General features: G+C 59.6%; 54 protein-coding genes and 3 pseudogenes (1 of these 57 only partly in view). 30 read left to right on the forward strand and 27 right to left on the reverse strand.

What is annotated here, in order from left to right:
* The coding region (gene rnpA / locus NB231_RS10260) for a ribonuclease P protein component (protein ID WP_084766303.1) at positions 1–261 on the reverse strand (261 nt) is incomplete at its 3' end.
* Positions 258–392, reverse strand: coding sequence for a 50S ribosomal protein L34 (gene rpmH / locus NB231_RS17785; RefSeq protein ID WP_005002483.1), 135 nt, complete (start codon positions 390–392; stop codon positions 258–260). The genes rnpA and rpmH, both read right to left, overlap by 4 nt.
* A 202-nt stretch (positions 393–594) precedes the next feature.
* Between rpmH and dnaA the strand changes: the two genes are divergently transcribed.
* The 4 genes from dnaA (at position 595) to gyrB (ending at position 6,828) form a co-directional block, all read left to right on the forward strand.
* Positions 595–1,893, forward strand: a complete 1,299-nt coding sequence (gene dnaA / locus NB231_RS10265) for a chromosomal replication initiator protein DnaA (RefSeq protein WP_005002485.1) — start codon at positions 595–597, stop codon at positions 1,891–1,893.
* A 223-nt stretch (positions 1,894–2,116) separates the two neighbouring features.
* On the forward strand, positions 2,117–3,217 hold the full coding sequence (dnaN, locus tag NB231_RS10270) for a DNA polymerase III subunit beta (protein ID WP_005002486.1): 1,101 nt from the start codon (positions 2,117–2,119) through the stop codon (positions 3,215–3,217).
* A gap of 90 nt (positions 3,218–3,307) precedes the next feature.
* A complete protein-coding gene (gene recF / locus NB231_RS10275; protein ID WP_005002487.1) occupies positions 3,308–4,381 on the forward strand; it encodes a DNA replication/repair protein RecF in 1,074 nt (357 codons plus the stop codon).
* 29 nt (positions 4,382–4,410) lie between these two features.
* The gene (gyrB, locus tag NB231_RS10280) at positions 4,411–6,828 is read left to right on the forward strand and encodes a DNA topoisomerase (ATP-hydrolyzing) subunit B (RefSeq protein ID WP_005002489.1); all 2,418 of its coding nucleotides are present in this window, start codon (positions 4,411–4,413) and stop codon (positions 6,826–6,828) included.
* Positions 6,829–6,896: 68 nt separating this feature from the next.
* Here gyrB and NB231_RS10285 read toward each other — a convergent pair whose 3' ends face one another.
* From NB231_RS10285 to glyQ, 4 genes are read right to left on the reverse strand one after another with little or no spacing between them, the layout of a single operon-like run.
* Positions 6,897–7,649, reverse strand: a complete 753-nt coding sequence (locus NB231_RS10285) for a lysophospholipid acyltransferase family protein (RefSeq protein WP_005002493.1) — start codon at positions 7,647–7,649, stop codon at positions 6,897–6,899.
* A 4-nt stretch (positions 7,650–7,653) separates the two neighbouring features.
* On the reverse strand, positions 7,654–8,199 hold the full coding sequence (gene gmhB / locus NB231_RS10290) for a D-glycero-beta-D-manno-heptose 1,7-bisphosphate 7-phosphatase (protein WP_005002495.1): 546 nt from the start codon (positions 8,197–8,199) through the stop codon (positions 7,654–7,656).
* 4 nt (positions 8,200–8,203) lie between these two features.
* The gene (gene glyS / locus NB231_RS10295) at positions 8,204–10,312 is read right to left on the reverse strand and encodes a glycine--tRNA ligase subunit beta (RefSeq protein WP_005002498.1); all 2,109 of its coding nucleotides are present in this window, start codon (positions 10,310–10,312) and stop codon (positions 8,204–8,206) included.
* Between the two features lie 4 nt (positions 10,313–10,316).
* Positions 10,317–11,213 (reverse strand): glycine--tRNA ligase subunit alpha, encoded by an 897-nt coding sequence (glyQ, locus tag NB231_RS10300; protein WP_005002501.1) that lies wholly within the window; start codon positions 11,211–11,213, stop codon positions 10,317–10,319.
* Between the two features lie 182 nt (positions 11,214–11,395).
* Here glyQ and NB231_RS10305 point away from each other — a divergent pair, with 182 nt between their 5' ends.
* From NB231_RS10305 to NB231_RS10335, 7 genes are all read left to right on the forward strand, one after another.
* Complete coding sequence (locus tag NB231_RS10305) at positions 11,396–11,965, forward strand: hypothetical protein (protein ID WP_005002503.1); 570 nt, start codon at positions 11,396–11,398, stop codon at positions 11,963–11,965.
* Positions 11,966–12,212: 247 nt separating this feature from the next.
* On the forward strand, positions 12,213–13,628 hold the full coding sequence (glnA, locus tag NB231_RS10310) for a glutamate--ammonia ligase (protein ID WP_005002505.1): 1,416 nt from the start codon (positions 12,213–12,215) through the stop codon (positions 13,626–13,628).
* Between the two features lie 276 nt (positions 13,629–13,904).
* Positions 13,905–14,450 (forward strand): DUF4124 domain-containing protein, encoded by a 546-nt coding sequence (locus NB231_RS10315; RefSeq protein WP_005002507.1) that lies wholly within the window; start codon positions 13,905–13,907, stop codon positions 14,448–14,450.
* Positions 14,451–14,567: 117 nt separating this feature from the next.
* A complete protein-coding gene (glnL, locus tag NB231_RS10320) occupies positions 14,568–15,626 on the forward strand; it encodes a nitrogen regulation protein NR(II) (RefSeq protein WP_005002509.1) in 1,059 nt (352 codons plus the stop codon).
* Complete coding sequence (ntrC, locus tag NB231_RS10325; protein ID WP_005002511.1) at positions 15,619–17,016, forward strand: nitrogen regulation protein NR(I); 1,398 nt, start codon at positions 15,619–15,621, stop codon at positions 17,014–17,016. Before glnL ends, ntrC begins: the two co-directional genes overlap by 8 nt.
* 132 nt (positions 17,017–17,148) lie before the next feature.
* Complete coding sequence (locus NB231_RS10330; protein WP_040662208.1) at positions 17,149–18,012, forward strand: sulfurtransferase; 864 nt, start codon at positions 17,149–17,151, stop codon at positions 18,010–18,012.
* Positions 18,013–18,627: 615 nt separating this feature from the next.
* Positions 18,628–19,908, forward strand: a complete 1,281-nt coding sequence (locus tag NB231_RS10335) for a CAP domain-containing protein (RefSeq protein ID WP_005002515.1) — start codon at positions 18,628–18,630, stop codon at positions 19,906–19,908.
* 178 nt (positions 19,909–20,086) lie between these two features.
* On the opposite strand, the gene NB231_RS10340 is transcribed toward NB231_RS10335, so the two are convergent.
* Positions 20,087–20,314 (reverse strand): hypothetical protein, encoded by a 228-nt coding sequence (locus NB231_RS10340; protein WP_005002523.1) that lies wholly within the window; start codon positions 20,312–20,314, stop codon positions 20,087–20,089.
* A gap of 234 nt (positions 20,315–20,548) precedes the next feature.
* Between NB231_RS10340 and NB231_RS20315 the strand changes: the two are divergent.
* From NB231_RS20315 to NB231_RS10360, 4 genes and pseudogenes are all read left to right on the forward strand, one after another.
* Positions 20,549–20,923, forward strand: a pseudogene (locus NB231_RS20315) (IS630-like element ISCARN21 family transposase); the annotation flags it as partial.
* A 224-nt stretch (positions 20,924–21,147) separates the two neighbouring features.
* Complete coding sequence (locus tag NB231_RS10350; protein ID WP_005002527.1) at positions 21,148–21,840, forward strand: hypothetical protein; 693 nt, start codon at positions 21,148–21,150, stop codon at positions 21,838–21,840.
* A gap of 185 nt (positions 21,841–22,025) precedes the next feature.
* A complete protein-coding gene (locus NB231_RS10355; RefSeq protein WP_040663798.1) occupies positions 22,026–22,592 on the forward strand; it encodes an endonuclease dU in 567 nt (188 codons plus the stop codon).
* Between the two features lie 32 nt (positions 22,593–22,624).
* Entirely contained in the window at positions 22,625–23,098 is a 474-nt protein-coding gene (locus NB231_RS10360; protein WP_198007362.1) for a tRNA (cytidine(34)-2'-O)-methyltransferase, read from the forward strand.
* Positions 23,099–23,150: 52 nt separating this feature from the next.
* Here the strand turns inward: NB231_RS10360 and NB231_RS10365 are convergent, their stop codons facing one another.
* Genes NB231_RS10365 through NB231_RS10375 form a run of 3 tightly spaced genes read right to left on the reverse strand, consistent with a single transcriptional unit; the run spans position 23,151 to position 25,127 of the window.
* Complete coding sequence (locus tag NB231_RS10365; protein ID WP_005002531.1) at positions 23,151–24,155, reverse strand: NAD(P)H-dependent glycerol-3-phosphate dehydrogenase; 1,005 nt, start codon at positions 24,153–24,155, stop codon at positions 23,151–23,153.
* Positions 24,156–24,164: 9 nt separating this feature from the next.
* Positions 24,165–24,644, reverse strand: coding sequence for a protein-export chaperone SecB (gene secB / locus NB231_RS10370; protein ID WP_005002532.1), 480 nt, complete (start codon positions 24,642–24,644; stop codon positions 24,165–24,167).
* 57 nt (positions 24,645–24,701) lie between these two features.
* Positions 24,702–25,127, reverse strand: a complete 426-nt coding sequence (locus NB231_RS10375) for a rhodanese-like domain-containing protein (RefSeq protein ID WP_005002533.1) — start codon at positions 25,125–25,127, stop codon at positions 24,702–24,704.
* A gap of 222 nt (positions 25,128–25,349) precedes the next feature.
* Between NB231_RS10375 and NB231_RS10380 the strand changes: the two genes are divergently transcribed.
* The 3 genes from NB231_RS10380 to NB231_RS10390 all read left to right on the forward strand — a co-directional run bounded on the left by NB231_RS10380 (position 25,350) and on the right by NB231_RS10390 (position 28,566).
* A complete protein-coding gene (locus NB231_RS10380) occupies positions 25,350–26,507 on the forward strand; it encodes a murein hydrolase activator EnvC family protein (RefSeq protein WP_005002534.1) in 1,158 nt (385 codons plus the stop codon).
* Positions 26,508–26,564: 57 nt separating this feature from the next.
* Positions 26,565–27,872: a S41 family peptidase gene (locus NB231_RS10385; RefSeq protein WP_005002535.1), complete on the forward strand. Its 1,308-nt coding sequence runs from the start codon at positions 26,565–26,567 to the stop codon at positions 27,870–27,872.
* 127 nt (positions 27,873–27,999) lie between these two features.
* A complete protein-coding gene (locus NB231_RS10390; RefSeq protein WP_005002536.1) occupies positions 28,000–28,566 on the forward strand; it encodes a DJ-1 family glyoxalase III in 567 nt (188 codons plus the stop codon).
* A gap of 91 nt (positions 28,567–28,657) precedes the next feature.
* Here the strand turns inward: NB231_RS10390 and ubiB are convergent, their stop codons facing one another.
* The 11 genes from ubiB to lptM form a co-directional block, all read right to left on the reverse strand.
* Positions 28,658–30,325 (reverse strand): ubiquinone biosynthesis regulatory protein kinase UbiB, encoded by a 1,668-nt coding sequence (gene ubiB / locus NB231_RS10395; protein WP_005002537.1) that lies wholly within the window; start codon positions 30,323–30,325, stop codon positions 28,658–28,660.
* Positions 30,322–30,960: a ubiquinone biosynthesis accessory factor UbiJ gene (locus NB231_RS16925; RefSeq protein WP_005002538.1), complete on the reverse strand. Its 639-nt coding sequence runs from the start codon at positions 30,958–30,960 to the stop codon at positions 30,322–30,324. Before NB231_RS16925 ends, ubiB begins: the two co-directional genes overlap by 4 nt.
* Before the next feature lie 20 nt (positions 30,961–30,980).
* Positions 30,981–31,754, reverse strand: a complete 774-nt coding sequence (locus NB231_RS10405) for a class I SAM-dependent methyltransferase (protein WP_005002539.1) — start codon at positions 31,752–31,754, stop codon at positions 30,981–30,983.
* Positions 31,751–32,146: a gamma-butyrobetaine hydroxylase-like domain-containing protein gene (locus NB231_RS10410; protein WP_040662211.1), complete on the reverse strand. Its 396-nt coding sequence runs from the start codon at positions 32,144–32,146 to the stop codon at positions 31,751–31,753. Before NB231_RS10410 ends, NB231_RS10405 begins: the two co-directional genes overlap by 4 nt.
* Before the next feature lie 74 nt (positions 32,147–32,220).
* On the reverse strand, positions 32,221–33,546 hold the full coding sequence (hslU, locus tag NB231_RS10415) for an ATP-dependent protease ATPase subunit HslU (protein WP_005002542.1): 1,326 nt from the start codon (positions 33,544–33,546) through the stop codon (positions 32,221–32,223).
* A 32-nt stretch (positions 33,547–33,578) separates the two neighbouring features.
* A complete protein-coding gene (hslV, locus tag NB231_RS10420) occupies positions 33,579–34,121 on the reverse strand; it encodes an ATP-dependent protease subunit HslV (RefSeq protein WP_005002543.1) in 543 nt (180 codons plus the stop codon).
* A 186-nt stretch (positions 34,122–34,307) separates the two neighbouring features.
* The gene (gene xerC, locus NB231_RS10425) at positions 34,308–35,213 is read right to left on the reverse strand and encodes a tyrosine recombinase XerC (protein WP_005002544.1); all 906 of its coding nucleotides are present in this window, start codon (positions 35,211–35,213) and stop codon (positions 34,308–34,310) included.
* 8 nt (positions 35,214–35,221) lie between these two features.
* Complete coding sequence (locus NB231_RS10430) at positions 35,222–35,911, reverse strand: DUF484 family protein (protein ID WP_005002545.1); 690 nt, start codon at positions 35,909–35,911, stop codon at positions 35,222–35,224.
* Positions 35,912–36,045: 134 nt separating this feature from the next.
* Positions 36,046–36,879: a diaminopimelate epimerase gene (gene dapF / locus NB231_RS10435; RefSeq protein ID WP_005002547.1), complete on the reverse strand. Its 834-nt coding sequence runs from the start codon at positions 36,877–36,879 to the stop codon at positions 36,046–36,048.
* 65 nt (positions 36,880–36,944) lie between these two features.
* Positions 36,945–38,210 (reverse strand): diaminopimelate decarboxylase, encoded by a 1,266-nt coding sequence (gene lysA / locus NB231_RS10440; RefSeq protein WP_156777108.1) that lies wholly within the window; start codon positions 38,208–38,210, stop codon positions 36,945–36,947.
* Between the two features lie 8 nt (positions 38,211–38,218).
* A complete protein-coding gene (gene lptM, locus NB231_RS20320) occupies positions 38,219–38,365 on the reverse strand; it encodes an LPS translocon maturation chaperone LptM (protein ID WP_156776978.1) in 147 nt (48 codons plus the stop codon).
* Positions 38,366–38,488: 123 nt separating this feature from the next.
* On the opposite strand from lptM, the gene NB231_RS10445 reads away from it, so the two are divergent.
* Positions 38,489–39,172: an alpha/beta hydrolase gene (locus tag NB231_RS10445; protein ID WP_040662214.1), complete on the forward strand. Its 684-nt coding sequence runs from the start codon at positions 38,489–38,491 to the stop codon at positions 39,170–39,172.
* Positions 39,173–39,215: 43 nt separating this feature from the next.
* Here the strand turns inward: NB231_RS10445 and argH are convergent, their stop codons facing one another.
* A complete protein-coding gene (argH, locus tag NB231_RS10450) occupies positions 39,216–40,613 on the reverse strand; it encodes an argininosuccinate lyase (protein ID WP_005002552.1) in 1,398 nt (465 codons plus the stop codon).
* A 149-nt stretch (positions 40,614–40,762) separates the two neighbouring features.
* On the opposite strand from argH, the gene NB231_RS10455 reads away from it, so the two are divergent.
* Both NB231_RS10455 and NB231_RS10460 read left to right on the forward strand, forming a co-directional pair.
* Positions 40,763–41,779 carry a sensor histidine kinase gene (locus tag NB231_RS10455; RefSeq protein WP_005002553.1) on the forward strand — a complete coding sequence of 339 codons (1,017 nt, stop codon included), beginning with the start codon at positions 40,763–40,765 and terminating at the stop codon, positions 41,777–41,779.
* A gap of 4 nt (positions 41,780–41,783) precedes the next feature.
* Positions 41,784–42,521 (forward strand): LytR/AlgR family response regulator transcription factor, encoded by a 738-nt coding sequence (locus NB231_RS10460; RefSeq protein ID WP_005002555.1) that lies wholly within the window; start codon positions 41,784–41,786, stop codon positions 42,519–42,521.
* A gap of 144 nt (positions 42,522–42,665) precedes the next feature.
* On the opposite strand, the gene NB231_RS20445 is transcribed toward NB231_RS10460, so the two are convergent.
* On the reverse strand, positions 42,666–43,307 hold the full coding sequence (locus tag NB231_RS20445; RefSeq protein WP_456299406.1) for a Vgb family protein: 642 nt from the start codon (positions 43,305–43,307) through the stop codon (positions 42,666–42,668).
* 309 nt (positions 43,308–43,616) lie between these two features.
* Between NB231_RS20445 and hemC the strand changes: the two genes are divergently transcribed.
* The 5 genes from hemC (at position 43,617) to NB231_RS10495 (ending at position 48,219) form a co-directional block, all read left to right on the forward strand.
* Complete coding sequence (gene hemC / locus NB231_RS10475) at positions 43,617–44,546, forward strand: hydroxymethylbilane synthase (protein ID WP_005002558.1); 930 nt, start codon at positions 43,617–43,619, stop codon at positions 44,544–44,546.
* A 348-nt stretch (positions 44,547–44,894) separates the two neighbouring features.
* Positions 44,895–46,133 carry a uroporphyrinogen-III C-methyltransferase gene (locus NB231_RS10480; RefSeq protein ID WP_198007285.1) on the forward strand — a complete coding sequence of 413 codons (1,239 nt, stop codon included), beginning with the start codon at positions 44,895–44,897 and terminating at the stop codon, positions 46,131–46,133.
* Entirely contained in the window at positions 46,130–47,392 is a 1,263-nt protein-coding gene (locus NB231_RS10485) for a heme biosynthesis HemY N-terminal domain-containing protein (RefSeq protein WP_005002560.1), read from the forward strand. Before NB231_RS10480 ends, NB231_RS10485 begins: the two co-directional genes overlap by 4 nt.
* A 37-nt stretch (positions 47,393–47,429) precedes the next feature.
* Complete coding sequence (locus NB231_RS10490) at positions 47,430–48,056, forward strand: nucleoside-diphosphate sugar epimerase/dehydratase (RefSeq protein ID WP_005002561.1); 627 nt, start codon at positions 47,430–47,432, stop codon at positions 48,054–48,056.
* Positions 47,947–48,219 (forward strand): IS4 family transposase, encoded by a 273-nt coding sequence (locus tag NB231_RS10495; RefSeq protein ID WP_084766306.1) that lies wholly within the window; start codon positions 47,947–47,949, stop codon positions 48,217–48,219. The genes NB231_RS10490 and NB231_RS10495 overlap by 110 nt, the downstream gene beginning before the upstream one ends.
* Positions 48,220–48,587: 368 nt before the next feature.
* Here the strand turns inward: NB231_RS10495 and NB231_RS10500 are convergent, their stop codons facing one another.
* Positions 48,588–48,812, reverse strand: coding sequence for a HigA family addiction module antitoxin (locus NB231_RS10500; RefSeq protein ID WP_040662221.1), 225 nt, complete (start codon positions 48,810–48,812; stop codon positions 48,588–48,590).
* A gap of 168 nt (positions 48,813–48,980) precedes the next feature.
* On the opposite strand from NB231_RS10500, the pseudogene NB231_RS20450 reads away from it, so the two are divergent.
* A pseudogene (locus tag NB231_RS20450) lies at positions 48,981–50,820 on the forward strand (IS1634 family transposase).
* Positions 50,821–51,002: 182 nt separating this feature from the next.
* Here NB231_RS20450 and NB231_RS10510 read toward each other — a convergent pair.
* The 3 genes from NB231_RS10510 to bktB all read right to left on the reverse strand — a co-directional run bounded on the left by NB231_RS10510 (position 51,003) and on the right by bktB (position 53,332).
* Entirely contained in the window at positions 51,003–51,188 is a 186-nt protein-coding gene (locus tag NB231_RS10510) for a type II toxin-antitoxin system RelE/ParE family toxin (RefSeq protein WP_005002570.1), read from the reverse strand.
* Between the two features lie 89 nt (positions 51,189–51,277).
* A complete protein-coding gene (locus NB231_RS10515; protein WP_198007286.1) occupies positions 51,278–52,069 on the reverse strand; it encodes an exodeoxyribonuclease III in 792 nt (263 codons plus the stop codon).
* A 72-nt stretch (positions 52,070–52,141) separates the two neighbouring features.
* On the reverse strand, positions 52,142–53,332 hold the full coding sequence (gene bktB / locus NB231_RS10520; RefSeq protein WP_005002572.1) for a beta-ketothiolase BktB: 1,191 nt from the start codon (positions 53,330–53,332) through the stop codon (positions 52,142–52,144).
* 397 nt (positions 53,333–53,729) lie between these two features.
* On the opposite strand from bktB, the pseudogene icd reads away from it, so the two are divergent.
* The 3 genes and pseudogenes from icd to ppc all read left to right on the forward strand — a co-directional run.
* Positions 53,730–54,968: pseudogene (icd, locus tag NB231_RS10525) on the forward strand (isocitrate dehydrogenase (NADP(+))); the annotation flags it as partial.
* Between the two features lie 147 nt (positions 54,969–55,115).
* Positions 55,116–55,490 (forward strand): CBS domain-containing protein, encoded by a 375-nt coding sequence (locus tag NB231_RS20150; RefSeq protein WP_332247722.1) that lies wholly within the window; start codon positions 55,116–55,118, stop codon positions 55,488–55,490.
* A 71-nt stretch (positions 55,491–55,561) separates the two neighbouring features.
* Positions 55,562–56,961, forward strand: the 5' portion of a protein-coding gene (gene ppc, locus NB231_RS10530) for a phosphoenolpyruvate carboxylase (protein WP_005002575.1). It continues 1,243 nt past the right edge of the window; the window shows 1,400 of its 2,643 coding nt (coding positions 1–1,400); it begins with the start codon at positions 55,562–55,564; the stop codon falls past the right edge of the window.

Below are 56,961 nucleotides of genomic sequence, written 5' to 3' on the forward strand. Positions count from 1 at the left end.
CCAAGCTCCGACCTGATGAAGGCGAAACGCTTCTCGAATCCGCCGTTTGATGCGGTTTCTGACCACTGCCAAAGGCGCCGTTTTCTTGGATACGGTAACACCGAGCCGAGCGCGGTCGTGGTCATTGCGAATCACCAAAACAGTGAAATAACAATCCGCCACCCGCCTGGCGCCGGCGAACACCCGCGCGTACTCGGCCGGCCGCGTCAAGCGCACACTGCGCGGATAACCTTGCCGTTGCACCCGTCGTTCAGCCTTCAAGGTATCAAACGAGCTCGTCCCTTAGCGCGACGCCGCGCCAGCACCTGCCGGCCAGCCTTGGTCGCCATGCGAGCCCGGAAACCGTGGGTGCGCTTGCGTCGTATCACACTCGGCTGAAACGTCCTCTTCATGGCGATATTTCGTCCTGCGGCGACCTATTAGGGATTAAAGCTCAGGCCAGTAAAATCGAGCCGGAAACTCTACTGTGCAATAGGATCACTGTCAATTTAACGCCGTGGACAAGTGGCCGTGGATTACCACCGCGCGAGGGTATAGACTCCTCCGTCTAACAATCCCGTCAGCATCTCCATCGTTACCGAAGAGGTATCGTCCGTGGCCAATTCGCTGTGGAAGGGATGTCTGCGCCGCCTGGAACGGGAGGTCCCGGACCAACAGCTCAATACCTGGATACGGCCGCTGCAAGCACAGGAGGATGGCAAACTGCTGCGCCTGCTCGCCCCCAATCGCTTCGTGCTCGACTGGGTGCGCGATCATTTCGCTGACCGGATCCAGGAACTACTGGTTGGGCAATGCCCGGATTGCCCACCCAAGCTGAAGCTTGAGATCGGAACCAACCTGGCACCGACGCGCGCAACGACAGTCCATCCGTCTTCTAGCCTGCTCAACCCGAACTTCACCTTCGATACCTTCGTCGAGGGAAAATCCAATCAACTGGCACGTGCAGCCAGCAGTCAGTTGGTTGAAAATCCAGGCGGGGCCTACAACCCGCTGTTCATCTATGGGGGAGTTGGGCTCGGTAAGACCCACCTGATGCATGCCATCGGCAATGCCTTATTGCAGCGCTTACCGGATGCCGAGGTGCTCTATCTGCACTCCGAGCGGTTCGTCGGCGACATGGTCAAGGCACTGCAACATAATGCGATCAATGAATTCAAACGCTACTACCGCGGCGTCAACGCCCTGCTTATCGACGATATCCAGTTTTTTGCCGGCAAGGAGCGTTCTCAGGAAGAATTCTTCCATACGTTCAACGCATTGTTGGAAGGCCAGCAGCAGGTCGTTATGTCCTGTGACCGCTACCCGAAGGAGGTGCAGGGGCTGGAGGAACGTTTGAAGTCACGCTTCGGTTGGGGTTTGACGGTCGCTATTGAACCCCCCGAGTTTGAAACGCGCGCTGCCATTCTAATGACCAAGGCCAATCTCGAAGGCATCGAGTTGCCTCACGAGGTAGCTTTTTTTATCGCCAAGCGCATCCGTTCGAACGTTCGCGAGCTTGAAGGGGCCTTACGTAGAGTCATCGCGAACTCTTATTTCACGGGCGAACGGATTACGGTCGAGTTCACCAAAGGGGCGCTACGCGACCTCCTTGCCCTTCACGATAAACTTGTAACCATAGAAAACATTCAGCGAACTGTTGCCGAGTATTACAAAATTCGGTTGACGGATTTGCTATCCAAACGGCGCAGCCGCTCCATTACACGTCCGCGGCAAATCGCGATGGCGCTTGCCAAAAGCTTGACAAGTCACAGCCTACCCGAGATCGGCAATGCCTTTGGCGGACGTGACCACACCACCGTGCTGCACGCCTGTCGCAAGGTTGCGGAGCTTATGAAGGCGGATACGCGGTTGGCCGAGGACTATAACAACCTGTTGAGAACACTCTCAACATGATGTGGATAACCTGTGCATTACTAAGGAGGTCTCGGAGAATCAAAAGTTATCCACAGGTTATCCGCTGCGAAAACACAGGAATCTAACGGCTTTTCCCGTCTTTTTTTTAAGCTAAGTCCCTGGAATAGGTATTAAAATCCGAGTTATCCAGACCGCGCATCGATGCCTTTAACTATAGAAAGAAAATATATTCATATTAATTAATGATTAGTTGGATACCGCCATGGAGTTCGACGTCGAGAGAACCGCCTTGCTCAAAGCACTACAGTCTATTATCGGAGTTGTAGAACGGCGCCAAACCCTACCGATACTGGCCAACATCCTGCTCGATGCACGAGAGCAGAGGCTTGCGATTACCGCGACGGACCTAGAGGTCGAGATTCAAGCCCACGCACAAGCTGAGCTCTCGCAAGCGGGAGAAACAACGCTGCCGGCACGAAAGCTCATGGATATTGTCCGCAACCTACCGGAGCATGCCGACATCCACGTCAGCACGAGCCACGACCGCATCGCATTGCAGCTCCCACACAGCCGGTTTACGCTTGCGACGCTTCCGACCAAAGACTTCCCTACGGTTGAGGAAATCGGTCAAACACAAGATCTAGAGTTAACGCAATCGCATCTGCGCTGGCTCATCGATCGCACCGGTTTTGCTATGGCATTACAGGATGTTCGCTATTATCTCAACGGACTTTTGTTAGAGCTCGAACCGTACTGTTTGCGTGCCGTTGCTACTGATGGGCATCGACTGGCACTCGCCGAGGTGGTAACCGAGCTTCCACTGACCGAAACGAAACAAGTCATTGTGCCGCGCAAAGGCATACAAGAGTTGTTACGGCTTTTGACTGACAGTGATGAGCCGCTGCGACTCGAACTCGGTGACAATCATATTCGTGTCACCTGGCCGGAAGTTCGCTTTACCACAAAGCTGCTTGACGGGCAGTTTCCAAGTTATCAGCGGGTAATCCCTAAGCAAAACGGTGGGTGCTTGCAAGTCGAGCGCCACACTCTGCGACAAGCCCTGATCCGAGCCGCCATTCTCTCCAATGAGCATTTGCACGGCGTGCGTTTTATTCTGGGAGGCACATCCTTGCGCATTTGCTCCAATAACCCGGCTCAAGAAGAAGCCGAAGAGGAACTCACCGCGGCTTACGACGGAGAAGCCTTTGAGATCGGTTTCAACGCAAGCTATCTACTGGATGCACTGGCCGCGATCGAGGAATCGACGGTAGAGATCTTCTTAACCAACGCCAATAGCAGCGCCTTACTGCGCGGGGCTGGCAATGAACGTTGCCGATATGTAGTGATGCCGTTACGTCTGTAAGATTGTGCGCGTGAGCGCCAATAATCCGCCCAGTGGGCAACCCGCCGGATCAGGACAATTGCAGCCGCCATTGGGATACGCCAAGTACCGATGACCCTTGCTCGAATCGAGGTGGAGGCTTTCCGAAATCTGCGGGGCGTTGTGTTGACTCCGGATCCACGAGTCAATTTCATTTGGGGTAACAACGCCTCCGGGAAAACCAGCCTGCTTGAAGCAATCCACTGGCTGGCACGCGGGCGCAGTTTCTTGTCTGTCCACTCTGACCAACTGATTCGGCAGGGTTGCCGTGCTTTTACGTTAGGGGCAAGTATTCAGGTACCCCCACGCACGACATGGTTGGGGATGGAACGCACCCCTGGGCGAACGCGGGTCCGGTGCAACGGGCAAGACATCTGGAATTTGTCCGAGATCGCTTGGCTGTTACCCACCCATGTCATTAACACGGAGAGTCAACGGCTTTTCGTTGGCGCACCCCAAGAGCGACGAAGTCTTCTCGACTGGGGAGTGTTCCACGTGGAACACTCCTATCAAGGTCGTTGGCGGCGCTACCAGCGTGCTTTGCGACAGCGCAATGCAGCGTTGCGCACTGGTGATTCGCAGCTAGCACGGGCATGGGAAGCCGATCTCGTAACCGCGGCTGAAGCAGTCGACAGCAGCCGACGCTGCTATCTGAACGCGCTTTGGCCACATTGGCACGCTTTTATTGAAGAATGGCTTCCGGAGCTTGAGCTTCATTGGGACTTTCAGTCAGGCTGGCCGCGGCGCGATGATTTACGGGGCGTCTTGGCGCAGGCCAGGGGCCGCGAACTTGAACGCGGGCATACCCTCTACGGTCCTCATCGGGGTGATTTACGTTTCATTGCGGGCGATGTCGGGGCCGCTCAGCGCCTCTCGCGAGGTCAACAGAAACTCGCGGCTATTGCGCTGCGACTTGCCCAGGCCGAACTTACTTTAAAAAATGGCCAACAGCGCCCGGTTATTCTTGTTGACGATTTGGCGGCCGAGCTTGATGCCGGGCACCGGGAGCGCGTTTTGGCGAAATTGCTTCGCATGGATGCGCAGCTTCTGCTGACGGCGTTAAGTCAGAACGAGTTGGTGTTGCCTGGCGACGGTAGGTTCCGCGTGTTCCACGTGGAACAAGGTTGTTACTGCGAAATGGTATAATACGGACATCTTTCAGAAAGGATCCTTTTATGAGCGCACAGTCGGAATACGGTTCCGCGCAAATCAAAATCTTGCGCGGTTTGGATGCCGTGCGCAAACGCCCTGGCATGTATATCGGTGACACCGATGACGGTACCGGATTGCACCATATGGTCTTCGAGGTGGCCGACAACGCCGTAGACGAAGCACTTGCCGGGCATTGCACCGAGATTGAGGTTATGATCCATGCGGATAACTCAGTGACGGTTACCGATAATGGCCGCGGCATTCCGGTAGATATTCATCCGGAAGAAGGGCGCTCCGCGGCCGAGGTCATCATGACCATGCTGCATGCCGGTGGTAAGTTCGACAATAGATCCTATAAGGTCTCAGGTGGGCTGCACGGCGTTGGGGTCTCTGTCGTTAATGCCTTATCGGAGCGGTTGCGGCTCGTTATCAAGAAAAGTGGCCATATCCACCTTCAGGAGTACCGCGACGGCGAGCCGCTTGCTCCGCTCAAGCAACTCGGTGAGACGAACGATACGGGGACTCAGGTTACGTTTCATCCGAGCTCGAATATTTTCACTAATATCGAGTTCAACTACGACATCTTGGCCAAGCGCTTCCGCGAGCTCTCTTTTCTTAATCCTGGGGTGCGTATTTCACTGAAGGACGAGCGCACGGATAAAGAAGATGTGTTCGAGTACGCCGGCGGTATTCGAGCATTCGTACAACATCTGAATAAGAATAAAACGCCGCTGCATCGCGACGCTTTCTACCTCAACTTCTGGAAGGGCCCGGTCGGTATCGAGATCGCGATGCAGTGGAACGACTCCTATCAGGAGAACATCTTCTGTTTCACCAATAATATCCCCCAACGCGACGGGGGCACGCATATGGCTGGCTTCCGCGCGGCCCTGACACGCACCATAAACCAATACATGGAGTCCGAAGGGTATAGCAAAAAGGCGAAATTGGTGCCAACCGGGGATGATGTTCGCGAGGGCCTTACCGCCGTTGTCTCAGTGAAGGTGCCTGATCCCAAGTTCTCATCCCAGACCAAGGACAAGCTGGTCTCCTCGGAAGTCAAGGGGGTGGTGGAGTCGGTGCTGGCTGAGCACCTTAACGAATGGCTCTACGAGCATCCGGGCAGTGCCAAAGCGATTGTTGAGAAGGTCATCGAGGCGGCGCGAGCACGCGACGCCGCCCGGCGGGCACGGGAAATGACTCGACGTAAAGGGGTGTTGGATGTGGCCGGTTTGCCTGGCAAGCTGGCCGATTGTCAGGAGCGCGACCCGGCGCGCTCGGAGCTTTATCTCGTTGAGGGCGATTCGGCGGGCGGTTCGGCCAAGCAAGGGCGGGATCGACGCTATCAAGCGATCCTGCCCCTTAAAGGCAAAATCCTCAACGTCGAAAAGGCGCGGTTTGACAAGATGCTTTCTTCCGCTGAAGTGGGCACGTTGATCACGGCGCTCGGTTGCGGTATCGGCAAGGAAGAGTTCGATCCTGACAAGCTGCGCTATCATCGGATCATCATTATGACCGATGCCGACGTCGACGGCTCCCATATCCGCACGCTGCTGCTTACGTTCTTCTATCGCCAGATGGTCGAATTAGTGGAGCGAGGGCATATTTATATCGCGCAACCCCCCCTGTATAAAGTCAAACGGGGTAAGCAGGAGGATTATGTCAAGGACGAAAAGGAGCTCATCGAACACCTGCTTTGCCTCGCATTGACTGACGCGAGCTTACAGCCGAATGCCGGCGTGGCGCGGATAACCGGTGAAGAGCTGGAAGGATTGATCCGCCAATATCTAGCGACGATGGATATGATCGATCATCTCGCTCGGCGTACGGATCCGAATATCCTCCGGGCCATGGTAGATTTACCGGCCCTCGATGAGGACGCATTGCGTGATGGTCGGCGGATCGATAGCTGGTTCCAGCGATTGGAGGAGGGGGTCAACCGCAACCAGCCCACCGGTACGGAATACCGCGTTCGTGTCAATCTGAGTCAGAACGGCAGTTTTCACGATGCGCTGGTAACCAAGCGCATGCATGGGATTTTGTACCCTTATACGTTTTCGATGCAGTTTTTCCTGTCGCAGGAGTACGAGACCATTCGGCGTTTGAGCGAGGCACTCGCCGATCGACTCGGTGCGGATGCGCTTGTGTCCCGCGGGCAACGCAGCAAGGCGGTAAGTGAGTTTCACGAAGTTGTGAACTGGCTTTTGGATGAGGCGAAACGAGGACTTAGCGTGCAGCGCTACAAAGGGCTCGGCGAAATGAATCCGGCGCAGTTATGGGAGACCACCATGGATCCGGCAGCGCGTCGACTGCTGCAGGTGCGCATCGAAGATGTAGTGGCTTCCGACGACATTTTTACAACCCTTATGGGCGATCAGGTTGAGCCGCGTCGGGAGTTTATCGAGAACAACGCATTATCGGCCAGCAATTTGGATATCTAACGTCTAATCGGTCGTTCGCCCTGGAAGGGCGACGCGCACGGCGTGTGCCGATAGGCTAGCAAGTCGTTTCAGCGCGGGTTGCTGTGTTGTGATAGGGTTGGCATTTGCCCCTCGATCCATGTTTCGACCTGGGTGATTAATTGCTCCGGTCGCAGACCTTGGGTATCAATGGGTTGGCCGATGCGCACCCGGATACAACCCGCGCGTTTCCGCCAACCGTATTTGGGCCAGAATTCGCCAGCGTTGTGCGCAACGGGTACGACCTTGGCTCCGGTGGCACAGGCCAACACGGCACCGCCCACGCGATAACGGCCCTTATCGCCGGCGGCGATGCGTGTGCCTTCAGGGAAGACGACCACCCAGCTACCCGAGGCCAATCTAGCTCGGCCTTGTCTGATGACTTGCCGTATGGCCGAGCGACCGGCGCCCCGATTGATCGCAATGGGGCGAAGCAGGGTAAGCGACCAGCCGAAAACCGGTAGCCACATGAGCTCACGTTTGAGAACCCAGGTTTGGGGTTTGAACCAGCTTTGCAGGGCAAGCGTTTCCCAGGTCGATTGATGCTTGGACATGACTATGCCGGCTTCGGCAGGAATGTTCTCTAGGCCCTCTACTTCCCAGCGAACCCCATTGGTGATCCGCAGCCACCAGATGGCCCATAGGCTCCAGCGGCTAATGATCCAGAAGCGGGTGCGGTAAGGAAGTGGGAAACTGAGCAGGCTGGGAATCCCCCAGAGACCCACTGACAATCCCAGGCCAATATGAAAGATAATCCCACGGATCAAGCTGCCCTGCACAAAGCGCGTGTGTTGATCAGTCATGGCCTTATAGGGTCTCCTTGAGCAGGCACTCGGCGAGCGCGGCGAGATTCGGGTAAACCTCGGATACCTTGACCATCTTGTTTGTCAACGTGCGCTCACCATTGCCGGTGCGCACCAACATGGCGCGCGCTCCGACCCGATAGGCCGCTTCGAGGTCGCGGGCACTGTCTCCCACGACCGGTTGGTCGCGAAGCGATATTCCGAAGTATCGCTCGATACTCCGCAATAGCCCGTCGAGCGGCTTGCGACAGAGGCATCCATCCGCTGGGCCGTGCGGGCAAATAAAAATGGCGGCAAGTCGACCACCGGCCGCGCGAACGGCGCAATCCATGCGTGAGTGGATTGCGCTTAGGTCATGCAACGACAGCAAACCGCGGGCGAGGCCGGATTGATTGGTGCAGATTACCACCTCAAAACCGGCCGCCGATAACTGGGCGATCGCGGTCAGGCTGCCAGGGAGGGGGCGCCATTCTGTAGGGCTTTTGATATAATTTTCTGAGTCCCAATTGATTACCCCATCCCGATCGAGGACGATCACTCGCCGCGCCATGGGTTCACTCTCCGGTGGGTAACCAACCCACATCCGCAACGCTGAGGAAGAGTTGTGAGACGCAGGCGAGCAAGGCAAGCCGATTGATTCGTACGCTCGGCTCATCGGCCATGACCAAAACCGTATCGAAGAAACGGTCGATCGGCTCGCGTAGTATGGCGAGGTGCCGAAGCGCCGCGGTGTACTCTCCGGCGTTTACCTGGCTCTCGATTTCGCCAGCGAGCGCATTGACAGCCTCATAGAGCCGTCGTTCCTCCGGGTGCTCGAGGTGCTCCGGGTCCACCGGCGAGAACGGCTGGTCATCAGCACCAGCATGGCGCAGAATATTATGGATGCGCTTGTTCGACGCCGCCAGGCTGGTGGCTTCCGGCAATTGTATGAATTCGGCACAGGCCATGACGCGGCGGTGGAAATCCCACGGATCGACAATCAGGTGCTTCTGTTGAGTTAGAGTGCGTACCGCCTCGAACAACTCTCCCGGGTAGTTGCGCTCAAGGTAGAGGCCGCGCAGGCGATCCAGGCAAAACTGCAGCACGGGCTGTATTTGTCGCGCCGCATCAACCTCGGCGGGCATCAGCTCGGCAGCCAAGCGAAAGAGCGCCTCGAGGTCGATCGAGCGTTGCCCTTCGATGCAGGTTCGTAACAGGCCGAGTGCTGCACGACGCAGCGCAAACGGGTCTTTTGCCCCAGTGGGCGTCTTGCCCAGTGCGAATATGCCGATCAGTGTGTCCGCGCGTTCTGCTACCGCCAGCAATTGCCCCAGTGGGCTTGCGGCGATGGGATCCCCTGCGAATCGCGGCCGGTAGCCCTCGTCAAGGGCGAGCGCGATCGCCTCCTCCTCGCCATCGTGCGCGGCGTAATAGCGACCCATGACGCCTTGTAGCTCCGGGAACTCACCGACCATCTCGGTGAGCAAGTCGGTTTTGGAAAGCCACGCCACCCGCTCGATTTGGTCACCCGTGACGCCGAAATCGGCGGCAAAATGCCGCCCAAGTGCGCCGATGCGGGCCGACTTGTCATATAAAGAGCCCAGTTGCTTTTGAAACAAAACATGTTTGAGTTGTGGGATGCGCTCAGCCAGCGGGCGCCGGCGATCTTGGTCCCAGAAAAAAGCCGCATCGGCCAACCGCGGCCGAATAACTCGCTCATTGCCGGCAATGACTTGTGCCGGATCCTGGCTTTTTAGGTTGGCTACTGTAATGAAGCGTGCCAACAACCCTGTGTCGGCCTTGCTCCGCAAGGGGAAGTATTTCTGGTGGCCTTGCATGCTGGAGATGAGCGCTTCTGGGGGCACTCTGAGAAAAGTCTCGTCGAAGGTGCCAGCCAATGCGACCGGCCACTCCACCAAAGCCGTAACTTCATCGAGCAGGGCATCGTCCCATAGCGCTTGTGCGCCGAGCGCCTCGGCGCAGTGCGTGACCTGGGCCAGGATTCGCTCGCGCCGCGCCTCGAAATCGGCGATGACGCAGCCTTCCTCGTGTAACCGATCGCTGTATTCGAGCGGTTCCCGTAGCGCGATCGGCTGTGGGTGGTGGATGCGATGGCCACGGCTGAAATTGCCGCTGACTGTGTCCAAGAGCGTGGCCGGGATGACCTCCTCACCGAGCATCAATATCAGCCAGTGTACAGGTCGAACGAACTCGGCCGGGCTATCACCCCAGCGCATGCGCTTTGCTATGGGTAAACGCGCGAGTGCTTGGACGATTATCTCCGGAAGGAGTTCGGCCGCCGTGCGGCCGGGTTCGGTGCCGCGATAGCCGAGCCATACGCCTTTTGTGGTCTCTAACCGGCAGAGCTGCTCGATTTCGACGCCGCAGGAACGGGCGAAGCCGAGCGCGGCCTGGGTCGGTTGACCGGCCGCATCGTAGGCTACCGACCAAGCCGGGCCTTTACGTTCGATTTGGCGGGTCGGTTGCTGCAGTGCGACGCCGCGCACCAGCACCGCCAAGCGGCGTGGGGTCGCGAAGCAGCGATGATCGGCGTGGGACAGTTCCGCCTGATCCAGTCCGGCGATGACTTGGCTTGCGAATGACTCCATCAGACGGCGCAACCCCTTCGGCGGTAACTCCTCAGTACCCAGTTCCACCAGCAAATCACGATGCGCTTGGTTCATGCTTTTAGCCTTCCTTGGTTACCTCGAGCAGGGGGAAGCCCAGTGCCTCGCGGGATGCGAAGTAGGCTTCGGCCACGGCGCGTGCACGGGCCCGCAGGCGCAGGATGTAGTCCTGGCGCTCGGTTACGGAGACCGCGTGGCGCGCTTCCAGCAAATTGAAAGTGTGTGAGGCTTTCAGCGCCATTTCGTAGGCCGGCAGCGGCAGCCCGAGCCCCACTAGCCGCTTGCTCTCGTGCTCGCAGACATCGAACCAGCTGAACAGGGCATCGACGCCAGCCTGCTCGAAATTGTATTGCGACATTTCCCGTTCGTTTTGCAGGAATACGTCGCCGTATGACACCGAGCCTGTGGGACCTTCGGTCCAGATCAGATCGAATACGCTCTCCTTGTCCTGCAGATACATGGCTATGCGCTCGAGCCCATAGGTGATCTCTCCGGTCACCGGTCGGCAGTCCAGGCTGCCGACCTGCTGGAAATAGGTGAACTGAGTGATTTCCATGCCATTGAGCCAGACTTCCCAGCCCAGCCCCCAGGCGCCGAGCGTGGGCGATTCCCAGTCATCCTCGACAAAACGAATATCGTGGACGGTGAGGTCAACGCCGAGCGCCTCAAGCGATCCGAGGTACTGCTCTTGGATGTCTGCGGGAGAAGGTTTGAGTATGACCTGAAACTGATAGTAGTGTTGCAGTCGGTTAGGGTTGTCGCCGTAGCGGCCGTCTTGTGGCCGGCGAGAGGGTTGGACATAGGCGGCGTACCAGGGCTCGGGGCCGAGTGCGCGCAGAAAAGTCGCCGGATGAAACGTGCCCGCACCCACCTCCATGTCAAGCGGCTGCAATATTACACACCCGCGTTGTGCCCAATAGCGCTGTAGCGCGAAGATCAGTTCTTGAAAGGTTATCATAATCGGCTCGTTGTCTCAGTCCCTGGATTAGGTGCAGCACAATATTCCTGACGGCTGCACTAAGTACCGGATTATAGTGGGTCGAGTTCACACGATGTAAGCGCATAAATCCGCCAACATTCCGCCGCGCATGCCGATACCCTATATAGGTATGAGAGGTCGGTAAAATCGGGAGGTGGGTTATGAGCCGATTGATCCTCGAGCCGAGTGCCACTGCGGTATGGCATCGTGTGGTGACCGAGGCCGCTTGCCGTGCCGAATGCGCGCTTGATGAGCAGCGTGAGAGCTATCTCGTGTTTTTGCTCATGCGCTATTTGCGGCGTCCGGAACTGATGCGGTCGGTTCTGGCTCTGAAGTTTCTGCAGGGCCTATTGAGTCGGGGGCAGGTGCGCCGCGACAGTCTGCAGGAGGTCGGCGATCAGTGCCTCATCTTCGCCGGGTTGTTTCCAGAGCAGGCGGAGCGCCGCCGGGTACGGGTGAGCTATTTCGTCGATCTCGGGCGTTCAGCCTACGATAATCTGGCCGGTGTACCGCACGCTGATAGTGCGGAACTCTTCCATGCTTTGGCGCATACCTTCGTCGTACTGATGGATGTGTTGCGCGCCGTTCGTCAGCATAATGACACTCCTGCTATGACGGCTCTGCAGGCGGCTGAGCTTTCGCTCGAGACGGACAGTGCGTTTGCCCGGCGTGTGTTGCGCCACTACACCGATGCCACACTCGTCGCGCCCAGCGGGCGTCGCCGGCATTGATGAGCGGGAGTAAGCTTGTACTCAGACGAGGCGGGAGCATGAGCACAGCAATAGTGCAGGAATGGCTCTTTTTTGCACTAACTTGGTGCAATTGTGGGCGGTGATGCCCCGCCATGACCTTGCGGCTGCTGTCTTGGGTACAGGGACAGCGAATATTAAGGCGTGTGGCATGATTAATGCACTGTTTTGGAGCGAATTCTTTAAATGATCCGTAAGTCTATGCAGCATTCACCGTGGAGGTCGATCAATGGTTCGCACACCTGATGACGCGCTGAAGATGATTAAGGATAAAGAGGTTAAGTTCGTGGATCTGCGATTTACGGACACGCGCGGCAAATGGCAGCATCTCACCCTTCCCTCGCACTGCGTCGACGAGGATCTCTTCGAGAGCGGCAAGATGTTCGACGGCTCTTCGATCTCCGGTTGGAAGGGTATCCAGGAGTCCGACATGATTTTGTTGCCGGATGCTGCTACGGCGGTACTCGATCCTTTCTTCGATGAGACCACAGTCAATCTCATTTGTGATGTCATCGAGCCCAGTACCATGCAAGGTTATGAGCGTGATCCCCGTTCCCTTGCCCGCCGGGCTGAGACTTATCTGAAAGCCACCGGCATCGGCGATGTGGCCTACTTCGGCCCGGAGGCCGAGTTCTTCATCTTCGATGACGTTCGCTGGGGTGCCGATATCAGCGGCAGCTTTTGCAAGGTGGACTCCGAGGAGGCACGTTGGAATTCCGAGCGGATATATCCGGATGGCAACATGGGGCACCGCCCAGGGGTCAAAGGGGGGTATTTCCCCGTGCCACCGGTGGATGCGCTGCACGATATCCGCAGCGCCATGTGCCAGGCCATGGCCGAGATGGGATTGATTACCGAGGTGCACCACCACGAGGTCGCGACGGCCGGGCAGGGCGAGATCGGAACCCAGTTCGCTACCTTGGTCAAGAAAGCCGACGAACTGCAAATATACAAGTATTGCGTGCACAATGTCGCGGCTGCTTTCGGTAAGACGGCGACTTTTATGCCAAAGCCATTAGTGGGAGATAACGGCAACGGTTGCCACGTTCACCAATCCATCGCCAAACTTGGCGAGATGCTGTTCGCCGGTGATCGCTACGGTGGTCTGTCCGAGACGGCGCTGTACTACATCGGCGGCATCATCCGGCATGCCAAGGCGGTGAACGCGTTCACCAATGCCGCCACCAACAGCTACAAACGTTTGGTGCCCGGCTTCGAGGCACCCGTGCTGCTGGCCTACTCCGCCCGGAATCGCTCGGCCTCGATTCGCATCCCGTGGGTCTCAAATCCCAAGGCACGGCGTATCGAGGTGCGCTTTCCAGACGCCACCGCGAATCCGTACTTTGCTTTTGCGGCCATGTTGATGGCGGGGCTGGATGGAATTCAGAACAGAATTCATCCAGGAGATGCCATGGACAAGGATCTCTACGACCTGCCCCCGGAGGAGGAAAAGGAGATCCCCAAGGTGGCCTTCTCGCTGGAGGAGGCACTGCAGGCACTGGATCAGGACCGTGCATTCCTCAAGGCTGGTGATGTGTTTACTGATGATGTCATCGACGGCTACTTGGCGTTGAAGATGGAGGAAGTCCAGCGGCTGCGGATGACGACGCACCCTGTCGAGTTCGATATGTACTACAGCGTCTGAGCTGGAACAGCCCTTTGGAGCGTGTAGTTGTTACGTGGGTCGGTGCCGGGGGGATCGCTGCTGGTGACAGGCAGTGGACATGCCGTCTGTCAAGGAAAGCCTGGCGCCGGCCGGCGCCGCGAGAGCAAACGCCTTGCTCGTTTGCGGCGCTTGGGGTAATTAAGATCGGAGGGGGACCGGGGTCAGCCCAAAACCTGGTTGTATGACATGACAGGTATGCCTGGGCGGCGGCCGCAGACCGATCAAGCGAGCTAATTGCTCTGGAGTGGTGGCGGAATGAAGCGAATCACGGCAAGTGCCGTGCTGTTCCTGCTGGCGGCGCTGCCCGTCGGGGCCGTGGTGTATAAGTGGACGGATGAGGAGGGGGGAGTGCATTTCTCCGATAATCCGCATCCGGGTGCCAAGCGGTTGGATTTGGAGCAACCGCCGGCAGTCAGCCTTCCACCGGTCGAAGAAGCGCCGTCCACGGCGCCCCAAACGAGCCTGGTGACGAAAGGTTACGCGCAGTTTGGCATCGCTCAACCGCAAGCCGAGGCGACTGTCCGCAATAACCCGGGTACTGTGATCGTGCGCTTTAGGATCGAGCCTGAATTGCGCGATGGGGACCGTATCCGGGTATCGTTGGACGGTCAGCCGGTGGATGCTGCTGCGCTTAGCGGCGCTGCGGTCGAGCTGCATGAGATCGTGCGAGGCACGCATACACTAGGCGCAGTGATCGAGGACGCGATGGGTGGGGTTGTTGCTCGAGCCGATCCCGTTACTTTCTACATGCATCGCCCTTCCGTGAACATTCCGGCAAATAAACCGCCCCGCCTGCCGTAGTACTGAACAGGGGCGTGCCCAGCGGGCGGTTTCCCGGAGCAGGGGTGGACGGAGATACCTCCTCCAGAGCCAGCGCGGACTCGGTGGTGATGCTGGGGGGGGCGGTCAGTGCTAAGCATGAAGACGAGCTTGACTCCGATCGGCGATCAAATGCTGGAGCTGCTAAGTACCAGTGTCGTGCTGCTCGAGCGCGATCGTACCGTATGCTATCTCAACGCCGCGGCTGAGGGATTGTTGCAGATCAGCGCCCGCCAAGCGATTGGTATAGAGCTCGCGCGGCTGATGCCGAGTCTCGTTACCCTCGAGCGGGGCATTGAGTTGGCGCTGGAGCGGCAGGGCACTTACACGCAACGTGAGCACCGCGTCGTTGTCGGTAGTGGGCACACGGTAACCGTCAATTGCGCCATCACACCACTGGCGCACGGGCGCATCCTCTTGGAGCTGGACCAACTGGATCATCACCTGAGGATCTCCCGGGAAAATCAGCTTATCGCGCAGAATCGCGCCATCCGTGAGCTCATCCGTAACCTGGCCCACGAGATCAAAAATCCGCTTGGCGGGTTGCGTGGCGCGGCCCAGTTGCTCCAGCAGGAGTTGCTGGAGCCAAGCCAGCACGAATACACGGAAGTGATTATCAGGGAAGCCGATCGCTTGCGTGCCTTGGTGGATGGGTTGCTCGGCCCCGATACCCGGGGACGTTATCGGCCCACCAACATTCACCAGCTGTTAGAGCATGTCCGGCACTTGGTACAGGCCGAAGCTCCGCCGAGAGTTTCGATCGTGCGCGATTACGATCCCAGCATTCCGCCTCTCCAAGTGGTGCCGGATCAACTCATCCAGGTGCTGCTCAATCTAGTGCGAAATGCACTTCAAGCGGTCGGCGATACTGGTCTGATCACATTGTACACTCGTACTCAACGCCGCTTCACGATCGGCAATGTGGAACACCGATTGGTGGCCTGCATCAAAGTTATTGACGATGGCTGCGGAATCCCGGTAGAGCGGCAGGACACGATCTTCTACCCCGTGGCGAGCGATCATGCGCCGGGCCGCGGGATCGGTCTGAGCATCGCTCAGACGCTGCTCTACCAACACGGTGGGCTCATCGAATGCACAAGTGAACCGGGGCACACCGTGTTCACGGTATGGTTGCCGATCGAGGAACACAATGAATGACTTGCCGCGTATCTGGGTGGTTGACGACGATCGCTCTATTCGTTGGGTCCTCACCAGAGCTTTGGAAAAAGCGGGGATGCAGGCCGCTCCTTTTGAGAGCGGCCGCGAAGCGTTGGCTGCGTTCGATCGGGGCCGACCGGATGTTCTCATAACTGATATCCGTATGCCGAGCCTGGATGGTTTGGCGCTGTTGCGGGACGTGCACGAGCGCTGGCCGCAATTGCCGGTGATCGTAATCACAGCACACTCGGATCTGGACGCTGCGGTCGCTGCTTATCAGGGCGGGGCATTCGAATATCTGCCCAAGCCTTTCGATACGGACCATGCGGTCGCTCTGGTTCGGCGTGCCATCGCCGCCGCCCGGGCGGCGGCACCCACCCGGTGTGCTCGCCGCTACACTCCGGAGATTATTGGTGAGGCACCGGCGATGCAGGAGGTGTTTCGCGCGATCGGGCGACTGTCCCGTTCCAATATCACGGTGCTGATCAACGGTGAGTCGGGAACGGGCAAGGAGTTGGTGGCGCGCGCACTGCACCGGCACAGCCCACGCGCCGATAAGCCTTTCATAGTGCTCAATATGGCCGCGATTCCCCGCGACCTCATGGAGTCGGAGCTGTTTGGCCACGAGAAAGGCGCCTTTACCGGCGCGCATCAGAGTCGGCGGGGACGTTTCGAACAGGCCGACGGCGGGACGCTGTTCCTCGACGAGATCGGTGATATGCCACCGGAGCTGCAGACCCGGCTGCTACGCGTGCTGGCCGACGGCGAGTTTTACCGAGTAGGTGCACTCGCCTCCCTACGGGTGGACGTGCGTATCATCGCGGCAACCCATCAAAATCTGCAGCAGCAGGTCCAGGAGGGGCTGTTTCGCGAAGACCTTTTCCATCGGCTGAATGTAATTCGGATTCACGTCTGTACACTGCGTGAGCGCAGTAGCGATATTCCGGCTCTGGCAGAGCATTTCCTCGCTCGTGCTGCGCGCGAGCTCAAGGTGGAGCCCAAGAAGCTCTCGCCGGCGGTGGAGCGTTACTTCATGCAACAGCCTTGGCCGGGCAACGTGCGGGAGTTGGAAAATATCTGCCGCTGGCTCACTGTGATGGCCAGCAGCCAGGACATAGAGTTGGAAGATTTGCCTGCCGAGCTCAGGGCTGAGCCTAGCCAAGTTGAAATCGGCAACGATTGGGAGAGTCTGCTGGCCTGTTGGGCTGATCAACGCGCGAGCAAGATGGCCCCCGGCGCGCTGGCCGACGCCCTGCCCAGGCTTGAGCGCGTCCTCATTCAAGCTGCGTTGCGGCGCACCGGCGGTCGCCGCCAGGATGCCGCGCGTTTGCTTGGCTGGGGTCGCAACACATTGACTCGAAAAATCAAAGAGCTGCAACTCAGTGTTTGATGGACCTGGGTGTGCAGCGGATAGTAGTAGCAAGCATGGGCTCGCGGTTTCTCAACTGCCGGCCGGGTGGCGGCCGTATCGAGTTGCGTGCCGGCGCGCTTATTGTCGGTCCTGCCGCAAAGGGAGCGCAACATGGTCTGGAACACCCTGATTCCGGTCAGTGCCTTGGCGGAGCATCTTGCCGATCCTGCTTGGTCCGTCATTGACTGCCGTTTCGATTTGACCGACGGGGAAGCCGGCCGTCGCGCCTATGCGATGGCGCACATCCCCGGCGCGCACTATGCGCACCTCGAGGAGGATCTATCCGGCCCCACCACGGCGCACAGCGGGCGTCATCCGCTTCCGGATGCCAGCGCCTTCATGCATTGGCTCGCACGCCAAGGGATCGGCAATGCCAGCCAGGTGGTGGCCTACGATGCCGGTCCCGGCGCAATTGCTGCGCGGTTGTGGTGGTTATTGCGCTGGTTGGGCCATAACGCCGTGGCGGTGCTCGACGGCGGCTTCCTCGCTTGGCAGGCGCTGGGTTATCCGATCAGCCGTAATCGGCCGCTGCTTCGGTCGGCCGACTTCCAGGGCCGAGCCGGGGCGATGCCGACGATCGACACCGACACCCTCGCCCGGGAGCGTACGCGCTATCGGATCATCGATGCTCGGGTCGTCGAGCGGTTTCGGGGCGATGTGGAGCCCATCGATCCGGTCGCCGGACATGTCCCCGGGGCTTACAATCGACCGTTCCCTGACAATTTAGGCTCGGATGGCCGTTTCCTCGATCCGCACTCGTTGCGGGCGGCCTGGAGCGAACTGCTGCCAACCGGCGGTGCCGCGGGGTTGGTTGCGATGTGCGGTTCGGGTGTCACGGCTTGTCACCACGTCTTGGCGTTGGAGCATATCGGATGGCCCGGGATGCGGCTCTACCCTGGTTCCTGGAGCGAGTGGATAAGAGACCCAGTCCGGCCCGTTGCCCGCGGGAATGCAGCCGCCGATCCGCTCGCCTAACATGGTTTTACGGCCGAACCTTGATCGGGCCGTCTATCATGTATTTCAGTAATAGAGTCGGGTCCGCGCAATGAAATTGGGCCCTTGCTAAAGGGCATCGAGGTGTTTTTAGTATTTAATACCGCCAATATTATTCGTCTGGTTTCAGCAGCAGATGCTACATAAAGTATGGCAAGGCATTAGGCTCTAAAGAAACGATAAGTGAATTTGAAAAAAATGAGGCTTGCTTTAGATTTTAAGAAGCTCGCGTCGGAAGCCCTCCAGTAGGATGATATCCGGTCTGACGACCCGTGCATGTTGGGGAAGCGCGCCTGCGCGCCTGATTGCGGAGCAAATAGACAGCCGCCAGTTGATGTGGACTACCGCAATATAGTTGGTTTTATCGGACGAAAATAGAGGTTATGGTGCTTATAAATTTCCAAAATACGACTATGCAGATACGAGCGCGCTAGGGTATCAGAAAACGTTGATTTATTCGCTACGCTAGTAAAGGCCAATGCTCAGGTTATTGATTTATATAAATTTTGTATTCCTCTGAAATGATAGATAAATTAATCAGAATTTTATTAGAATGATACTTTATGTAACTACATATAAGATATAGCTGGAGTTCTTATGTCACAAGCCAATGCCTACGAACAATTTATGCTTGAACTTATCAATGCCGAACGCACCAATGCTGGGGTGCAACCACTTGCTTTCGATGGTGATTTAAACGAATCATCTGAGAATCATAGTTCATGGATGATCGAAACCGACACGTTTTCTCATACCGGTGCAAATGGTTCGAGTCCAGGTGATCGCATGGAGGCAGCAGGTTATAATTTCACAGGCTCCTGGGCTTGGGCAGAAAACATCGCCGGGATGAGCATTCGAGCACCTGAAGGACTGCAGGATGAAGTGCAGCAATTACATAATATGCTCATGAACTCCGAAGGGCATCGTGCGAACTTGTTAAATGACTCCTACCGAGAAATCGGGATCGGCTTTGAAGTCGGCCAATTCGACAGTTTCGAGGGTGCGGTTGTAACACAAAATTTCGCTCGCACCGCATCTGATTCATTCCTGACCGGCGTTGCCTTCGATGATCAGGACGGAGACAAGCATTATGATATTGGTGAAGGACTGAGTGGTTTCACTATCAACGCCCAAAATAATTTGACCGGTGCAGTTGAAACTACAACAACAAATCCGGCTGGTGGTTATGCACTGGAACTCGCCAGCGGCGACTACACGGTGAGCTTTTCTGCTAATGGGTTTGCTACAACAAGCTTTCAAACCAGCATTGGTAACCAAAATGTAAAACTGGATCTTGTCGATCCCACAACCAGTGGCGATACGCCGATATCTACTCCACAGCCTACACCCGAACCAACTCCGGAATCGACACCAGAACCGCAATTGAATACGATAACCGGTACCTTAACATCAGAAACCCTGCACGGAACTTCCGGCGATGATGAAATTTTTGGCTTGGGCGGCAGGGATAGACTATTCGGCAACGCTGGTAATGACCATATCGAGGGGGGCAACGGCAACGATTTACTTTGGGGGGGTGCGGGTGCCGATATTTTAACTGGAGGCTCAGGCCGTGATCTCTTTGTATTTGATGCGCCGTTTGCTAACGCCGAGGATGAAATTACTGATTTTTCACCAATAGATGACTTTATTTTACTGGAAAACAGCATCTTCTCCGGTTTGCAAACTGGCAGGCTGAGTAATTCAGCATTTCATATTGGTACTGAGGCGCACGACAGTACGGATCAGGTAATTTACGACAATCAAACTGGTGCCCTCTATTTCGACACCGACGCGGTCGGCGGGGCAGATGCTCAACAATTCGCTCAATTGATGCCAGGTCTTTCACTCCAAAACTCAGATTTTTTCATAATCTGATTCTTATAATGGTTATTTCAATGGTATAGAGGGGTCTGTGCGGGAGCATTCAAGCTTACTGAACCACCGTGATACGGCCCCATAGGCCCGATGATATCGGAAGGGGCACCGTGAGGCGTCCCCTCTATCCGGATTTCCGTGCCTCGGGCTCTCAAACTTGTAACAGCGTGTTTGCAGATCAGGGAGGAGGCGACGTGATAATAATCGCGGTGTCATTGGTCACGTTGGAATCCAGCAAATCACTGGTTACGTTGGCGGTGTTAGTGAAGTCTACAGGGTAAACTGGGTTCAATGCCGCAGTTACCGAAAACTCGATGATTGCGGTCTCCGATGGGAGTAGCATCGGAATCACCGACTCGAGCTCTGGGCTGGTGTTGGTTTCATTGACCAAAGTCAGCGTCCCCATGTGACTGACCGTGAACGTCGCTTCATTGACTGACAGATTCGGAACGTGAAGCTTCTATGAGGTCTTGTGCGACGACGTTTTCGGCCGCCGCTGTCCCATATTTGTCACCTCGATTCGGTACTGAACAGATGCAACGGTGAGGGCACCAAAGGTATTGGCATTGAGACCAGTAGCCTCCTTTATAATTTCCAGGTCGCCGGTTGGACGTATGATGCGTTCCGGGACGCGCTCGACGCCGATGGCAAGTCGCCCACGCAAATTCAGCGCGCGGTGGGTGTTTCTAGGCCGACGACCTATAAGTGCATCGACAAGGCGCTTGCCGTTGGCGTGGTGAGTGGGCTTCGTGATCGGTATCACCGTGCGCATGCTCCGCAGATCAGAGAGGCAGCCAAGGTGTGGGTGGTCGATCTGGCTTGTCGCAAGCCCAAGGATGTGAGACTGGCCGCTGAGCTGTGGACGATCTCGGCGCTGGCTGGATATGTCGCAGCCCACGTTGGCGATGTGGGCTTTGCACGGTTGTCGCAGGCGGGCAAATCTACGGTCTGGCGCATCCTCGATGCCCACGAGCTCAAGCCCCACCGGGTGGGCTACTACCTCGAACGGCGCGACGCACACGCGTCGCTGGACGAGTTGCGCCAGCAAATCCTCGAAGGCATCGAAGAGATGAGCGCTCATCCAGTGCGCTTCCAATGGAAGAACTTCGACTTCCAAATGACATGAGAGCAAACGTTTTAACGAAACGAAGTACTAGTGCCCCGCCCCAAGGCCATTATGGTTAGACGCCATACCTCCATGTTCTCGTATGGATCGACTGTCAGAGAGGCCAGACAAATATGTATGACCTTTTGCTGAAGTGGGGTCTTGAAAGCCTATCGAAGGCGACCTTGAATCGCTCAGAGCAAGAGCTCTCGGTCATGCTCGAAGCCATTCGGGCCAAGAATACTCTGGTGGCCGAACGGTTCCGCTTCGCCTGGAACACCTCTCAATCGATTATCGGGGTCGCACTTGAGGTGGAGGAGGTTCAAGAAGAGCTCAAAAACGCGATTCAGGATTATCAATGGAAGACCAAGACTGGTCGAAGCAAGATTCTCTGGCAGTTGCAGGAGTTTCATGCCAGATATGCCCGAAAATTGAAGAAGGTACGATGCAGCTACGATGCGACCAACGATCTGCTTTCCGCCTACTCGTCGGTGTTCGACAGTCTGTTGCATCTGGACCTGCTCAGCGAATTTGCCGACGCGCGTGGACTGACCAAGCGCAGTGACGTGCTGTGGCTGTATCGGGGGCTATGGCAGTTTTACGCACGGGTCATGAGTTCTCTGGTTCGGGTAACATCGTCAGACCTGCGTTTCTGGCTGACCGATGAACCCTACATAGCCGCAGCATTTATTTGGGCGACGAAAGACTTGGACGCAGCTAAGGCCTGGCTGTCACGCCCCGTTGGTCATGGACAACGGTTTTTTCTTTCCCTGGAGACACCCGGGGGACTGGTGGACTTCTGGAGTTTTGTCGAGAATCGAGAATGAAGGAATAAACCGACGCCACGACGTGCCCGATCTCGTCTATGGTCCGCCGCTACAGGTTGTCGTCTTCCCGATAGAAAATCACATGACTTTCATGCTCAGAAGTCGCAGCGAAGTATGGTGCCATCGCGCCTGGGATGGAAGGTGATCGACATCGCTTTATGAGCTTTATCGCCGAGGTAGCCAAGATGGATGGTCGTCTATCGCACGTGATCGGTTTTGACGACGCCTCATTCGCGAGCGAGCACCGCGGCGATGTGACCGTCGTTGGCGCTGTTTTCAGTGGAGCCCGGTTGGAGGGGGTCTTGTGTGGGCGGGTTCGTCGCGACGGTGCCAATGCCACGCGGGAGCTGGTGCGGATGGTGCGGCAGTCGCGCTTTGCGCCGCAGCTGCAATGCGTTCTGCTGCAAGGGGTAGCGCTGGCGGGGTTTAACGTGATCGATGTGCTACAGCTGTCCGAGTCGCTCAGCCTTCCCGTATTGGTCGTAGCTCGACGGGCGCCGGATCGGCCGGCTATCCGGGAAGCCTTGTTGCATCGGGTGTCGGGTGGACGGCGGAAGTGGCAGCTAATCGAACGGCTTGGGCCCATGGAGCCCCTGGTTGCGGTTCATGTCCAACGCGTGGGTTTGACATTGGCACAGGCGCAGGCCTTGCTCGAGCGTTTCGCTCTGCACAGTCGGATTCCGGAGCCGTTGCGTACTGCCCATCTCATTGCCGGTGCGCTGGCCGGCGGGTGGTCTAAACAACGGGTATGATCGAACATAGCCTTACCGACGTGAACGCCACTTTGCTGCATGTCGTTCTGCTCGAGCCGGAGATTCCTGCCAACACGGGCAACGTGATCCGACTCTGTGCCAATACCGGTATGCGGCTGCACTTGATTCACCCGCTTGGCTTTTATATGGACGATCGCCGGCTGCGTCGCGCGGGCCTGGATTACCGGGAATACGCTCGGGTAGAAGAGCATGCCGGCTATGCTGCCTTCTGCCGCACGGTGCAGCCGATGCGGATATTCGCCTTTTCCGCCAGCGCGCGGCGTATCTTTCACGCGGTTCGTTTTCAGCCCGGTGACGCTTTATTGTTTGGTTCGGAGAGCCGAGGCCTGCCGCCCAACCTGCTCGAGGCGTTCGATCCAAAGGCCGTGTTGCGCCTGCCGATGGTCCCTGGAAACCGCAGCCTCAATCTCTCCAATGCCGTTGCCGTCGCCGTTTTCGAGGCCTGGCGGCAGCTCGGTTTTGCCGGAACGCAGGAACTGCTCTAGCAGGCGAAGCCTCGTTAGGCATTGCCCCCGAGAATCAAAGCGCACACTGTCTTCAATCCAGTTCTGATTTGCGCTTTCGGAGCATCAGGTTGGCGGCGGCCGCCTTTGCGCTGAGGTGCTGTGACAGGACCAAATGGACCTGCTCGCAGATGGGCATCTCGACGCCCATTCGCCTTGCCAAGCGGTGGACATCCGCAGTGGTTTGTAGACCCTCTACGGTTTGGCCGATTTGCTGCAAGGCCTGCGCAGCCGGTATGCCCTGGCCCAAGGCGAGTCCCATCCGGCGATTGCGGGATTGATCGTCGGTGCAGGTGAGGATGAGATCTCCCATACCGGAGAGTCCCATGAAGGTTTCTGACCGTGCCTGCATCGCCCGGCCAAGGCGACGCAGTTCGGCAAGCCCGCGTGTGATGAGACCCGCCCGAGCATTGGCGCCCATCCCGAGCCCGTCGGCAATCCCGGTGGCGATGGCTAGCACGTTTTTCACCGCCCCCCCGAGCTCTACCCCGAGCATGTCGTCGCTGGTATAGACGCGGAAACTCTCATTATGAAAAGCGTCGGCAAGCTCGTGGGCGAACGCCACATTTCGTGAGGCTACCGTGACGGCTGTCGGCAGCCCTTTGGCCACTTCACGCGCGAAGCTTGGCCCCGAGAGCACGGCCAGGGCGCGCCCCGGAAGGAGGCGTTCGGCTGTGCAATGCAGGGGATTCCCGGTGTCGGCATCGAGCCCTTTGGTTGCCCAGGTGACGCGGGCATGCTTGGCAAGCAGCGGTGCCATTTGCTCGAGTACTCGGCTGAAGACGGCGCTGGGGACTACCACCAGCACCTCCTGCACGTCACGCAGAGCGATTTCCAGCTCGGCGACGGGCCGTAGCTCAGCTGGGAATGGGGCATCCGGGAGATAGCGGAGGTTGGCGCGCTCCCGAGACATGCGTTCTACATGGTCGGGGTCATGGCTCCAGAGGTAAACGCGGTAACCGTTGCGTGCGAGAACCAGTGCGAGAGCGGTTCCCCAAGAGCCCGCACCGACGACACTGATCGTATCGGAATACTGCATGAGCCCGTGCTACTGGGGTTCGCTCGCCTGGCGTTGCTGTTGCTCGGCTTGCTTTTGGGCGTAGAGAACGTCGAAGTTCACCGGCGCGAGAACTATGCCTGGGAAACCGGCTCGATTGGAGAGGTCGGATATGGCTTCACGGGCATAGGGAAACAGAATCGTAGGGCAATAGCTGCCGAGCAGACCATCCAGCGTTCGGGTGTCGAACCCCACGATAATGAAGATTCCAGCCAAATGAACCTCGCAGAGATAAGCCGTTTTACTATCGAGCTTGGTGGTTACTGTAATGGTGACGATCACTTCATAAGCGCTTTCATCGAGTGCCTGGTGTTCGGTATTCAACTCGACGTTAACTTGCGGACGCCATTCCGAACGAAAGATTCCCGGGGCGTTGGGTATCTCTAGCGAGGCATCCCTAAGATACACTTTTTGAATGATGAACTGTTGTTGGGCCTCGCCTGCTTGGGTGTTGGCGTCTGCTTCAGTCATACTCCGCTACACTCCCTTTTCCATTTCCATTTCCATTTCCATTATCACCAGCACGTTCTATTTGCTCTTCGTCGGTAGCCCGGCATCCCGCCAAGCGCCGATACCGCCTTTGAGTTGATACACATTTTCCATGCCCAGCTTTTTGAGCTTCGTGCCAGCTTTGCGGGCCTGATAACCGGCCTCATCGTAGAGGATCACGGGACGTCCGGCGTATTGTTGGAGTTTTTCCGTTTGCTGATCCATGTGAGCGAGCGGCAAATTCACGGCACCCGGCAGGTGGGCCGTCAAGTAGGCGTTTTCGCCGCGCAGGTCGACGAATACGGCATCATCGCGGTTATACAATTGAGTAGCTTGCTCCGGCTCCAAGGCGTGACCCGCCTGAAGCAGCAAAAGCACCTCATTGGCGATAATGGCTATGGTGATCACCACGAGCGCGATAGAAAGCGCCCAGTGGTTGCCGATAAATTCGAACAAATGCTCCATAGGCGATCGTTGGGCTCGTTAATGCTATAAAAGACGGCCACCGGTCATTGCACGTGCAAACCACCCGTGCAGACAGCCTTACCCGTAGCCCGATGTACTTGTGCCAGCCGAGTTGTTTCGGCTGTTCCACGGGACTTGCTAGACTGGGCATTATACTGTCGTCAGCCGGCGATGAAATGATGAAATGTACTGTCAAAGGTGTCTGAGCAGAGATCATATTGCATGCAAACATGGGCCGGCTTGATAACGGCCATGCTGGCCTTGCTCCTGTTCACGGATATCACCGCCGGCGAAGGGTATCATAGCAAAGCCGAACGGCTTGAGAAGCTGCGCGCGGAGATTGTCGGTATTCGTGCCGAGCTGCGTGGTGATCAGCGACGTGAAGACAGTCTCACGCAGCAGCTGCAGCGCCTCGATGAGGACATCGGCGGGGCGGCCGCCGGCGTGCATGAGTTGGCGGTCGCTGTTCAGGCACAGCGCCGCCGGATTGCCAAGCTACGAACCCGCTATGAGCGCAACTCCGGGCGGCTGACGCAGCAGCGCACGTATCTAGCGCGGGAGATCGTAGCGGCCTATGCGCTTGGCCGTGATCAATACTTGCGTCTTATCCTGAACCAGGAAGATCCGAACCGCTTGGAACGGGTGCAGGTCTACTATGAATATTTCCGGCAGGCGCGCGGCCGACGTATCCAGGAGGCCGTGCAGGCGTTGCAATCGATGGACTCGCTCGAGCAGAAGTTGCAGGTCGAACTCGCGCAACTCGAAGAACTCAAGCGCCAGCGTATCGTACGGCAAAAAGATCTGCAGCGTGATCGCCGGCAACGGGCTGTGTTGCTGCGACAGCTGCGCCGGCATATGGCGGATCAAGGGCAACGATTGCAGCGCTTGCAAGCCGACGCGGCGGAGTTGACGAAATTAGTGCAGCGCTTGCGTACACTGGCCGATATTCCCGCTGCTAACACGGGCGAGCGGCCGTTTCGAGTCCGTAAAGGGCAGCTGGCTTGGCCTCTGACGGGCAAACTAGCCGCTCATTATGGTGCCGAACGCGATGTCGGGGTGCTTTGGCAGGGTGTGTTTATTGCTGCGGCGGAGGGCAGCGCCGTGCATGCTGTTGCAGGCGGGCGGGTGGTCTTCGCCGATTGGTTGCGTGGTCTCGGGCTGCTGCTGATCATTGATCACGGCGGCGGTTACATGACTCTGTACGGCCACAATCAATCCCTATACAAAGGGATTGGCGATTGGATCGAGGCCGGAGAGATTATTGCCGCGGTGGGCGTCAGCGGTGGAGTGAGCCATGCCGGACTTTATTTCGAAGTGCGCGTACGCGGTAAACCCGAAAACCCGCTGGCTTGGCTGCGGCCCGTAGGGCAGCATGGTTGAGCTGTGGCGAGCCGTTGCCAGCGTGTTGCGATAGAGGTCTATATTAAGAGAGTGGATATGCGAGTCACCAAGTTCCTGTATGCGCTGTGCGTCGGCGCTGTGCTCGGTCTTTTCGCTGCATTCGGCCAGAGCGCGTGCGCTCAGCGGGCCCCGCAAGCGGAACTGCCGCTGGGTGAACTGCGTACCTTCACCGAGGTGCTGGTTCGTGTCAAACAAGATTATGTCGAGTCGGTGCGGGATGAAACACTATTGGAAAACGCGGTCCGCGGCATGCTCTCTGGTTTGGACCCGCACTCGGCTTACCTGGACAAAAAAGAATATAAAGATCTACAAGTGGGGACGCGAGGTGAATTCGGGGGGCTTGGCATCGAGGTCGGGATGGAGAATGGCTTTGTCAAAGTGGTTGCTCCCATCGATGACACGCCGGCCGCGCGGGCGGGTATTCAAGCCGGGGACCTGATCATTCGCATCGACGGTAAACCGGTGAAAGGGATGACGTTGGGCGATGCGGTGAGCGTGATGCGTGGCAAACCGGGGACGACCATCAAGCTGACGGTGGTTCGGGAGAGCGAGAATAAACCTTTCGACGTAACGATCAAACGCGCCGTAATCAAAGTCGATAGTGTTAAATCTCGGATATTGGAACCCAGCTATGCTTACTTGCGCATTACTCAATTTCAGTCCCATACGGGTGAAGATGTAGCCGATGCGCTCGACGACTTGAAGCAGCAGAGCGATGGCAAGCTGCAAGGTCTGGTGCTGGATTTGCGCAATAATCCCGGTGGCGTTCTCAATGCAGCGGTGGAGGTCGCCGACGCTTTCCTCACCAAAGGGCGGATCGTCTATACGAAGGGTCGCATCGACAGCGCCGATATGAGTTTCAGTGCCACTCCGAACGATTTCATAGCCGGCGCACCCATGGTCGTGCTGGTCAATGGCGGCTCGGCCTCCGCCTCGGAGATCGTCGCCGGTGCACTGCAGGACCACAAGCGTGCGGTGATCATGGGCAGCAAGACTTTCGGCAAAGGCTCAGTACAAACCATTCTGCCACTACGCGACGGCGCCGCCATCAAGCTCACTACGGCGCGCTATTATACGCCCAACGGGCGTTCCATTCAGGCCGAAGGCATCGTCCCCGATGTTGCCTTGGCCCATCTCAAGCTTACTAAAGCAGGCGATAGCGGCGTGGGCATGCTCACCGAGGCGGATCTCAGTCGCCACTTGCTCAACGGGCAGAATACCAATTCAAAGCAGGAAATAGGTACTACATCGGACGAGAAAAATCTCGCCAGCCAAGATTATGCGCTATCGGAGGCCTTGAATCTGCTCAAGGGTTTGACCATTCTGAAACATCACACGGGTTAGCGTAGTGTGGCGAGCAGTGCCGGCGAAGCTCCTTGCGCGGGCAGTGGTGCGGAGTGCAGTTTAAGTGCCCAATAGGGCGACGCACTCACTAGCGGCTGGTGCGGCAACGGGGGAGGTAGCTAAAGATATGGCCCACGTCCTTGTGCCGCTGGCCGAGGGCTGCGAAGAGCTTGAGGCGGTGACGGTCATCGATCTGTTGCGCCGGGCGAGTATCGACGTTGTGGTTGCTGGCCTGGCCGAGGGTGCGGTGAAGGCGAGCCGTGGGGTCGTCTTGGTTCCCGATGTGACGCTCGATGCGGTGCTCGAGCAGAGCTTCGACATGATCGTGCTGCCGGGGGGGGCTGGCGGCGCGGCGCGGTTGGAAGCCGACACACGAATCCACCAGTTGCTGCGACGGCAGGCGGATACCGGGCGTTATATTGCGGCTATCTGTGCCGCACCGAAGGTGCTGGCGGCGGCTGGCTTACTGGCGGGGCGGCGTGTCACCAGCTTTCCGGGATTTCTGGACCAGGCCGAAGGCGTGAATTACGAGATGACGGCTGTCGTAGTGGATGGCCGTGTAGTGACCTCACGCGGTCCGGGCACGGCACTTGATTTTGCACTGAATCTCATCGCTTTGCTGCTGGGTGAGCGCGCGGCGAGGGAGGTGGAAGCGCCGTTGCAGCGCCCAATCGAGCAGCTGCAATATCGCTGAAGGTCAGCCCGCCTGGCCCGCTTACGCATGGGCCTCGTAAGCGCCAAGCATTTGTCCCCGACGCGCTGTGGGATGGCCAGAAGGGATGCGGCTAAGTCCCACGCCAGGCGAAGAGCCAGATCATTGTGCCGAGTCCACCAAGAATCCAGCTTAGCAGCGGCGCGCCCGCCGCCATGGTCGGTGTGTAGCCGTCCAAGGCAATAGTGAGGAATGCCGAGACCACGAGGGCCGCGCCAAGGATGGCGGCGAAGGTTCGACGATTGCTGGTCTTGAGTACCAGGCGCATGGCTTGAATCTCCCGCTCCAAGCCATCGATTTGGCGTTTTCCACCGGCAATCTGCTCCATGGCCTGCGCGAGCCGCCCGGGTAGGGCCGGTAGCTCCCGGCCCCAGGTGGGTAGCTCATGGCGAATATTGCGCAGCAGTGCCTGGATGCCAAGCTGCTCACGCATCCAACGCTCCATGTAGGGCTTGGCCGTAGTCCATAGGTCGAGCTCCGGGTAGAGCTGCCGGCCCATGCCTTCGATGTTCAGCAAGGTTTTCTGCAGCAAGATCAGTTGTGGCTGAATCTCCATGTTGAAGCGACGGCCGGTCTGAAAGAGCCTGAGCAGCAGCGCCCCAAATGAGATCTCACCGAGCGGACGCTGAAATATGGGTTCACAGACGGTGCGTATCGCTGCTTCGAACTCGTCCACGCGTGTGCCGGTGGGTACCCAACCGGACTCTATGTGCAGCTCGGCCACTCGGCGGTAGTTGCGGTTGAAGAAGGCCAGGAAATTCTCTGCCAAATAGCGGTGGTCAATGGGATTGAGTGTGCCGATGATGCCGAAATCCACGGCGAGGTACATCGGTTCCTCGGTATGGTTGGGATCGATGAAGACGTTTCCGGGGTGCATATCGGCATGAAAGAAGCTGTCCCGGAAGACTTGTGTGAAGAAAATTTCTACACCGCGTTCGGCCAATGCTTTGAGGTTGATGCCGTTGGCTTTGAGTTGATCGATGTCGCTGATGGGGATGCCCCGGATGCGCTCCATGACCATGACATTGGTGCGGGTGGCAGGCCAATAGATATCGGGTACGTAGATGAGATTCGAGTCTTTGAAGTTACGGCGTAACTGAGAGGCATTGGCCGCCTCGCGCATGAGATCCAATTCGTCGTGAATGGTTTTGTCGAATTCATGGATCACTTCTACCGGGCGCAGCCGATATGCTTGTGGCCAATAGCGCTGAGCAAGGGAGGCTATTGTGTAGAGCAGCTGCAGATCGCGGCTGATCACTCGCTCGATGCCAGGGCGTACGACCTTGACTACCACCTCGCGGCCATCCTTTAGACGGGCGGCATGGACCTGTGCGATAGAGGCGGAGGCCAGCGGCTCGGCCTCGAACTCATCGAACACCGCGTCTAGCGGCTGATTATAGGCGCGCTCAACGATACTGCGTGCGACTTCGCCAGGAAAGGACGGCACTCGGTCCTGGAGGTAAGAGAGCTCCTGGGCGATATCCTGTGGTAGCAGGTCGCGGCGGGTGGAGAGTATCTGGCCGAATTTGACGAAGATGGGTCCCAGATCTTCCAGGGTCATACGGATGCGCTGACTTCTAGGCCGGTGCTGGCGCGGGACCCAGCGCCAGGGCATCAGATAGCCGAACACACGCAGCGGGCGCAACAGGTGGGTAGCCAGTATGACCTCATCCAGTCCGTGCTTGATGAGGATGAAATTGATGTGGATGAGGCGCAACAATTGCCCAGGTCGAATGCTCACCGCCCCGCCCCGCGGTCGAGTCCCTGTTGCAGTCGCCGTACGCGTGCGGCGAGGCGCTCTACATCTTGATGCAAACAATTCACCTCGGTGAAGAAGATATTTACCTCGGCGGCGGCGGGTAAGTCCCGACGCTCCTCGGTGAGGTACTCGCCGAGCGTTTGCAACACGGACTTGCCGGAGCGGCGCAGCCAGCTTGTGGAGCCTCTTACCGCCTGGCCCAACTGATGCGCCACGATGTCACCGGTGAACTGAGCGATCTGTTCCTCCCAATCCACCTCGAGATCGGCGAACAGCCGGCGTGCGTCTTGTGCAACCCCAACGTCTCCTGAGAACTCGATTTTGGCACCGCGGCGATCGGCGGAGATAACCGGCCCGAGCAGCCCGACGAAGCTGCTGCGTATCCGAGCCGCCGGCTCGCTAGCCGATGTCGGCGAGACGAACCGAAGCCCTGTCTCACTGAACAAGATAAGAAAATTGAGCTCGAGGTCGGTGAGCTCCATACCTAACCGGTAGCCTGCGAGCTCCCTAAGACGCCGTGGCGACGCCGGATCTGCGGTCAGCAGGCGATTAACGGCTGCCTCGATCACGCGCAGTAGGGTTTCTCGGACGGGTTGGGCCAGCGCTGTGAATGCCATGAGCGTCTAACAGCCTAATATTAATATACATGTCCGCGATGTACGGCGACCAAGCCGCCGCTGAGATTGACATAGTCGCAGTCCTCGAACCCCGCCGCCTCCATCATAGCCTTGAGGGTTTGTTGGTCGGGGTGCCTGCGGATGGATTCGGCAAGATAGCGGTAACTGTCCTGATCGCGGGCGACGAACCGTCCCAAAAGAGGCAAAAAACGCAAGGAGTAGAGATCGTAGAGTGGCCGAAGTGGTCGTACATAGAGCGATGAAAACTCCAATATAATGGCCCGACCCGCCGGCCGCAGCACGCGCCGTATGGCCTCCAGGGCGCGTTCTTTATGCGTGAAGTTGCGTAAGCCAAAGCCGATGGTGACCCGTTCGAAGCTCTGGTCGGGAAAAGGCAGCCGCTCAGCATCAGCAATCGCATAGCCTACATTGCCAACGATACCGGCATCGGTTAGGCGATCCCGTCCCAGAGTGAGCATCGCGGGGTTGATGTCGCAGGCCATCACGAACCCAGTTGGGCCGACTCGGTTAGCGATCGACCGACTCAAATCGGCGGTGCCAGCCGCGAGATCCAGCACCCGATGCCCTGGGCGCAATCCGGCGAACCGCAGCGCCTGTTGTTTCCACAGCCTATGCAGGCCAAGCGACATCAGATCGTTCATGAGGTCGTAGCGCTGTGCCACGGACTCGAATACTTGGCCTACCCGGCGCGTCTTTTCCGTCGGCGACACGGTCTGAAAACCGAAGTGCGTCTCCTCCGGGGTTGGTGGGTGCTCGCTCGACACCGCTATCATTCCTCCTTGCCGGTGGCATCGCGCGGGCAGCCGGCCTGCTCCAATGCCTCAAGATAGGCCTGCCAGTAGTGTTCCTTATTGGTAGCCAGATCGTATAGCAAAGCCCAAGAGTATAGCCCCGTACAGTGGCCGTCGTCGAAGAGAAGCTTTACGGCGTACTGACCTACCGGCTCGATGGCGGTGATGGCGACTTTCTCTTTGCCGAGTTGCAGTATTTGCTCTCCGGGACCGTGGCCGCGCACTTCGGCCGAAGGCGAATAGACGCGCAAATATTCGGCAGCCAGTTCGAACCGACTGCCGTCATCGAACCAGACCTCGAGCATTCGGGCGCGCCGATGCAGACGAATATCCGTCGGGGTGCGTTCGGTTGCCGTTCTGTACGGTCTGCGCATCGTCTATCGTTCCTCTGCACGGCTTGCAAGTGTGGCGCGCTGCCGACTAAGCCGAGCCAGCGCGAAGCGGTTAGTTAGAGGATGTAGCGGCTGAGGTCTTGATCGCGCGCCAGATCGGCTAAATGTTCGTCGACATAATGGTCATCGATGCGTACCAACTCCTCGGCCCGGTCGGGGGCTTCGTAGGATACCGTCTCCAGCAAGCGTTCCATCACGGTGTGGAGCCGTCGGGCACCGATATTCTCGGTGCGCTCGTTAACCTCCCAGGCCACTTCTGCAATGCGGTCGACGCCCTCCTTCGTGAACTCGAGACGCACGCCTTCGGTCGCTATCAGTGCTTGATATTGGCGTACAAGGGAGGCATCCGGTTCGGTGAGAATACGTACGAAATCGTCTACGGTGAGCGGGTCAAGTTCCACCCGGATAGGCAGTCGGCCCTGTAGTTCCGGAATCAGGTCGGAGGGCTTGGACAGGTGGAAGGCTCCGGAGGCGATGAACAGAATATGGTTGGTGTTGATCATGCCGTGTTTGGTGGAAACAGTAGAGCCTTCCACCAATGGCAAGAGATCGCGCTGAACGCCCTCACGCGAGACATCCATGCCGCTGCCGTGCTCGCCGCGTTTGGCGACCTTGTCGATCTCGTCCAGGAAAACGATGCCGTTTTGCTCTACGGCCTCGAGTGCTTTGCGCTTGACCTCCTCCTCGTTGACCAGTTTGGCGCCTTCCTCTTCCCTGAGAACACGCCAGGCATCTTTGATCTTCATGCGGCGTGTTCGGGTGCGCTCCCCAGTTAAATTCTGAAACATGTTTTGTAGCTGCCCGGTCATTTCCTCCATCCCCGGCGGCGCCATGATTTCCATTCCGATGGGGGCGCTACGTACCTCTATTTCAATCTCACGCGCGTCGAGATCCCCTTCCCGCAGCTTCTTGCGCATTTTCTGCCGAGTGGCATCGGCGCTTTCGTCCTCGGTTCCGAAACCTCGTGCCCGGGGCAGCAGTGTGTCGAGAATGCGCTCTTCGGCGGCGTCCAGAGCTGCGGTCGTTACCTTCTCCATTTCTTGCTGCCGAGTCATCTTAACGGCGATATCCGCCAAATCACGGATCATGGACTCGACGTCTCGGCCGACATAGCCGACTTCTGTGAATTTTGTGGCCTCGATCTTGATAAACGGCGCACCCGCGAGCTTCGCCAGGCGCCGGGCGATCTCGGTTTTACCGACGCCGGTCGGTCCGATCATCAAAATGTTCTTGGGCGTGATCTCGGCGCGCAGCGCCTCATCGACCTGCATGCGCCGCCAGCGGTTGCGCAAGGCAATCGCCACCGCCTGTTTGGCTCTCGCCTGGCCGATAATGTATTTGTCGAGCTCCTGGACGATCTCCCGGGGAGTCATTTGAGACATGGTGGTCACTCTTCGGCTAGCAAGGGCTTGGCTCAGCCGGCCCCCAGCTCTTCTATGGCTAAGTGATGATTGGTGTAGATGCAGATGTCGGCTGCGATATTAAGGGATCGCTCCACGATCTCGCGCGCCGAGAGCTGCGTATTTTCCAACAGCGCCGTGGCCGCGGCCTGGGCGTAGGCGCCGCCGGAACCGATGGCTATTAGATCGTGCTCTGGCTCGACTACATCCCCGTTGCCGGAGAGCATGAGCAGCGATTCCGTATTCGCTACGACCAGCAGGGCCTCCAGCCGCCGCAGAACTCGATCCGAGCGCCAGTCCTTGGCCATTTCGACGGCGGCGCGAGTCAGGTTGCCACGGTGCTTCTCGAGCTGACCCTCGAAGCGTTCGAACAGCGTGAACGCATCCGCCGTTCCGCCGGCGAAGCCGGCTAGAATGTGACCGTGGAAAAGCCGTCGAACCTTACGGGCATTACCTTTCATGACGGTATCACCCAGGGTGACCTGGCCGTCGCCGCCGACCACGGCGCGCCCATTGCGGCGTAGCGCAATGATGGTTGTGCCTTGGAACTGCCTCACGATCAGAACCTCGTTTGATACGACTGAAGCACCGCTTTAGCTACCGCAGCTCGAATCAAGCTATCTTACATGGAATGGAGGTAAGGGCGGGGGCCGGATTTTCAAAGTAACGCCTATCGATGTTTAGCGGAAGCTTTGAGCTGGTGCATGGGGACTGTTAACGGTATCTGTCCGCCGTAGAGCGCGTCATCCCGGCTCCCGGGGCTTGCGCCGGGCACGGGGATGAGCTGCATCGTAGACTTTGGTGAGATGCTGGAAATCCAAATGAGTGTAGACCTGGGTCGTGCCGATATGGGCATGGCCTAGGAGCTCTTGGACGGCGCGTAGATCACCGCTCGATTCGAGCAAATGCGAAGCGAAAGAGTGGCGCAGCATGTGCGGATGCACCCGCCGGTGCAAGCCCCGCCGCTGGGCAAGCCGCTCCAGGCGCACTTGAATGGATCGATGACTCAATCGTCGGCCGTGGCGAGCGACGAACAGCGCCGGTTCGTCCGAGCGGGCGAGCCCAGGGCGGAGCGTAAGCCAACGCAGGAGCGCGCAACGGGCTTGGCGGCCGATTGGGACCACACGCATCTTGCAGCCCTTGCCCGTCACCCGCAGCTCGGCTTCTCGTCCCGTGACGGCATCGGTGGATAGACCCGCCAACTCGGCCAACCGTAAGCCGCAGGAATACAGCAACTCGAACATGGCCACATCGCGCACCCGCAGCGGGTCCGAGGCCGGCGGTTCATCCAACAAATGGGCTGTTTCATCGACGTCCAGCGCTTCGGGCAGGCGTTGCCTGGTCTTGGGTGCCCGCACGCCCGTGCCGGGATTGGACCGGGTCACCCCTTCGCGGATGAGGTAGCGATAGAGTGTGCGGATGCTCGAGAGCATGCGCTGTAGGGATCGGCCCGCCAAGCCGGAGCGATGGCGCCAGGCGATAAAGCGGCGAATATGTGTGGCGTTGACTTGCTCCCAACCGCTAAGACCGAGGGCGCCGCAGTAGCCTGCCAGTGTCTCCAAGTCGCGGCGGTAATGCTGACGAGTCAGCCGGGCAAGGCGCCGTTCGGTGCGCAGATGGGCATCGAACCGCTCGAGCCAACAACTCATCCGATCGTTCACGCGCGGCTCGCTGACAAGTGGCGTTGAATGGCCCGTTCCAGCAGGGCGCCGAGCTGACGCAAGAATATTGTGCCTTGGTCGGGGCGGTAATGCTTGGGATTGTGGCTGCCGATGGCGAGCAGACCCTGGGTGGCGCCATCGGCTAGCGGGATAAGCGCTGCTGACTTGACCCCGGTGGCGAGTTCGCCGAATGCAAGCCGCATATCCTCATCGTTGAGCCGCCCACAGATCGGGCGATCGCCACCCAGAAGTTTGGCCAATCGAGCCGCGCTGGGGTGATCGGGTGGCCAGACCGACGCATTGGCCTGCGCCGGCAGCGCCGTTATGAGAATGATATGAACGGCATCGACATGAAAGCTTTGCTGCAAGCTTTGTCGCAGTGCATCGCAAACCGTCTCCAGGCTGTCGGCGTCCAACAACTCCAGGGTTAGACGATGGAGTTGCCGCATGAGTCGATCATTGCTGCGCGCGATGCGCAGCAACTCGTCCAGGCGGGCGCGTAGTCGTGCGGTTTCATCGCGCAGCACCTGTACCTGGTATTCGATCAGGGAGCGGGCGGGGCGGACATCGTGCGGGATATGCAACTCAGCGGCCAATTCCCGTTGGCGGAGGAAGAAATCCGGATGCCGCCGCAGATACTCGGCGATCAGGATTTCGTCAAGGCTTTCTGCCCGTTGTGTGCTCATCGATTTTGTCCCCGCCTGTGTGCGCTTGCTTTATTCTCCCGGAGCCGATCGCTGGCCGAGTTCCGTACGTTTTGGTTAAGGCTGACAGCGGTTCTTCCCGTGAGCCGTTCTGCATAGCCGAGGCTGGTGCGCTGTTAAAGTCGGATCTCCCCTTCATAGACCGTTAGTGCCGGGCCGGTCATCCAAACGGATGTATCGCCGCCGTCCCAATATATCATTAGCTCCCCGCCGGGAAGATTCACTTTTACCCGGGCATCCAGCAGGCCGCGCAGCCGGCCGGAGACGACCGCCGCGCAGGCACCGGTCCCACAAGCCGGAGTCTCTCCAGCCCCGCGTTCGTAGACTCGCAGACGAATCCGATCTCGGCTTATCACCTGCATAAAACCGACATTGACCCGTTGCGGGAAATCCGCATGCTCCATGATGAGCGGGCCGAATGTGTCGATGGGTGCGGAATCGATGTCATCGACCTGCAGCACGGCATGGGGGTTGCCCATCGATACGGCTCCAATCATGATGCGCTTGTCCTCCAGCGCGAGTGCGTATTCGCTGGCCTGCTTGGTCGGGCGGAAGGGAATCCGCTCCGGCTCCAGAACCGGCGGCCCCATGTTGACCGCAATTGCGCCATCGTCGCACAAGTGCACCAGGGTTAGGCCGTTGCGTGTTTCCACCCGTAGTTCGTGTTGTTCGAGCAACGCTTTTTCGTGGAGGAACCGCGCCAGGCAGCGGACCCCATTGCCGCAGTGTTCGACCTCGCCGCCGTCGGCGTTGAAAACCCGATAGCGGATATCGGTATCCGGCCGTTGTGGCCGTTCGGCGAGCAATACTTGATCACAGCCGATGCCAAGCCGACGGTTCGATAACTGCCGGATTTGATCAGAACTGAGCGCCACCGTCTGGCTCATTGCGTCGATTACGATAAAATCGTTGCCCAGCGCTTGCATCTTGGTGAAGCGTAGCTTCGTCATGCTCTACTCGTGGTTCTAACCGTGCTAGCAAGTGAAACGCAATTCGACTCACACAGCGAGCGTGCTCAGCGCTCGGGTCCGAGCATCACCAGGCGCTCGCCGGCCCAGAGCGCGTCGCTGCATTCGCGCTCGCGTATTAGGTGGATCACTTCGCCGTCGGCCAGCAGCTCAGCGGGCCGCGGCCGACTATTGTAGTTGGAGCTCATGACAAAACCATAGGCACCGGCCGAGCGCACGGCCAGAAGGTCGCCCGCTGCCAGGGCCAACTCGCGATCCCTTGCCAGAAAATCGGCGCTCTCGCAGACCGGGCCCACCACGTCGTAGCGCCGAGTTGGAGTGTCGCCTTCCCGTGGAACGACCGCCTCGATGGCCATCCAGGCATCATAAAGTGCCGGGCGCAGTAAATCGTTCATCGCGGCATCGACGATGGCGAAATGCCGCTGCGCGGTGTGTTTCAGATATTCCACTCGGGTGAGCAGCACGCCGGCATTACCGACGATGGCGCGCCCTGGCTCCAGCAAAACCCGCAGCGGGCGACTTTCCAGGCGGGCAAGTAATTGTCGGGCATAGGTGCCGATCGATGGGGGTGTCTCATCCCGGTACCGAATAGCTACGCCACCGCCGACATCTAGGTGACTGATCTCAATGCCCTGTCCTTGCAGTCGATCGATTAGCGCCAATACCCGTTCCAGGGCGTCGGTAATTGGTTCGATTCGGGTGAGCTGCGAGCCGATGTGGAAGTCGACCCCGGTAACATCGATGCCGGGCAGATCGGCCGCTCGTCGGTAAACCCGTTCGACCGCGTGAATGTCGATGCCGAACTTGTTCTCGCTCAGCCCCGTGGCGATGTACGGGTGTGTGTCAGGGTCGACATCTGGGTTGATCCGCAGCGATACGCGTGCGCGTCGGTTTAAAGATTGGGCTACTGCGGCCAAGCGCTCGAGCTCCGGTTCCGACTCCACATTGAAGCAGAGAATACCGACCTCCAAGGCCCGGCGCATCTCCGCCTCGGTCTTAGCCACGCCTGAGAACACCACCTTGGCGGGATCACCCCCGGCGGCGAGTACGCGCTCGAGTTCGCCGCCGGAGACGATATCGAAACCGGAGCCGAGCCGGGCGAGTAAATTGAGGACCGCCAGGTTGGAGTTGGCTTTGACGGCATAGCAGATGAGATGGTCATGGCCGGCGAAGGCGTCGTCGAAGACCCGCCAAGCGGCCTCGATAGCCCGGCGCGAATAGACATAACAGGGGGTTCCGAAGCGTTTCGCCACGCTCGGTAATGCTATATCCTCGGCATGCAGAACCCCGTTGCGCAGCGTAAAGTTGTTCAAGAAGTCGTTCATGTGTCGTCTCGCGGAGATGAGCCCGGCTGGGGGAACGCACTGTCGGCGGATTGATCGGGCAGATACAACGGTCCCTTTAGACCGCAGCTCGTGTTGAGCAGCAATGCTGTGAGCAAAGCGATCCAGGCGAGTCTCCGGAGCATTAAATCCACCCCCTCCGGCGAACCTACTCAGTATAGCGGGATGCCGAGTATGTCCCGCGGCCGCTTTTCCCATGGGGCCTTGGTTGTCTGAGTTCTTGAGTGAGCGAGGTTAACAAACTTTGCATGGCTGAAAAGCTGCTTGAAACCTTAGAGGTCGGGCCGGACGCCCAGGCGCGGGCCGCGGTGATTTGGCTGCACGGGCTCGGTGCCGATGGCCGCGATTTCCAGCCCATCGTACCGGAGTTGAGTCTTCCCCAGGAGGCACGGATCCGGTTCGTCTTTCCGCACGCACCCTACCGGCCGGTGACCATCAATGGTGGCATGACCATGCGTGCGTGGTACGACCTGTTGGGGCTGGAGGCCGGATCGCCCCAGGATACGGCGGGTATCCAGGACGGCGAGCGCCGGCTGCGTAAGCTGATCGACCGGGAGATTCGGCGAGGCGTTGCCGTCGAGCGCATCGTGCTCGCGGGTTTCTCCCAGGGCGGGGCGCTTGCGCTGTATACGGGGCTGCGTTATCCGCAGCGGTTGGCGGGAATCATGGGCTTGTCGACCTATCTGCCGCTGCATCAGACCGTAGCCGACTCGCGCGCCGAGGATAATGCCAAGACCCCGATATTCATCGCCCATGGCCGCCAAGATCCGGTGCTGCCGTTCGAGCTCGGCGAGTACACTCGGCGCTGGTTGCAGGAGCGCGGCTACCCGGCGGAGTGGCGCGAGTACGCTATGGGACATCAGGTCTGCTTGGAGGAGATCCAGGCCATTGCCGCGTGGCTGCAACGGGTGCTCAGGGAGTCGTCGCACTGAGCCGGAGCCGTTGCGATCCGGCGCCACCGCCGTTGCCTGCCAGCTACTGCGCTTGTCCAAGGCGGGCGCGCGCTTTGTCGACCTGAATGCGCACCTGTGCCGGTGCGGTACCGCCGAGGTGGTTACGCGCTGTAATCGATCCTTCCAGCGAGAGTACCTCAAAGACATCCTCGCCGATGGCGCTCGAGAATTGCCGCAGCTCCTCTAGGGTCAGAGCCGCGAGATCCCGCCCTTGTTCTATCCCGTAGCGCACGGCCCGGCCCACGATCTCATGGGCCTCGCGGAAGGGGATGGCCTTACGGACCAGATAATCGGCCAAGTCGGTCGCCGTGGCGAAGCCCAGGCGGGCGATTTCGTAGGTGCGCTCACGTCTTACCACCAGTGCCGGCACCATCTCGGCAAAGGCGCGCAGGCTGGCACGCAGGGTGTCCGCCGTGTCGAACAGCGGTTCCTTATCTTCTTGATTATCGCGGTTGTAGGCGAGCGGTTGACCCTTCATCAGCGTGAGCAGGGCCTGTAGGTCACCATAGACCCGCGCCGTTTTGCCACGTACGAGCTCGGCGACGTCCGGGTTCTTCTTCTGCGGCATGATGGAGGAACCAGTGCAGTAACGATCGGGTAACTCGATGAATCCGGCGAGCGGCGAGGCCCAAAGGATCAATTCCTCGGCCATGCGGGATAGATGCGTCATGATGAGTGCGGCGGCGGCGGTGAATTCGATGGCGAAGTCACGGTCCGAGACCGCATCCAGCGAATTCGCGCTGGGCCGTTCGAAACCGAGTTCGGCACAAGTCTGCTCGCGATCGATGGCAAATGTAGTACCGGCCAAAGCCGCGGAGCCCAACGGCATGACATTCACTCGCCGGCGGCAGTCGACCAACCGCTGCTCGTCGCGCACCAGCATCTCATACCAGGCGAGCATGTGGTGACCGAAGGTGATGGGCTGCGCCACCTGTAGATGAGTAAAACCCGGCATAAGGGTTGTCGCTTCCCGTTCGGCCAGATCGACCAGTCCGGTCTGAAAGGTGCGCAGTGAAGCGATGACCTCGTCGATGACCTCGCGCAGCCACAGGCGCAGGTCGGTTGCGACTTGATCGTTGCGCGAGCGAGCCGTATGTAGCTTTTTGCCGGCCTCGCCGATACGCTCGGTCAGCCGCACCTCGATGTTCATGTGCACGTCCTCGAGGGTGGCAGACCAGGCAAAGGTGCCGCGCTCGATCTCGGCCTCGATTTCGTTGAGCCCTTCTATAATCGCTTGATATTCTTCGGCGGAGAGTATCCCGGCGCGGTTGAGCATGGCCGCGTGCGCCTTGGAGCCGCGGATATCCTGGCGGTAGAGCCGGCGGTCGAAGTGCTCCGAGGCAGTGAAGCTCTGCACGAGGGCATCCGTGGCCTCGGTGAAGCGCCCGGCCCAGACATGGGTCGAGTTCTTATCGCTCATGGTGCAATCTCATGCTGAACAATCTAATAGTTACACTATAACAATTTCGTCTCGGCTGCGGTGCGCGGCGGTGCCGAAGCATGGCTTGGCCCGAGCGCTTATGTCCGAGTCGGTTCGATCAGCAGCAAGCTTCAAGGAGACGAGGCGGCGTGGCAGCCAAGGAAAGTTTTCTGCCTAATTTCTGTGCCATTCGTAGCGTATTCGCCATTGTTGTCGTGGGTGAGTTACTTGTGCTCGTGATGGTGTTGGCGCGTACACCGGGGAGCGGGCTCTGGCAGGATTTGAGCCTGTTGTCACTGTTTGTGCAATGGATCGGCCTATGTAGCGCAGCGCTGCTGTGTTTGCTGCGCGGCTGGCTTGCCAGGCTGGGCAACACGGCGGCGGCCGCTTTGAGCTACGCACTTATCCTTGGCATTACGCTGCTGGTCAGTGAGCTTAGCTATCGGCTCGTCTACGGCCCTGGGATCGGTTCCGATCATCTCCAGTTCCTAGGGCGCAGCTCGGCCGTCGCGGCCGTAGCCGCCGCTGTAGCGCTGCGTTACATGTATATTCAGCATGCTTGGCGGGTCCGAATCCAAAGCGCGGCCGAGGCGCGCATCGATGCGTTGCAGGCGCGCATTCGCCCGCATTTTCTGTTCAACAGCCTCAACACCATCGCCTCGTTGATTCCGAGCGCTCCCGCCGAAGCTGAGCGCTTAGTGGAAGATCTGGCGGACTTGTTCCGGGCCAGTCTGGGACGTCGGGATCGGCTGGTCGCGTTGGCCGAGGAGCTTGCGTTGGCGGACGGGTATTTGCGGATGGAGGGGGTACGCTTGGGGGAACGGTTGAGATTGCAATGGGATATCGCGGATCTCCCGCGCGATGCATTGATTCCTCCGCTTTCCTTGCAGCCGTTGCTGGAGAATGCGGTTTATCACGGGATCGAGCCACGTCTGGAGGGCGGCGTGCTCTCGATTCACGGCGCTAGGGAGAACGGGGTGGTGGTCATCACGGTGCGCAACCCTGCACCCGGGCCGAGCGATCGGTTGCGCGCCGGATTCGGTATGGCGCAGGAGAACGTCCGAGAGCGGCTGCAGTTGGCTTTTGCGCGCCATGGACAGCTGTATGTCCATGACGATCTGCGTTTCTATCGTGTAACGATACGCTTTCCTTACCGGCGGCCCTAGTGTAGTGAAGATCCTTATCGTCGATGATGAAGCGCCAGCGCGCAGGCGCTTGGCCGCGTTGGTCCGCGCGGTGGGCGAGCACAAGGTCGTGGCTGAGGCGGCGAATGGAACCGAGGCACTGCAATGCTGCCGCAGCTGGCAGCCCGAGATCGTGCTGATGGATATCCGCATGCCGGGCATGGATGGCCTGGAAGCGGCGGCCAGGTTGAGCCGGTTGGAGCAACCTCCGGCGGTGATTTTCGTAACCGCCTACGGCGATCACGCGCTGGCCGCCTTCGACGCTACGGCGATCGATTATTTGGTAAAGCCGGTGCGCCGTGAACGCCTCGCCGCGGCGCTTACCAAGGCGCGCCGACTCAATCGAGCTCAACTCGACATGCTGCAGCCCCCGTCCGAAGCGCGGGGCCGGCAGCACATCCTGTGTCGGCGCCGCCGCGGCGTCGAGCTTATTGCGATCGCCAACATCCACTATTTCATGGCCGATCAGAAATACGTAATTGTGAGACACACAGATGGCGAGGATCTCATAGAGGATTCGCTGCGCCAGCTAGAGGAGGAGTTCGGCCGGCGGTTCCTGCGTATTCACCGCAAAGTGCTGGTTGCGCGCGCCCGCCTCATCGGCCTGGAGAAGCGCCCGGATGGGCGTTGCTATGCCGTGCTCCTGGACAGCGACGAGCGACTCGAGGTCAGTCGACGCCACCTACCGCAGGTGCGCAGCCTGCTGCGTGGAGCCGCGGTCTGAAGATGCGCGGTCGAAAATATATCACGCTGCCCATTGTTCAGCCGTTGCACATCGCTCACACCGGGTAGGCCGATGTTTTGGATACCACATGTTGGCAAGCCCGGTAAGCATCGTGTGGGAGTGGTGCAATCAGGGGGGGAGGCCTCAGTCGGGTAACCTCGCCCGACCCATACGCTGCGTGTCGGTGCCGAACCAGATGGTGTTGGTTTGTGGGTCGAACACCATGTGTCTTACCGAACCGCCCCCGCTGGGGATATTTGACTGGCTGAGGAATTGTCCGGTTGCTGGATTAAAACCGATAAGCTGGTTCGGATGTGGAATCGTTTCCACAAACCAAATTCGATTTTTGTCATCTGCCGTCATGGCATAGGGACCTGAGCGCCCGCCGGGGGTCTGCCACTCCCGGATTTTTTTTGTGTTCGGATCGTAGCTGCCCAGGTAGCTTTCGGCGTAGTCGACGTACCAGATTTGCCCGTCACTGGTTCTAGCCACTCGGCGTGGGCGGGCATCCATGCGTGGCAGGTCGATTTCCGTCAACTTCATGGTTTCCGGATCGACGCTCGCAAGCTTGTTCGTGCCGAGTAGCGCAACCCACGGTCGGCCCTGAGGATCGCTGATAATGCCGTAAGGTCGTGCCTGTTTGGTCGGGACGGATAGCAACCGGTCGCCGCGTGGTTGGGTTATTTGGAGCACAACCCCCGGCGGTGATTTTTGTAACCGCCTACGGCGATCACGCGCCGGCTGCCTTCGATGCCGCGGTGTTGAGCTTGTTGCGATCGCTGACATCCGCTATTTCATGGCCGATCAGAAGTACGTTATTGTTAGACATACAGAGGGCGAGGATCTCATAGAGGATTCGCTGCGCCAGTTAAAGGAGTCCGGCGGCGGTTCCTGCGCATTCACCGTAAAACGCGGGTTGCGCGTGCCCGCCTCGTTGGCCTGGAGAAGCGCCCGGATGGGCGCTGCTATGCCGTGCTCCTGGACAGTGACGAGCGACTCGAGGTCAGTCGAGGCCACCTCTACCGCAGGTGCGCAATTTGCTGCGCGCTTGCCCGTTGCGACGGTTTCCCAGAAGCTTGGAAGTTGAGGAATTGCATGTCCAGACGACGGCTGCGCATCGCCACGCGCAAGAGTCCGCTTGCTTTATGGCAGGCTGAGCACGTAGCGGCGGAATTGCGCCGCCGGTACCCGGAGCTCGAGGTCGAGTTGGTTGCTATGACCACCCGCGGTGATCGTATCCTTGATACGCCGCTTGCGCGTATTGGCGGTAAAGCGCTATTCGTCAAAGAGCTTGAACGTGGTATCTGGGAGGGGCGGGCGGACATTGCAGTTCATTCGATTAAAGACGTTCCTGCGGAGCTGCCCGAGGGCATGCACCTGCCGGTAGTGCTCGAGCGCGAAGATCCCTGCGATGCCTTTGTTGCCAATCTCTACCAGGACTTGGCTGCGCTACCGATCGGGGCGCGAGTGGGCACCGCCAGCCTACGCCGGGAGTGCCAGCTGCGGGCCCAACGACCGGATTTGCGAGTGGGCACGCTGCGCGGCAATGTACAGACGCGGCTTGCCAAGCTCGAGAGCGGCAAGTTCGATGCGATCGTACTGGCGGCGGCGGGGTTGCGCCGCTTGGGGCTTGCGGAGCGCATCCGCTGTACACTCACGCCGGAGCAAAGCCTACCGGCGGTCGGTCAGGGCGCCTTGGGAATTGAGTGTCGCAGTGACGACCGTGAGATCAATGAGCTGATTGCGCCTCTGACCCATTCCCCGAGCTATCTGCGAATCACAGCCGAGCGTGCCGTCAATGCGCGCCTCGAGGGCAGTTGCCAGGTGCCGATCGCTGCCTTTGCGGTGCTCGATGGTTCCAACATCTGGTTGCGTGCATTGGTCGGCTCCCGCGATGGCAGCTGCGTGCTCCGCGGTGAGATTCGTGGGCCCGCAGGGACGGGAGTCAGTCTAGGTGGACAGTTGGCTGAAGATCTGCTCTCCCGCGGCGCGGCTGAATTACTGGCGGTGGCGGACGAGGAATAGCCGCATATCCGATTTGGGATGGACTACACTTGAGCGGATGAGCCTGGCTAGATTAGGTTCAGCGCCGATGTCGGGTGGTGTAGGGGTTGGCTGCAGTTCATAATCGTCAACCAATGTCGCTTGACCTGTGCCAACAAAGGCGAGTTCGGCAGTGGGGCTGCTCATGCTCCGGAGAGCGGTATTTGCTGCTATTAGCGAGCGCACGGCTGCCGATGCGGGGGTTTGGTCGCGAAACCCACAAAGGGGGATGGGTTCGTTTAGCCGAACGAATGTTGGGCATTGGCCGTGATCGCTCTAGCGCGCGGCTGATCTGCCTGTGGGATGTATACGCATAGAGAACGACGACAGATGAGCGAGGAGAAAACGGATAAGGGGCGCCCGCAGGGCGCATCGGCGTCGCCGGGCCGCACGGCGCCAACCCAAGGCGGCAGTTCCGGCAGCGGTGTCCGATCAACGCCACCGGGTCCCAAAGGAAATGGCGGCGGTGCGCCATCGGCACGCAGCAGGAGCGCTTTAGCAGGAATTGCGCTCGGCGTGGCGCTGCTGGTTGCGGCCGGTGCGGCCGGCGGTGGCTATTGGCTCTGGCAGCAGGATCAGCGGTTGCAGGCGCAGCACTCGCAATACCTTGTTGCGGGGAGTGTGCAGGCGGATCTCCAGCCGATGCAGGAGCGTTTGTCCGCTCTGTCGAGTGAGCTACAGCAGCTTACGCAGCGTTCCAGCGGCCCGGGCGAGCAAGCGCTGGCGCGCTTGGATAAGGGCATTGCCGAGCTTGGAGAGAGGCAATCGCGGGTGCAGCAGCAATTGGCGAAGCAGCAGCAAGCCGATACCGACCTGCAGCAGAATGCGCAACAGCTCAAGCAGCGTTTCGATGAGCTCGCCCGGGCCAAGCGCGCGGCCTGGGCCGAGTCCGAGGCGGGCTACCTGGCTTTCGTGGCGAAAAACCGGATCCGGTTCTACGGTGACGTGGACTCGGCGTTGGCAGCCCTTAAAAAAGCGGATGAACTGTTGGCGGATCTCGGTGGCGAGAGCATCGAGGCTCGGCGCGGCATAGCACGAGCCGTCGACAGCCTCCTAAAGGTCCAGTCGCCGGATCGGGCCAGAATCAACCGAGCTTTGCATCAAATCGGTGAACGTCTACCTGAGCTGCCGTTGGCAGTCGGAACCGGCGCTGAGCCTGTCGCGAGTGCCCCCGCAAGCGCAGCAGCGGCCGAGGGATGGCAGGCGCAGGCGGGCCATGCCTGGGAAGAGCTGAAGGGCAGCCTGTCCAAACTGGTGGTGGTTGCGCGTGATCTTAAAGTCGTTCCGCTGGTGACCCCGCAAGAGCGTTTCTTTTTGCACCAGAATCTTACCCTTGAGCTTGAGGCGGCGCGACTCGCTGCTCTGAGAGGTGATCAGGCGCTCTATCAGAAGAGCCTGGAGCGCGCTCGGGAATGGCTGGGCCTGTATTTCGATGATCAAAGCGCGGAAGTCCAGGATACGATTCGCGAACTCGGTGAGCTTGCCGATGAGCCGGTGACCGTTGCGTTGCCGGATATTGGTCCCTTGCTGGCTCCGGTAGAGCGGCTCGGGTTCAGGAGTGCCGAATGAAAAGATTGTTTTTGATTCTGTTCGTTCTATTGTTCAGCGTGGTGGCCGCCCTGTGGTTCGATGAATATAAAGGCTATGCGTTGTTTACGGCGGGTCCCTGGACCGTGCAGATGAGCTTGTTCGTCTTCGCCGGTGGTTTTCTCGCGCTGTGGTTCGCCCTCAATGCGCTCTGGTCGTTGCTTCGGCAGCTTTGGTTCATGCCGGCGGGTGTCCGGCTCTGGGCGGGGAATCGGCGCCGAGTCAAAGCGAGGAAGAAACTAGTTGGGGGCTTGATGCTGCTGGCGGAGGGGCGCAACGAGGAGAGTGAAAAGGCGGTTCTGCAAGGCGCCGATGTGGTCGACCTGCCCCTGCTGAGTTACTTGGTGGCGGCCTTTGCCGCACAGCGGCAAGGGGCATGGGATAGCCGCGATCAATATCTGGAACTCGCTGCCATCGGAGATAAGCGGGCTCAGATCGGGCTCGCTCTATTGCAGGCGCAGTTGCAGATGCAAGCTCGGCAGTGGGTGCAAGCAATGGCCAAGCTCGACTGGGTCCGCGAGCGTGCCCCTAACAATCACCATGCGCTTAGATTGCTCGCCGAAAGCGCCGAGGCGCGGCAGGATTGGGAGCGCTTGGCGAAACTGCTGCCTGATTTGAGAAAGAATGGGGTATTAGCCGCTGCGGAGCTGGAAGACGTGGAAACGCGGACGGCGCAGGCGAGGCTTCACGTCGCCGTTGAACAAGGTTCCGAGCAGATTGAGGCCGTCTGGCGGGGGTTGACGCGGGATCAGAAACGGCTTCCAGGGGTTGTTGCACTTTATGCACAGAGCTTGATTCGCGTGGGCCAATCGGAGCAAGCGGAACATCTGCTGCGCGGGGGGCTGGAGAAAGATTGGGATCCGCGGCTAGTGAACGTCTATGCCGAGTTGGACCTCAACCCTGCCACGCGGACATCCGAGGTGCTCGAGCGCTGGCTCAAGGATCGCCCGGAGGATCCGGACTTGCTCTTTGCGGCCGGCTGCCAAGCGCTGCGCAGTGAGCAGCTGGGCAGTGCCAGGAGTTACCTAGAAGCGGCTTCCCGCCAAGTCGAGCGGCCGATGATCCTGTGCCTGTTGGGTGATGTCTACGAGCGTCTGGGTGAATCAAATAAAGCACGGGATAGCTATCGCCGCGCGCTGGCGAAGGCGCTCTGGGAAGAGCCTGGCCGCTCCTCGGTGTCCCTGCTGGCTGTGCCGCCCGCCAAGGTACGCTCTCCGGCCGAGGCCGAAGCGGTCGCGTAGGCTGCGGCTTGGGGCGCTCCATTTCGGTCTCGCGCGGTTGTTCAAAAAGACGGTGAGTGCGGGTCGCATCGCCCGGCGGATCGCCGTTTATGGCGCCGGTTGCGAAAGCGAGGAAGTCCTGAAGTCTCTTCAAGCCGAGGCTCCACTGCTGAGGGTCGAGGGTGTATATGATGAGCGAAGCACGCGCATCCTGGGCACAGTCTACGGTCGAGAGGTGAGTGGTGGTATCAAGCGCCTCATCGACGATATTTTAGAGCGGAAAATCGACCTGGTGCTGCTCGCTTTGCCGATGGCCGGCGAACAGCGACTTCAGGGGATCGAGCGTATGCTGGAACAGGTGGCGGTCGAGGTCCGCTTAGTGCCACCGGCACACTGGTTCGGTTTTGGAAAGAAAAGCGTGCGTACAGTGGGGCGTATACCGACCCTCGGTCTGTGGGAACCTCCTTTTCGGGTATCGGGAGCGCTGCTCAAGTGGTGCGTGGACAAGTCCGTTGCGATCAGTGCCCTATTGGCTCTGTCGCCGCTTCTCGCGCTCATCGCGGCAGCGATAAAACTTGAATCTCGCGGGGCGGCGCTGTCCGGACCTGTCCTGCGACGTCGTCTTCGAGACCGAAGAATGGCGCGCCATCTACATCGTGAGCCAACGCGCCCAGCCGCCCGATGAACCGCCGCCGCTCGATGCCATCGTGCGCATGCTCGCCGGCGTCGGCGGCTTCCTCAACCGCAAGCACGACGGCCCGCCCGGCAACAAGAGCATCTGGATCGGTCTGCAATGCGCACGCGACTTCGTCCTTGCACTCGCCGCCTATCACACGTCCGGGCCGTGAGTTGTGTGTAACGATGTGCTTCTTGGCTGCCGCGACGCATCAAGAAATTGTTTGACTTTCTGATAATCCGGCAGTGCTTCAGAACGAAGCCTTCTACCCGGCTCCAATGAAACCTTGTCACGGGCAGACATTCACAGGCATTGGCACGCAATAGTTGCCTTCCCTGTCACCAACGCCAGCATCTTTAAAAAGTATTTCTGATACGGTTTACCGTATTATTACGGGCGCCTAGGGTCAGGTCGCGAATTGAGACTATACGTGGCTCGTACAAACCGTAGAAGTGGCTTACCCGTCACCAGGCTGCTCGAGGGTGGCGATTGCTTGTATTCTTCTCCGGCCTGAAGGTCGGGGCACTACCGTGCCCTGGGTCAGATGGCGGCTTTCTGTAGGGTGCGTACCGGAGGCTGTTCGTGTTGCATCACTTGAGCCAGGTCGTAGTTGGCCTGCATGGCGAGCCAAGCACGAGCCGTGCTGACGCCGGCACGCTCCAGGCGCACGGTCGAGTTCGGGCTGATCGCTGCATGACCGTTGAGTACGCGCGACAGTGCGACCCGCGACATACTGAGACGTTCGACGGTTTCCTTGACCGACAGACCTAACCCATCTTTAACGCTCTCTGCCTGATTTCGGGCTGATTTGGGTGTGTATGCGAAGAGAAGTTATTGATTCGTATAGTGGCTAGGGTGGCGCGCTGGATGTAGTGCCATAATATTTGTTGTTATCCCTTGTGCGGAGCGCCCGCCCACGCTAGCCTCGCGGGCATGTTCATCCGCCGCACCCAGACCCGCAGCACGGCCACCGGCGAGTCGTATGTCACGTATCGTCTGGTGCGCTCCGAGCGGCGCGCCGGTAAGGTCCGCCAGCGCACCCTGTTGAACCTGGGGCGGCACTTCCCAGTGGCGCAGGCACACTGGTCGGCGTTGTGTGCGCGCATCGAGCAACGGCTCAGCGGCCAGGCGGCGCTGTTCGACGAGGAGGGGAAGGGCCTCCCGCTCGCCGTCGAGCGCCAGGCCGAGCGTATTGCGGCGCGGCTGCTCGCCGAGCAGGGCGGTACGCCGGCACCGGCCGATGCTGGCGGTGTACCCGGCGGTGGGGGTGACGTGCAGTCGGTGGACGTGGACTCGCTCTCACTGGTGCGCCCGCGCTCGGTGGGCGTCGAGCAGCTCGCCCTGTGGGCGCTGCGCCAGGCGGGCTTGGAGGAGCAGCTCCAAGCGCTGGGGCTGACCGGCCCGCAACGTGCGGCGGCGCTGGGGCTGATCGTTGCCCGCATGGCCGCCCCGGGCTCGGAGCGGGCGACGTATTAGTGGCTCGCCCGGCGCAGCGGCCTCGGCGAGCTGCTGGAGGTGGACTTCGAGGCGATGAGCCCGATGCAGCTCTACCGTACCTCCGATATCCTGCTGCGCCACCGCGCGGCCCTCGAAGGGCATCTGTTCGCCCGGGTGAGCGATCTGTTCGCGCTCGCCCCGACAATCACGCTCTACGATCTGACCAACACTTACTCATAGGGCGAGGCACCGGTCAATCCGGCCGCGCGCCACGGCCACTCCAAGGAGCGGCGCAGCGACTGCCCGCTGCTCACCCTGGCGCTGGTGCTCGATGCCTGCGGCTTTGTGCGCCGCTCGCGGGTCTTCGCTGGCAATGCGGCCGAGGCGCAGACCCTCCAGGGGATGCTCACCGGCCTCGCGGCGCCCGCCGGCGCGCTTGTGGTCATGGACCGCGGGGTGGCCACCGAGGCCCAACCTCGCCTGGCTGGCCGAGCAGGGCTACCGCTATCTGGTGGTCAGCCGCGAGCGCCGCCGCGCGGTCGATTTTAAAGAGGCCATCACCCTCGACAACGCCGGCGGGCAGGCCGTGGAGCTACTCAAAGTGCCCTCGGCCGATGGCCAGGGGGTGCGCCTGTATTGTCGCTCCGAGGGCCGCGTGCGCAAGGAGCAAGCGATCGCCGGACGCCTGATGGACCGCTTCGAGGCTGGGCTCGACAAGCTTGCGACCGGACTCAGCCGGCGGGGCACCACCAAGCGCATCGACAAGCTCTGGGAGCGCATCGGGCGGCTCAAGGAGAAAAGCCGCGGCCTCGGCCAGCACTACCACATTGAAGTGATCGCCGGTGACAGCGGCGAGCGCGCCCGTGCGATCCACTGGCAGCGCCTGCCCGTGAAAGGCTCTCTGGTCACCGAGCCGGGCGTCTATTGCCTGCGCAGCAACGAGACCGGCTGGGACGAGAAGACAATGTGGCGCACCTACATCATGCTCACCGACCTTGAGGCGGTCTTCCGAAGCCTGAAATCGGAGCTCGGCCTGCGCCCGATCTTCCATCACAAGGAAGAGCGTGCCGAGGGGCACCTGTTCATCACCGTGCTCGCCTATCAGTTCGTCCAGCTCATCCGCCACCGCCTCGCCGCCCACGGCATCTGCGAGCGTTGGAGCACGCTACGCGATACCCTCGCCGGCCAGTGCCGGGTCACCGCCACGTTCAACCGCGGCGATGGCCGCACCCTGCACGTGCGCAAGGCCACCCGCGCCGAGCCCGATCAGGCGCGAATCTATCAGGCCCTCGGGGCCGATCCCGCCCCGGGCGGCGTGCAGAAAACAATCGTGTGAGCCCGCTGATTTATAAAATGAACGTAATGTAGTGCCACTCGCCGCCGCGGCCGATCTTAACTCTCTGAGTATCGCGAAGTTATTTTTGGGGACGTTAAACTTGGGCTAACGGCGCAAGTACATCCTCACGGAGCAACTCGCCGTGGTGTGGAGAGTTCTTCATCATGGCTATGCTCTTTTTTTCAGTGGTAGTCCTGGTAATCGACCAGTTCGACATTAGATCCGGTAAATCGGAATGTTACGCGCCAACTGCCATTGACCCATATCGACCAATACCCTTTCAGCTCGCCCTCGAGAGGGTGTAGCTTGAACGAGGGCACGTTCAGGTCTTCGGAACCGGCTACATCATTATTTTGTGCGGGGTTCATACGCACGCCCGGCGCGTTACCCCCCTGATACCAACAGACGTTGGTTTAAGGATCAGCACGTCCCAGGCAAAAGCCCGTTTGCCTTTCCATCACCCCGCCTGAAGCTCCCAGTCGTAAGCCAGTGTCAACGGCGCATGATCGGAGAAGCGCTCGGCGGTGTAGATCTCGGCGCCCCGCACGCGTTCGCGCAGGCCGGGGGTGATCATGTGGTAGTCGATGCGCCAGCCGGTGTTGTTGTCCCAGGCCTGGCCGCGGAACGACCACCAAGTGTATTGTTCGGCTTCCAGGTTCACCAGCCGGAAGGCGTCTACGAAGCCAGCCTCGTCGAACAGCCGGTCCAGCCAGGCGCGTTCCTCGGGCAGAAAGCCTGAGTTTTTCTGGTTGGAGCGCCAGTTTTTGAGATCGATCGGCTTGTGGGCGATGTTCCAGTCGCCGCAGATGATGTATTCGCGGCCCGCCTCGCAGAGCGATTTCAGATGATCGAGGAGCGGCTCCATAAAGGTGTATTTGAAGTCCTGCCGCTGCGCGCCGGAGGTCCCAGAGGGCATGTAGAAAGAGACCACCGAGAGCTTGCCGAAGCGCGCCTCCAGCCAGCGCCCCTCGCGGTCGATCTCCGGCCAGCCGAGTCCGGTCCTGACTTCGTCCGGCTCTTGGCGGGCGTAGAGCGCCACACCGCTGTAGCCGCGTTGCTCGGCGTCGTGGAAAAAGGCGTGGTAGCCCTCCGGGAAGAAGAGGGCATTGCCGTCGAGCTGCGCGCGCTGCGCCTTGGTCTCCTGCACGCAGAGCACGTCCGGGCGCTCGCGGGCGAACCAGTCGAAGAAGCCCTTGCGGGCGGCGGCGCGGATGCCGTTGAGATTCAGGGTGGTGATCTTCAGCGACATACCGGCGCTCACCGTCGTTGCTTGGTGCTTGCGAGGCGGTCTCTGTCCCCGCGGAGAGAAAAAGGTCGTCTCCTACAGCCGCTCGAACAGCGCGGCGATGCCCTGTCCGCCGCCGATGCACATGGTCACCACGGCATAGCGCCCGTTACGGCGCTGCAACTCGTAGAGCGCCTTGACGGTCAGGATCGCGCCGGTCGCCCCGATCGGATGGCCTAGGGAGATGCCGCTGCCGTTGGGGTTGACCTTTGCCTCGTCGAGTTCCAGGTCTTTGACCACGGCGAGCGCCTGGGCGGCGAAAGCCTCGTTGATCTCCCACACATCGATTTGCTCGCTGGTCACCCCGGTCTTCTCCAGCAGTTTGCGCACCGCCGGGACCGGGCCGATACCCATGTATTTCGGCTCCACCGCTGCGACCGTGCCGCCGACCAGCCGGCCCAGCGGGTTGAGGTCAAGCGCTTCGGCGGCCCGGCGCTCCATGAGCACCACGGCGGCGGCGCCGTCGTTCAGTGTCGAGGCATTGCCGGCGGTCACCGTGCCGCCGTCGGCTTTGAACACCGCTCGCATGGCCGCCATTTTGGCCGGGTCGATCTCCCGCCGCGGACCTTGGTCCGTGTCCACCACCACCGAGCCTTTACGTCCTTTGACTTCGACGGCCAGAATTTGGTCGCGGAAGTGGCCGTTGTCGATGGCGTGACTCGCCCGGCGGTGACTCTCTATGGCCAAGCGATCCTGCGCCTCGCGGGAGATCCCCCAGCGCTCGGCGACGTTCTCGGCCGTGATGCCCATGTGGCAGCGATCGAACGGGTCGGTTAGGGCGCCGACCATGGCGTCGACCATGGCGCCGTCACCCATACGTTGTCCCCACCGTCCGCTCGGGATCCAGTAGGGTGCGCGCGACATGGCCTCGCCGCCGCCGCCCACGGTGCAGTCGGTGTCGCCGAGCTGGATGTAGCTGGCCGCGGTCAGGATGGCCTGCAGGCCGCTGCCGCAGAGGCGGTTAAGGGTCAATGCCGGAGTTTCGATCGGCAGCCCGGCGTTGACGCTCGCCACCCGGGCGAGATACATATCGCGCGGCTCGCTGTGGATGACGTTGCCGAATACGGTGTGGCCGACCGCGGCGGGCTCGATACCGGCCCGGTTGACGGCCTCGCGAACCACCGAGGCGGCCAGATCGCCCAAAGAGACGTCCTTGAGATCTCCGCCATAGCTGCCGATCGGGGTCCGAGCCCCGCCTAGGACGACGACATCACGTGAATTGCCCATGATTTTCTACCTGTGGTCGGTCCGCGAAGGAACTGCCCCTATTCGCCTGATGCTGCGGGGCAGCAAAAACTAATTTTAGTGGCCGATGCACCCGATTGCTAGCTGTTGCGGGTTTTGGCGCGCGACGCTGGCGGATTCGACGCTTAGGCAGGATAGCCTCGCATTCGAGCGGGGTTGGAGCGCTTAGCTTGATCGGTGCCGGGAGCTCAGCCAAAATACGAAAAGCACACGGGGCAGAGCGCCTCGTGATTACCCCACACGGTCATGCCAGCGCCGTCTTTCCCTGCATGCGCCGCCCCCTTGTCCGTCCGAGCGTTCGAAACGGTGTCAAGCTCAAGTCCGAAGTCCGCGGCTGGCATAAGGTCGGGCCTGGTCGATGGGGAGTGAAGGAGGAGCAATGTATCAGCATATCAAATATCCGGAAGGCGGCGAGAAGATCAGCGTGGTCGACGGCAAGCTGCGCATTCCGGAGCAGCCGATCATCGGCTACATCGAGGGCGACGGCATCGGCCCCGACATTACCGGGGCCTGTCTGCGTATCTGGGATGCGGCTGTGGAGCAAGCTTACCGCGGTGAGCGCAAGATTGCTTGGTGCGAGCTCTATATGGGCGAGAAGGCGGCCGGGTTGTATGGTGGCGACTATTTCCCCCAAGAAACCGAGGCGGCGCTACGAGATCTGATCGTCTCCATCAAGGGCCCGCTTACCACGCCGGTCGGTGGCGGTTACCGATCCTTGAACGTGACCTTGCGCCAGAAGCTCGATTTGTACGCCTGTGTGCGCCCGGTGCGGCATTACGAAGGCGTGCCTTCACCGTTGCGCAAACCCGAGGATGTGGACGTAGTGATCTTTCGCGAGAACACGGAGGACGTCTACGCCGGTATCGAGTATCAATCCGGCACCCCGGAGAACAAAAAACTCGCCGCGTTCCTGCGCGAGGAAATGGGGGCGAGTTTCTTCGAAGAAGCCGGGCTCGGAGTCAAACCGATCAGCCCCTTCGGCAGCAAGCGCTTGGTGTCCAAGGCCATCCAATACGCCGTGGAGAACAATCGCGAGAGCGTCACCCTCGTCCACAAAGGCAACATCATGAAATACACCGAGGGCGCGTTTCGCACCTGGGGCTACGAGGTGGCGCGCGAGCAATTCGCCGATCTCACCGTCACCGAAGAGGAACTCTACTCCATTTACGGGGGTAAGCGGCCGGACGGGAAAATCGTCATCAAAGACCGTATCGCCGATATCATCTTTCAGCTCATGCTGCTGCGGCCGAACGAATTCGACGTCCTGGCCACCATGAATCTGAACGGGGATTATCTCTCCGATGCGGTGGCCGCCGAGGCGGGCGGTGTAGGCATTGCCCCGGGGGCCAACATGGGCGATTACGTGGCCGTGTTCGAAGCGACTCATGGCACGGCTCCCAAGTATGCCAATCAGGACAAGGTCAATCCCGGTTCGCTGCTCTTCTCCGGGGTGATGATGTTCGATTACCTGGGTTGGCACGAGGCGGCGGACCTCATAAGTGCCGCTTACCAGCGTGTGGTGAGCGCTAAGATCGTGACCTACGATTTCGCTCGCCAGATCGAGGGCGCAACGGAGGTCAAGACCAGTCAGTTCGCCGATGCACTGATCGAGGAGATGCAGGGCAAAGTGGACCTTGCCAAATATCAGCAGGAGCGCATGGAGGCCATCGAGCAGGATCGTAGGATTCGCGAGCTGCGCCGGGTTTCCTCGCCGCTGGAGGAGATGATCGCCTCGGGGCGCACACCGCATACGGTGGGGGATTTGATGAACCCGAGCCCGATCTGTGTACCCGCGGATACCCTGGTCGAAGATGCGATGCATCTGATGCGCGAGAAGCGCATCGGCAGCGTGATCACGCGGCCTAGGCAGGACGGTCAGTGGGGCATTATGACGCAGCGCGATGTCATCTCCCGCATCGTCTCGGCCAACCGTCAGCCGCGTACCGTGAAGGTCGGCGACGTGGCGAGTAAACCGCTTATTACCGTGCCGGTGGACATGTCGCTGCACGATTGCGCTGATAAGATGAGCAGCCAGAATATACGCCGCGTGGTCGCGGTCGACCAAAATAACGAACCCATCGGCATCATCTCCGATACCGACATCTTCGCGAGTGTCGAGCAGTTCGGAATGCCGGAGTAACAAGTGTCCCACTACCGCCGCTGCCATGAGCGTGGCTGTTGGCTGCGAGGGGCGCAAAGTAGGAATCTGTCATGCAGGAAAAGCGTATCGATGCCCCGCTGCGCGAGGATATCAGGCAGCTGGGGGGGTTGCTGGGAAGCACCCTCTACGAGCAGGACGGAGAGCCGCTTTATAACACCGTCGAAGAGATTCGTCGGCTGTCGAAAGATGCGCGGGCCGGCGTTCCCGGGGCGGCCGAGCAGCTCTCCAGCATGCTCGCCGGTCTGGACGACGCCATGATCATGCCGGTAGTACGAGCGTTTTCCAACTTCCTGAATCTAGCCAATATCGCCGAGCAGCATCACCGCATACGGCGCAGCCGGGCGTGGTTGCGCGATCCCAAGTCCGCGCCGCTGCGTGGTTCGTTGGAGGAAGCATTTGAGCGGCTCGCCGAAGCGGTCGAGCCGCAGGAACTCTATGAGACCGTCTGCCGTCTCGAGATCGAGCTCGTGCTCACAGCGCACCCCACGGAAGTCACCCGCCGCAGTCTGCTGCAGAAATATAATCGCATCGCAGAGTTGTTGGATCAGCAGGATCGCTTGGACTCGACCCCGGAGGAGATCGAGGAGGTTCATCAGGCCCTCCAGCGCGAGATTATAGCAGCTTGGCATACCGATGAGATTCGCCGGCGCCGCCCATCACCGGTCGATGAGGCGCGTTGGGGCTTGGCCGTGATCGAGCAAACCTTGTGGAACGTGATGCCACGGTATATGCGCCGGCTCGATAAAATACTCAAACGTAAGACCGGGCATCATCTACCGCTCGATGTGGCGCCGATCCGCTTCGGTTCCTGGATGGGGGGGGATCGCGACGGCAACCCCCGGGTCACTGCACGGGTTACGCGGGAGGTCTGTTTGCTGAACCGCTGGATGGCCGTGGAGCTTTATGAGCGCGAGCTCAACCCGATCATCTCCGAACTCTCCCTGCAGTGCGTGGACGAGGATCTGCGCAAGCTGGTGCCGGGGCGCTGGGAACCTTACCGCGTGCTGCTCAAACGGTTACGGGCGCGATTGCGCATAACCCGCAGCTGGATCGAGGCACGCCTGGAAGGTCGGCATCCGCCGGATGGCGAAATTCTGCTCGAGGCCAGTGATCTGAAAGCGACGTTGCTCGCTTGCTACCACTCGCTGCAGCGTTGCGGCGCCGGGGTGGTTGCGGACGGGCGGTTGTTGGATCTCATCCGCCGCGTAACGGCGTTCGGGCTCACCTTGATGCGGGTCGACATCCGTCAAGAGGCGAGCCGTCATACCGATGCATTGGATGCCATCACCCGTGAGCTGGGTTTGGGCAGCTACGCCGAGTGGACCGAGGACCAACGCGAGGCGTTCCTCATCCGCGAACTGGGCAATCGCCGACCGCTGATTCCGAGAGAGTTCGAGCCGGATGACGAGGTGCGCGAGGTTCTGGACACCTTTCAGATGATAGCCGAACT

It is taken from the genome of Nitrococcus mobilis Nb-231 (genome assembly GCF_000153205.1).
GTDB classification, from domain to species: Bacteria; Pseudomonadota; Gammaproteobacteria; order Nitrococcales; family Nitrococcaceae; genus Nitrococcus; species Nitrococcus mobilis.

Bases quoted from the DNA above. Each gene is read 5' to 3' on its own strand.
- rpmH (WP_005002483.1), bottom strand. From the start codon at position 392: ATGAAGAGGACGTTTCAGCCGAGTGTGATACGACGCAAGCGCACCCAC.
- dnaN (WP_005002486.1), top strand. From the start codon at position 2,117: ATGGAGTTCGACGTCGAGAGAACCGCCTTGCTCAAAGCACTACAGTCT.
- recF (WP_005002487.1), top strand. From the start codon at position 3,308: ATGACCCTTGCTCGAATCGAGGTGGAGGCTTTCCGAAATCTGCGGGGC.
- gyrB (WP_005002489.1), top strand. From the start codon at position 4,411: ATGAGCGCACAGTCGGAATACGGTTCCGCGCAAATCAAAATCTTGCGC.
- NB231_RS10285 (WP_005002493.1), bottom strand. From the start codon at position 7,649: ATGACTGATCAACACACGCGCTTTGTGCAGGGCAGCTTGATCCGTGGG.
- gmhB (WP_005002495.1), bottom strand. From the start codon at position 8,199: ATGGCGCGGCGAGTGATCGTCCTCGATCGGGATGGGGTAATCAATTGG.
- glyS (WP_005002498.1), bottom strand. From the start codon at position 10,312: ATGAACCAAGCGCATCGTGATTTGCTGGTGGAACTGGGTACTGAGGAG.
- glyQ (WP_005002501.1), bottom strand. From the start codon at position 11,213: ATGATAACCTTTCAAGAACTGATCTTCGCGCTACAGCGCTATTGGGCA.
- NB231_RS10305 (WP_005002503.1), top strand. From the start codon at position 11,396: ATGAGCCGATTGATCCTCGAGCCGAGTGCCACTGCGGTATGGCATCGT.
- glnA (WP_005002505.1), top strand. From the start codon at position 12,213: ATGGTTCGCACACCTGATGACGCGCTGAAGATGATTAAGGATAAAGAG.
- NB231_RS10315 (WP_005002507.1), top strand. From the start codon at position 13,905: ATGAAGCGAATCACGGCAAGTGCCGTGCTGTTCCTGCTGGCGGCGCTG.
- glnL (WP_005002509.1), top strand. From the start codon at position 14,568: ATGAAGACGAGCTTGACTCCGATCGGCGATCAAATGCTGGAGCTGCTA.
- ntrC (WP_005002511.1), top strand. From the start codon at position 15,619: ATGAATGACTTGCCGCGTATCTGGGTGGTTGACGACGATCGCTCTATT.
- NB231_RS10330 (WP_040662208.1), top strand. From the start codon at position 17,149: ATGGTCTGGAACACCCTGATTCCGGTCAGTGCCTTGGCGGAGCATCTT.
- NB231_RS10335 (WP_005002515.1), top strand. From the start codon at position 18,628: ATGTCACAAGCCAATGCCTACGAACAATTTATGCTTGAACTTATCAAT.
- NB231_RS10340 (WP_005002523.1), bottom strand. From the start codon at position 20,314: ATGGGGACGCTGACTTTGGTCAATGAAACCAACACCAGCCCAGAGCTC.
- NB231_RS10350 (WP_005002527.1), top strand. From the start codon at position 21,148: ATGTATGACCTTTTGCTGAAGTGGGGTCTTGAAAGCCTATCGAAGGCG.
- NB231_RS10355 (WP_040663798.1), top strand. From the start codon at position 22,026: ATGGATGGTCGTCTATCGCACGTGATCGGTTTTGACGACGCCTCATTC.
- NB231_RS10365 (WP_005002531.1), bottom strand. From the start codon at position 24,155: ATGCAGTATTCCGATACGATCAGTGTCGTCGGTGCGGGCTCTTGGGGA.
- secB (WP_005002532.1), bottom strand. From the start codon at position 24,644: ATGACTGAAGCAGACGCCAACACCCAAGCAGGCGAGGCCCAACAACAG.
- NB231_RS10375 (WP_005002533.1), bottom strand. From the start codon at position 25,127: ATGGAGCATTTGTTCGAATTTATCGGCAACCACTGGGCGCTTTCTATC.
- NB231_RS10380 (WP_005002534.1), top strand. From the start codon at position 25,350: ATGCAAACATGGGCCGGCTTGATAACGGCCATGCTGGCCTTGCTCCTG.
- NB231_RS10385 (WP_005002535.1), top strand. From the start codon at position 26,565: ATGCGAGTCACCAAGTTCCTGTATGCGCTGTGCGTCGGCGCTGTGCTC.
- NB231_RS10390 (WP_005002536.1), top strand. From the start codon at position 28,000: ATGGCCCACGTCCTTGTGCCGCTGGCCGAGGGCTGCGAAGAGCTTGAG.
- NB231_RS16925 (WP_005002538.1), bottom strand. From the start codon at position 30,960: ATGGCATTCACAGCGCTGGCCCAACCCGTCCGAGAAACCCTACTGCGC.
- NB231_RS10405 (WP_005002539.1), bottom strand. From the start codon at position 31,754: ATGATAGCGGTGTCGAGCGAGCACCCACCAACCCCGGAGGAGACGCAC.
- NB231_RS10410 (WP_040662211.1), bottom strand. From the start codon at position 32,146: ATGCGCAGACCGTACAGAACGGCAACCGAACGCACCCCGACGGATATT.
- hslU (WP_005002542.1), bottom strand. From the start codon at position 33,546: ATGTCTCAAATGACTCCCCGGGAGATCGTCCAGGAGCTCGACAAATAC.
- xerC (WP_005002544.1), bottom strand. From the start codon at position 35,213: ATGAGTTGTTGGCTCGAGCGGTTCGATGCCCATCTGCGCACCGAACGG.
- NB231_RS10430 (WP_005002545.1), bottom strand. From the start codon at position 35,911: ATGAGCACACAACGGGCAGAAAGCCTTGACGAAATCCTGATCGCCGAG.
- dapF (WP_005002547.1), bottom strand. From the start codon at position 36,879: ATGACGAAGCTACGCTTCACCAAGATGCAAGCGCTGGGCAACGATTTT.
- lptM (WP_156776978.1), bottom strand. From the start codon at position 38,365: ATGCTCCGGAGACTCGCCTGGATCGCTTTGCTCACAGCATTGCTGCTC.
- NB231_RS10445 (WP_040662214.1), top strand. From the start codon at position 38,489: ATGGCTGAAAAGCTGCTTGAAACCTTAGAGGTCGGGCCGGACGCCCAG.
- argH (WP_005002552.1), bottom strand. From the start codon at position 40,613: ATGAGCGATAAGAACTCGACCCATGTCTGGGCCGGGCGCTTCACCGAG.
- NB231_RS20445 (WP_456299406.1), bottom strand. From the start codon at position 43,307: ATGTCAGCGATCGCAACAAGCTCAACACCGCGGCATCGAAGGCAGCCG.
- hemC (WP_005002558.1), top strand. From the start codon at position 43,617: ATGTCCAGACGACGGCTGCGCATCGCCACGCGCAAGAGTCCGCTTGCT.
- NB231_RS10480 (WP_198007285.1), top strand. From the start codon at position 44,895: ATGAGCGAGGAGAAAACGGATAAGGGGCGCCCGCAGGGCGCATCGGCG.
- NB231_RS10485 (WP_005002560.1), top strand. From the start codon at position 46,130: ATGAAAAGATTGTTTTTGATTCTGTTCGTTCTATTGTTCAGCGTGGTG.
- NB231_RS10510 (WP_005002570.1), bottom strand. From the start codon at position 51,188: ATGAACCCCGCACAAAATAATGATGTAGCCGGTTCCGAAGACCTGAAC.
- NB231_RS10515 (WP_198007286.1), bottom strand. From the start codon at position 52,069: ATGTCGCTGAAGATCACCACCCTGAATCTCAACGGCATCCGCGCCGCC.
- bktB (WP_005002572.1), bottom strand. From the start codon at position 53,332: ATGGGCAATTCACGTGATGTCGTCGTCCTAGGCGGGGCTCGGACCCCG.
- NB231_RS20150 (WP_332247722.1), top strand. From the start codon at position 55,116: ATGAACCCGAGCCCGATCTGTGTACCCGCGGATACCCTGGTCGAAGAT.